Here is a 57671-nt window from a genome sequence, read left to right as displayed (position 1 = left end):
AGGATACGTTGTCACTGGATTTACGGCTAAAGCCATTGAGCAAATTATTGATACTTCCCAAGGAGAGAATAATCTTGCTCAAAATCCCCAATTTCAGGAAACAATAAAGCATCCCCAGTATGCTAAATCTTTGTTTGCCATTCATGAAAATTTGGCAACTTTTGTGCCTTTAATTAGCGAAATTGCCAAAGATCCAAGTCTGCCTTTTCCAATTTTTGGTAGTGAATCCATTAACCTTGATGAATTAAAAGAATATGGAAGTGTCAATGGGTTTTTAACAGTAGAACCAGAAGGATTACGCTTTCAAGCTACAGCCTATCGCCAAACTCCAAAATCAGAAAAAGATGAATTTCAAACTGAACAACCAGAGGCGATAGTATCAAGATTACCAGGTGCTACTTACTCTGCTGCCACTGGTCGCAATCTTAATCAGAAATGGCTACTAATAGCAAAAGCTTTAAGTACAGAACCAAAACTCAAAGAGTATCTCGACCAACTCCGTAGTTTTGTCCTGAATAATACCAAACTGGATTTAGAAAAAGACATACTCAACTGGATGGACGGTGATTATGCGTTCTTTTTGTTTCCTTCCAAGGGAGGGTTGTTAGGCTCAATTCCTAACTTGAATTTAGGGATTGGTATCGCCTTAGAAACAAATAATCGAGATGCTGCTGAAACCACTCTCAAGAAATTAGATGAACTGATCAAATCTTTTTCAAACGGAGAAGTTGTAGTTAATACTCAAGATATCCAAGGACAAACTATCACGAGTTGGGATATCAACGGAGAATCTTCTCAAAGCTTACTGGCTTATAATTGGGTAGACGAAAAAACTCTTGTGATTTCCACAGGTTTTGGTGCAATTAAAGATTTAGTACCACAGCCTTATATTCCCCTACCTACAACTTATAATTTCAAAACAGCAACTAATACTTTACCCCGACCTAACTACGGCTATTTTTATTTGAATGGTGGGTCTACTTTGTCTTGGATTTATGGATTTGCACCCAGTTTCTTTGATGATAAAAGTTTCCAACCTTGGAAATCAATTATTGGTTCAGTCTACAGTTTGAGTGCCACAAGTTCTACCACACCAGATAAAGAACAAGTTGATTTCTTAATGGTATTGGCTCCTACTAGAAGGCCAATTAATCCGGTGGGCAAAGAGTAATTATTAGGAGGTAGTAAGTAGGTCGGTGTTAAAAATTGTCGTTATGGCAAGGCAGGAGTCAGTGGTTCGGCTTCGCGGTAATCGAGCGAAGTCGAGATTACCGCGAAGCTCACCCACCTACTTACATCAACCCAACCACTCAGGATTAAGTGCGGTACTATCAAATTGACTCGTAGTTTTAAACAATTCATATTGACCTTTAGTCGCAGCTTGACGAGTTCGATTTAATAGTTCTTGAACTTGTGCTTGACTCATAGGTTCAAAGGTGCGGACAGCTTCAAAAGCTTGGTCTAGAATTTTCGTACTTTCAATGCCTGTAATCACTGTGGATGTTGGTAAATTCATCGCGTAGTGTAAGCATTCAATGGGTTTAACTGTATTACTTTTGAGAATATTTTGATCACCCATTGATTTCATTCCTAAAACACCAATGCCATCTTTGACTAGTCTGGGTAAAACTTGGCGTTCAAAACTGCGAAAATGGGCATCCATAACATTGAGTGGCATTTGTACTGTATCAAAACGAAAGTTGTTTTGAGCAGCAACATCCAGCATTCTTAGGTGAACTAAGGGGTCTTTGTGGCCAGTAAAGCCGATGTAGCGAATTTTGCCAGCTTTTTGGGCTTCTAGAACCGCCTCCATTGCACCGCCAGGAGCAAAAATCCGGTCTGGGTCTTCCATACGGATGATTTCATGATGCTGTAATAAGTCTATGCGATCGCTCTGCAATCTTTTCAAAGAATCATCAATTTGCTGGGTTGCGGCTTTTTTGGTGCGACCATCAATCTTTGTCATCAGAAATACTTTTTGCCGATAACCATCTCGGAGTGCTTTACCCATCCGAATTTCACTCCCGCCATTGTGATAGTCCCAGCTATTGTCCATAAAGTTAATACCACGATCAATAGCAGCACGAATCAGCCTGATACCTTCTTCCTCATCTTTTGGTCTACCAATATGGTGTCCACCCAAACCAATTACCGAAACTTTTTCCCCAGTCCGGCCTAACTGACGATAAATCATTTCACCTTTTTTAATTGGAGTGGATTGATTTTGGGCTAAAACTTGTTTGCCAATTCCTGCTGTCGCTGCTAGTCCGACTGTTCCTAAACCAGAAGCAGAAGCTATTTTCAGTAAATCTCGTCTACTGATTTCCATAAATCATTGAAATCAAAGTATTACATCCTCATAGCTTCGCACTGTGCAGGTTAGGGTGCATCTAACTGTTGAAAGAGAACAGTCTTGATCAAGAGGTATATTAAACCACTTACAGCGTTTTCCGGTTGAGTTCAGTATAAGTTGATAGAGGCTAGAGGCTAGATGAATGTACCTCATTGGAATGAAAAAAAGTGAATAGGGGGGTGAGGTGTAAGAGTTTTGAACATATACACCTCACACCCCTATACCCTTTCACCCTTCCCTAGTCCCTAGTCCCTAGCCCCTAGCCTCTAACCCCTCGTCTCACTTCGTCTGAAAAATATTCTGCACCATCACTTTATCTGTACTGTCGGCGGCTTTATCTAACTCTGCTATTTCACCAGCATCGAGTTGCCAACCTAATGCACCAATATTCTCCTGTGCTTGGGCGAGGGATTTTGCACCAGGGATGGGAATAGTACCTTTACAGATACACCAGTTAATGGCGACCTGTGACATAGTTTTATTGCGAGATTGGGCGATCGCTTGTAAACATGCTAACAGCGATCGCACCCCCGGTAATAACTGTCTAAATAACAACCCGCGTACACCTTTGGGAAAAGTCCCTGTCTCAGAATATTTACCTGTTAATATCCCCAAAGCCAAAGGACTGTAAGCAATTAATTTAATACCCAATTCATCGCACACATCTTTTAGTCCCAGTTGCGTCACCGGATAAGTCGATAACAAAGAATACTGCACTTGCAAGGTAGAAATCGGCACACCTCGTTCGGCAAATCTTTGCTGCACCATTTTTAAGCGTTTTGGCCCATAATTCGACAGCCCAACACCTTTAACCAAACCTTGTTCATAAAGGTCAGCCAAACCCTCTAATAAACCTTTTTCTTGCCAAGGTGCATAATTAGCAGTAGACCAGTGCATCTGTACTAAATCAACATTTCTACCTAAACGTTGGGCGGAAGACTGACAAGCTTTTATCATCGACTGGCTTGTCCATCGCCAAGGATACGCAGCCAGCTTTGTTGCAATGCAAATCTTTTCTTGGTTTAATCCTTGATACTCTTGAGAAAAACGCCCCAAGAGTAACTCACTGCGTCCATTTAATCTCCCAGTACCGTAAGAATCACCCGTGTCAAATAAAGTTACACCATTACTAACACACAAGTTAAACACAGCTTGTAGCTGCTCATCCATGTTTTCGTTGTATCCCCACAGCACTTGGTTTCCCCAAGCCCAAGTTCCGCAACCCATTTTTGACAGGGATAGTTCTCGACTGATTTGCATTTTGATTGTCAATCACGCACCATCTGTATTATCGGCATACATCGGCCTTTAATTTCATCCTGAGTGCTGAGTAGGAGTAGACAAGGTAGAAAGATTGCTTCTATGTCTCCCTTGTCCCCCTTGTCACACCTGCCCCGGTTGGTGAATCTCGACACTTCGACAAGCTCAGTGCATCGCTTCGCTCGATTACCGCGTAGCTGAACCACTGCCTCCTGCCTTCTTTCAAGCCAAGTGCATAAACACCAGTTTCAGCAACTCTGCACGGGTAAAAGGTTTAGTTAAATAACCAGAGGCTCCGACTAATTTAGCTTTGACTTTATCAACAATTCCTTTATTACCTGTGACAAAAATAATTGGAGTATGTTTAAACATAGAATTATTCCGAATTATTTTGCATAATTCATAACCATCAATTCCAGCCATATTGAGATCCAACAAAATTAAGTCTGGTTTATGACGAATAATTGACATTACAGCTTTGAGTGGATCATCAATTGTCACTACAGAAAAATTCTCACTTTCCAAAAAACGACTTATTTCTTTCAGAATTGTCGGGCTATCATCCACAGAAATGATTTTATAAGTCTTTTTGGCGTTGATGGTAGTAGTCGTTACTATTTCGGGCGGTGAGTTTATGGTATTTGGTATTGTTAATTCCTGAAGATTGTGAATTGATGGTGAGGTTGCTTGTGGCGATCGCACCACAAGGCTAAAATCTTCAACAGCCAGAGCCGTTTCTGCTTCTAGATAGCGATTACTGGGTTCTACTACTGTGTCGATGAATTGTCTGTTGAGTAATGCTGTTGTATATCGAGCAGATCCTGAAACTTCTGGCTGATGCTTAGGTAATTGATCAAATGGTGGATCTGGTTCGTGCAGAATTACCCCTCCTTGCACAATATGAGGGTATAAATGTTGAGCCAGTTGCATTTCATCTTGATTCATAATTACAGCCAGATGTCTCAGGCTAAATCCTTTCATCCAAGCTGTTAATTCTCGTGGTAGTTGCGGTAAATTCTTGCTGTGAAAATTCCTGTTAATTAACAGGTATGGACGCTGATAAGGTGAAGAGATTTGGGGTGCAAAAGATTGCCAATTTTGTAGTCTAACGTAACAAATTTCTAGAGTTTTTTCTACATCCAGACGACAAATTTTTGTCAATGTTTGGCTTGCATCACTTAAAGCATAAGTACCTGTTTTTACTAACAACAACGATTCCACCACTTCTTTAACAAGTTCTTGAATCAAAATTGTCGCTTGTGCATCATCCAGATAACCTTCGTTAATTAGCCAATGAATTGCTTGATAGTCAGCAGGCTGAGTTGATAAATCGTTGCTATCAGCAATGGCATGATTAAACACATCAACTTCAAAGTTCATGCGTAATTCTACGCGAATTTCGCTATTGAGAAAATTCAGGCGGCGGAGATGGCGCTCTAATCTATCAAAGGGTTCAACTGAGTTGGTGGCGTAGGTTATATTTCCCTGTTCTAAATAAATTAACCATGTTACTAAGTTACTAAATGCTTGTAAACAAGTAGTTTCGACACTATGAGATAGTTGTTTTAATAAACTATGAGGACGTAAAACTGTAAATGTACCAAAATTAGGCATTTTAAAAAATTGTTTTAGAAGATTATACAGAAGGTATGTAAATTTGGATTCTTATGTATGTTTTACTTTATTAGTTTTAATATGTCTTCCAGAAAATTATTTTTCTAGTAGAGAAAATAAATTGAGATTAAAAGCTATGGAAATCACAGCCTTATCTAGTCAGCTTAATGATCTGCTGAGACAAAACGACAATGCCTATAAAATACTTTTCATTAATATTTCTGAAAAGCCATAACAGAATTTAGTATTTTTACTCACTCAGGAGTCAGAACTGGCGCTGTACAAATCTTTACCCAAAACAATTCTTCTAGGAGGCTCAAGTACCAAAAGATCCGAGAAACTACCCCAGAACAATCTCAAATTCTATATTTGATTCAGAGTTTCCCAAATACACTAGATTTAAGAACAGAAAAATACATCTGTCATAAGATAGATTATTTATTTCTGAGCAAGCTTGAGGAAAATGAATGAAAAACAAAAATTTTACTAGCTCAATTCCGTATTTGGCTAAAAACCGACTTGCAGGATGACTTTAATGAGAAATTGCCAGAGTTAACAATTTGTCGCAGACAAAAAATGAATATGTTCCACACGAAATCTTTAAATTTTTATCTGGGCAAATTTTGATGTTTATTATATTCTATCGGTTGCCCTACATAAATCTTTATAGTTCTGGGATGCTCTAAACAAGAACTCTTGGTAAATTTGCGGTTGAGCAACGGTAACTTGATGAAAACTTTAATAAATGTGTAGAGAATTTAGGGAAAAGTATTTGTTTAATAGTTACATAAAGACTCGGCTGGCGATCGCCAAAAATTCACTTATTCCCTGTGAGGCTCCGGAAACTGAAATATATACTTTGAAAAAAGGAAAATAAAGCTTTGGACTATAACATAACACAAAAAGTTATGCAAGATACATTAACCCTGGATGAAGTAGTAGAATTTGCGGAAAATCCCGAACCCCGTTGTCCTTGTGTATTGTTACTAGATACATCTGGTTCCATGCAAGGCGAAGCCATAGAAGCATTAAATCAAGGCTTGCTGAGTTTAAAAGATGAATTAGTCAAAAATTCCTTAGCATCTCGTCGAGTTGAAGTAGCAATAGTAACTTTTGATAGCCAAGTAAATGTCGTCCAAGACTTTGTAACCGCTGATCAATTTAACCCGCCAATTCTCACCGCCCAAGGACTCACCAGCATGGGCGCAGGCATTCACAAAGCCTTAGATATGGTGCAAGAGCGTAAATCCCTATATCGCTCCAATGGCATTGCCTACTATCGCCCTTGGGTATTCATGATTACCGATGGTGAACCCCAGGGCGAACAAGAACATTTAGTAGCCCAAGCGGCCCAAAGAGTCCAAGGAGATGAAGCCAATAAGCGCGTAGCCTTTTTCTCTGTAGGTGTAGAAAATGCCAACATGACAACGCTCAATCAGTTAGCTGTGCGGACACCCCTGAAATTGCGCGGATTAAACTTCGTGGAAATGTTTATGTGGTTGTCAGCAAGTATGGCGGCTGTTTCCCATTCCCAAGTAGATGAACAAGTAGCATTACCTCCAATTGGCTGGGGTTCCATTTAATCGCCCTTGTGCGGTTTCATACTTACACAGCTAGCCCAGACACAGAATCTATGAACACATCAAAACAGATTTCTCATTGGCGGGTAGTCGCCGCATCTGTATGTGGTACCAGCCACATCAGAAATAAGCAGCTGTGTCAGGATGCTCACAACTGGCAGCTATTGCCAGACAATATATTAGTAGCCGCAGCAGCAGATGGCGCAGGTTCTGCCAGTCAGGGGAAAATTGGCGCAATGGTGGCGACAGAAGCAGCTGTAGAACATTTATCGCACAAAGAAGTCTCTCGCGCTGTTTTAGCTGATGATTTGGGAGTGCAATCTTTGTTGAGTGATGCCTTGCTGGCTGCTAAAAAAGCCGTAGAAGCAGAAGCCGCAGCTTGTAGTCAGCAGCCCCAAGATTTAGCAACTACCTTAATAATTACCATCGCTACACCAGAAATGGTAGCAGCCGCCCAAATCGGTGACGGGATGGCAGTCGCAAAAAATCGTCAAGGAAATTTAATTGCGCTAACCATACCCAATAACGGAGAATATATCAACGAAACGACGTTCTTGACTTCCTTAGATGCTATAGACACAGCTCAAATGAGATTATGGCGTGAAGAAATAGTCAACGTTGGTATCCTCACCGATGGACTACAAATGCTGGCTTTAAACATGGTTGTTGGCGAACCTCACAAACCCTTCTTTTTTCCTTTGTTTGACTTTATCGAAAACGCCGAGGACAAAACATTAGCGAAAGAGCAACTCGTGAGGTTTTTAGGTTCTGAGCGGATAACACAACGTACCGACGATGATTTAACACTAATTATTGCTGCCTTCAACCGCTCATAAACAAGGATTCTGCAAGTTCGGTCTTTTTATCTAACCCCCGTTAACAGTGACTTAAACATGAAGGTACTACGTTGTCTTCCCCAGCCAGAAATTATCAACCTCAGCGTTAGCTTAGGACGAGGTGGTGAAGCCTGTGTTTATGCAGTGCCATCTGATGGCGATTTAGTGGCGAAGGTTTATCACAAACCCACAGCCAATCACGCTAAAAAACTGCAAGCGATGCTGGCTAACCCACCGGAAAACCCGACAGCTAATTTGGGGCATATTTCCATTGCTTGGCCACAAGAGTTAATCAAAACAGCAGATGGGAGTAAAACTGTTATTGGTTTTATCATGCCGCGGATTCGCGGGATGCGGCCAATTATTGACTTTTACAACCCCAGAACCCGTCGCCAACACTGCCCGTTATTCAACTATCAATATTTAGTGCGAACAGCGCGGAATTTAGCGGCGGCTTTTGCAGCCCTGCACAGTAGTGGTTATTGCGTGGGTGATGTCAACGAGTCCAACATCTTAGTCAGTGATACAGCACTGGTGAGTTTGGTCGATACTGACTCTTTCCAAGTGCCAGATTTAAATCACAATCTTGTCTACCGCTGTGCAGTGGGTAAACCAGAGTTTACTCCACCAGAACTACAAAACAAAGTCTTCGCCCAACACGATCGCACAGTTGATCATGACTCATTTGGTTTGGCAGTACTGATCTTCCAATTATTAATGGAAGGTACACATCCTTTTTCCGGGATTTTTCAAGGTACTGCCGAACCGCCAGCTTACGAAGCCCGCATTGCTGCTGGACACTTCACCTACAGCCAAAACCGCCAAGTTCCTTACCTGCCAACTCCCATTGCCCCGCCTTGGGAAATGCTGCATCCAAGTTTGCAGGAATTGTTTATCCAGTGTTTTGAAACTGGCCACAACAACCCGCAGTTACGTCCCCATGCTCAAGCTTGGTTATCGGCTCTGACGGAAGCTGAAGATGCTTTAATTACCTGCACTACTAATCCTCAGCATCGCTACAGTAATCATTTGCATAGCTGTCCTTGGTGTGAGCGGACTTTGCGTTTAGGCGGACGAGATCCTTTTCCCTCACAACGGGCAATTGAAAATCGAGAACATCTCAGACCTGCCACTATCCCCACCAGACGCTACAATCAGCCTCATCGTTTACCACAGCCAGTTATGTCCTTTGCTAAGGGTAATTCCTGGCGACCGAATAATCAGCCAAATTATTTTCCTTATCAACAGCGCAAGGTATCGAAAATTTACCCGATTGTTTTAGGTTGTCTGGGTTTAGGGATGTTGGGTTATTTGGATGTGATGGTGAAATTTACCCGTCCGTTTGTGTCGCAAAATGCTTATACTCAGCAAACCTTGATGGCACATACGGCACCGAGTCGGCCGATGCTAAATTTTGCTGATTATTACAAACAAGGTCATGCTGCTTACCAAGTGCGCGACTATAAGCAAGCAGTGGAAAGTTTTACCAAAGCCATTCAAGAAGAACCAAAATACGCCAAATCTTTTATTAACCGAGGTAATGCTCGTTACAATCTTAAAGACTACGAAGGAGCATTAGCTGACTATACAAAAGCCTTGGAAATCAATCCCCAGGAAGTGAAAGCTTTGGTGAATCGTGGTAACGCTCGCTATATGCTGGCTGAGTATAGCAACGATCCAGATCGAGAATATCATTTAGCGATCGCAGATTTTAACAATGCCATCCGCCTCAACGTCAAAGAAGCCGAAGCATATATCCGTAGGGGTATTGTGCGAGCGCAAATCGCCAAGTATAGTGGTGAATCGCTCAAAGAGTTCCAGCAAGCCATAGGCGATTTTTCCGAAGCGATTAAACTCAACGCCTCCAAAGCCGAAGCTTATTTTCAGCGCGGTTCGGTATATTACCAAATGGCGCAATACAGCACCGAATACGCCCAACAATACCAAAAAGCGATCGCTGACTTTGACCAAGCATTAAAACTTAACGAAAAACTGGCAAAAGCTTATCTAAAACGCGGTATGGTGCGCTATGAAGTCGCCCAATATGGTGGTAAAGAAGCAGAAAAAAATAGCCACGCCGCCGTCGAAGACTTACAAGTGGCCGCTAAACTCGCCCTAGAACAAGAAGATACCGAAAATTATCAACAAGCACTCAGCAGTATGTGTGTGATCATTGAAAGCCAATGTAATGCTTTACTGCAAAGTTCTAGTGCTTGGGGAACTGTAGGAACAAATTAGGGTAAATTCATTGGTTATTTGTCAATAATTCTGCTTCAATATGGAACAATTAGATACCCGGCTTCTTGAAGAAGTCGGGTATCTGAATTTATGTAAACATTGACACTAATTGTTACTAGAAAATATTCTCTGCAATGCCCACAAAAGCCAGTCATATCTGAGTTAGAAAAATACAATCTAAATAATTTACGCGGTAACATTTATATTAATTTCAGTGAACAAATTTTCCGTGTAAAAACTATTCATCAACCTTTTACACATTCAAGATTTTAATTTACTTTTCCTTCATACAAGTAGCAAAAATTCTAGTTAGATTATGTACGGAGAAAAACAGAGCAAAGACAAATTCTCTCCAACCAAGTGCATCCTCTTCATCTCCAGAAACTCAGATTAAAGAATCTAGAAGTCAAAATCCAGAATCCAGAATTAATGAGTATATGAATCCTACACTCATTAAAAGCCTCTAAATCTAATATTTTGACTCCTGAATTCTAATTACATAATAATTCCCTACGAATCTCCGAGGTAATTGCATGAAAGCGGTGATTTTGGCTGGTGGACTTGGTACACGCCTCAGTGAAGAAACCAGTATCAGACCAAAGCCAATGGTGGAAATTGGTGGTAAACCAATTCTTTGGCACATCATGAAAACTTATTCAGCCCACGGCATTAATGATTTTATTATTTGTTGTGGTTACAAAGGTTACGTGATTAAAGAGTATTTTGCTAATTACTTCTTACACATGTCAGATGTAACTTTTGATATGCGTTTTAACCAAATGAATGTACATTCTGGTTATGCAGAACCTTGGCGTGTGACATTAGTCAATACTGGCGACAGTACTATGACTGGTGGACGCTTAAAACGAGTTGCTGAACATGTCGGAAATGACACTTTTTGCTTTACTTATGGTGATGGTGTAAGTGATATAAATATCACTGAGCTAATTAAATTTCATAAACAACAAAAAACATTAGCGACACTCACAGCAGTACAACCAGCCGGACGTTTTGGCGCTATTTCTTTAGAACAAGAGCAAACCAAAATTACCAGCTTCCGTGAAAAACGCGACGGTGAAGGCGCTTGGGTAAATGGTGGCTATTTTATTCTCGAACCAGATGTTATTGATTTAATTGCGGATGACAGCACCGTTTGGGAGAAAGAACCATTAGAAAAGTTAGCTGATATGGAACAGTTATCTGCTTTTAAACACAATGGTTTTTGGCAGCCAATGGATACCTTACGCGATAAAAATCATCTCGAAGAACTATGGCAGAGTGGTAAAGCTCCTTGGCAAGTATGGTAAGAAGTATGAAGTATGAAGTGTAAAGTATAAAATTTCATGCTCAAGCTTCTACTTCAGCTTTTTCACAAATGACAAATGACTAATGACAAATAATATGTACGATTTTGCGATTGTCGGCGGTGGCATAGTAGGCTTATCAACAGCGATGGCCTTGGGTAAACGTTATCCACAAGCACGCATTTTAGTATTAGAAAAAGAAAGCAACTGGGCATTTCACCAAACCGGCAATAATAGTGGGGTAATTCACTCTGGCATTTACTACAAACCAGGGAGTTTTAAAGCTAAATTTTGCCGTGATGGTAGTCGCTCGATGGTGGAATTCTGCCAAGAGCATGGAATTGACCATGAAATCTGCGGTAAAGTTATTGTTGCTACCGATGAACAAGAACTACCACGGTTAGAAAATCTCTATCAACGTGGTTTAGAAAATAATTTAAAAGTCCAAAAAATCAGTCCAGAAGAGGTTAGAGAAATTGAACCTCATGTGAGCTGTGTGGCGGGCATTCGAGTATTTTCGACTGGTATTGTTAATTACAAGCAAGTTTGTTTAAAATACGCCCAATTAATTCAAAATCAAGGTGGAGATTTACGCCTCAATACCAAAGTATTGAAAATCTCTGCGAGTGGGAAAAATCAAGTACTAGAAACCAATCAAGGCAACTTTGAAACGAAATTTATCATCAATTGTGCCGGATTGCATAGCGATCGCATTGCTAAGTTAGGTGGAGTCGAACCCAAAGCGAAAATCGTACCTTTCCGGGGCGAATATTACGAACTCACCCCAGAAAAACGGTATCTGGTAAAAACCCTAATTTACCCAGTTCCCAACCCTGATTTTCCCTTCCTAGGCGTTCACTTTACCAAAATGATTGATGGTACAGTTCATGCTGGCCCTAACGCCGTTCTCAGCCTCAAGCGCGAAGGTTACAAAAAAACCGACTTCGACTTGCGGGATTTTGCAGAAGTCATGACTTACCCCGGTTTCTGGAAGCTTGCAGCTAAACACGCTGACGAAGGTATTCAAGAAATCATTCGTTCCTTTAGCAAAGCAGCATTTGTCAGAAGTTTGCAAAAACTGATTCCCGAAGTTCAAGCCGAAGATTTAGTCCCCACCCATGCGGGAGTTCGCGCCCAAGCTTTAATGGATGACGGCAAACTAGTAGACGACTTTTTGATCATTCCTGGTCAAAATTCAATTAATGTCTGCAATGCACCTTCACCCGCAGCCACATCTTCTTTAGAAATTGGCAAAGCGATCGCTTCTCAAGTTCCTCAACAGTCCCATCTTGAAACTGTAATTGTTGCATAAGTATTGGGAGTTGGGAGTGCTGTAAATATACGACAGTCCCGAAAAATGCGTCAAAGTCCCCCTTAAAAAGGGGGATTTAGGGGGAACTCAAATGTCTTACTAGCAAATAGAGGGCTTTTAAAACATTTTCTGACTCCTGAATTTTTACCTCAAAACTTTTAAAGGAATTTCCACAAATGAAAATATTAGTAACCGGAACAGAAGGCTATCTAGGTTCTTTATTGCCTCCTCTGTTAATTGAACGTGGCCATGAAGTCATCGGTGTTGACACAGGCTTTTATAAAGTTGGTTGGCTGTACAACGGTACAGAAATTACCGCTAAAACCCTCAACAAAGATATCCGCCACATTACCCCAGAAGATTTAGAAGGTGTAGACGCGATCGTTCACATGGCGGAACTTTCCAACGACCCCACCGGACAACTAGCACCCAATATTACCTACGAAATCAATCATTTAGGTTCTGTACGCCTTGCTAATTTAGCTAAAACAATGGGTGTGCGACGCTTCGTCTATATGTCTTCGTGTAGTGTTTATGGTGTAGCTACAGAAGGCGATGTCACAGAAGAATCTCCCATCAATCCCCAAACTGCTTATGCAGAATGTAAAACCCTTGTTGAACGAGATGTTAGACCCCTGGCAGATGATGATTTTTCCCCAACATTCATGCGGAATGCCACAGCTTTTGGTGCTTCTCCTAGAATGCGGTTTGACATCGTATTAAACAACCTCGCTGGTTTAGCTTGGACAAGTAAAGAAATTAAAATGACCAGCGATGGTACACCTTGGCGGCCATTAGTCCACGCATTAGATATTTGTAAAGCCATTATCTGTGCCTTAGAAGCACCACGCGACCTTGTACATAACCAAATCTTTAACGTTGGTGATACCAGTAATAACTATCGAGTCAAAGAAATTGCCGAAATTATTGCTGATGCTTTCCCTGGTTGTAAATTAAGCTTTGGTCAAAATGGCGCAGATAACCGCAGTTATCGCGTATCCTTCGAGAAAATTAACAGCATTCTCCCTGGTTTTAAATGTGATTGGAATGCTCAATTAGGCGCACAACAACTATTTAACTTATTCAGTCAAATTGATATGACTGAAGACACCTTCTTATTTAGAGGGTTTACTCGCTTAAAACAGCTAGAGTATCTCATCCGCACCGAACAAATTGACAAAGATTTCTTCTGGACTAAAAAGTAAGTTCCAGTATTAACTATTAACCAAGTTATATCCCCGACTTCTTTGAGAAGTCGGGGATATGGAAATTCAGTCAATATTAACAATACTAAATCTCATCTTGTAATATATCTTAGCAAAAAAATGAATAAATTACTCACCATTGCTATTCCTACTTATAATCGTGCTGCACTTTTAGAGCAACAACTATCTTGGTTAGCAAAATCTCTACCAGGATTTGAATCTGAGTGTGAAATTATTATTTCTGATAATTGTTCCAAAGATAACACTCAAGAAATCATTAAAAAATGGCAACCAATCTTTAGTGAAACTACATTTAAATATTATAGAAATCAAGAGAATATAGGTTTAATGCCTAACATCGCTGCTTGTATTCAAGCTGCCAGTGGTAGATATGTTTGGACAGTTGGCGATGATGACCCGATTCAAGATAATGCTTTGACTTTTTTGTTAAAAACTATCAAGCAAAATCCTGAGACAGCACTGATTTTTTTGAATTGCTATGGCAGGGATAAGTTAACTAATGAAATCACTGTACAACGCTGGTTTAACAGTGATAGTGATGCACCAATGACTAATGGTAAAGCTGCTTTACAACGTTATCTCAAAGAAAGCTTTGGCGGTGTAATTTTTATGACTGCAACAGTTTATCAAACAGCATTAGTCAAACGCGCTCTGCAACAATGGCAATCTGCTTGTAAAAATCTGGCATCTCAGGCATATTGGACAGGCTTTTGTGCAAGTAATGGTAGCGTGATTGTCACTAAAGATAATTATTTAGAATGTACCATGCACGCGAGTTATTTAGAGCAAGACCCAAAATGGTCATTCATGATGAGATATGTTTACATTCCAGAAGTTTATGCCAAACTTTTAGAAATTGGCTATTCTAAGACATTTTGTCTGCAAATGATTTTGCAGAATATCGTTACCAAAAGCGACTGGATAATTTTCTTGGGAGCTTTTAGAAGATGGCCGGGTTTAGCCATCAACATTATTATTTCATATCTAGTTTTAGTAATTGCATCTATACGTAAGTCATTTTTACCAGCAAAAGCACTAAAAGTTAGTTAATAAACCTGAAAAATTTCTCTATTTATGAATAAATTACTCACCATTGCCATCCCTACATATAATCGGGCTGAATTACTGGATAAACAGTTATCATGGCTGACAAAAGCAATTCAAGGTTTTGAATCTGAATGTGAAATTTTAGTTTCTGATAACTGTTCTACAGATCATACTCAGGCTGTGATTCAGAAATGGCAAGCAAAACTGAGTAATATCACATTTAGGTCAAATAGAAATCCTGAAAACTTAGGCGTAATGCGGAATATCATGTATTGCCTAAGTTCAGCAACAACCAAGTATGTTTGGACAATTGGAGATGATGATCCAATCCAAGATAGAGCTATTCCTTATGTGATTGAGAAGCTCAAACAACATGAAGATTTAGGATTATTATTTCTCAATTTTTCGGGAAGAAATAAAATTAATAATGAACCAGTTCATCCCCCCACAATTGTAGGAAATCGCTGGTTTGATGCTGATTCAGAAGATGGTCGCGGAGATAGTAAAGCGATATTTGAACATTGCTTTGCTAAAAGCGTAGGCGCAGTTATTTTTCTCACCGCTAGTATTTACCGCGCTGATTTTGTAAAACGTGCCTTACAAATTTGGCCGGATGCTGCAAGTAATTGGATTTCTTTAGCCTATTTGGCTGGCTATTGTGCTGCACACGGCAAGATAATTGTCACGAAAGAGACTTATTTAGAATGTATTGTGGGTGTGAGTTATTGGCAAAAAGAGCCAAAATCAGCCCTATTAATGCAATACAAACATATTCCCGAAGTCATTTTGAAACTAGAGGAATGTGGCTATTCTAAGCAATTTTGCAGACGGATGCTATTACAAAATGGCAAAGAAGTTAATTTAAAAGTTTTCTTGGGTGCTTTAAGAAGATGGCCTGTATCTGCCATTAAAGTAGCAGTTCCGTTTGTTGCTTTAGTGAGTCTTTCGATGTTGGATGTAATGGCGTTGAAAGAATTGAAACTTGCCGAAACTAACGAACCAACTCCTCAAGAATTGCGAACAACCAATAACAGGCGATCGCAACTTAAATCTATTATCAAAACAAAATAATCTACCTATGCTAAATATACTTCAAGACAAGATAGAAGCAATAAACTCAGAGTTAGCTTATAGAATCAAACTCTGGCAGTATACGCCGAATTTACCAACCCTAGAACCAAGCGATCGCTTAATAGTTGATACCCTCAAGCGCGAAGGTATTTACATTACCACACTTGCTGAATTAGGATTAGCCACCACACCACAATTACTTGAGGCTGCTAATAGCTTACTACCAAATATTGGTACTGCCAACTATGCCGCTTCTGCTCAAAATCCTCCAGAAATTTACACAGTTACCCATTTACCCAACTTTCATAACTGGGGAAAGGAAACAAAGCTGTTAAATATTCTGGAAAATTACATTGGTCTTCCTGTTGCCTATCATGGTGTACAAGTACGTAAAGACTTTGTAAATACTAGTCAATTCAGCACCATGCTATGGCACAGAGATTCAGAAGATCGCCGGATTATTAAAATCATCATTTACTTAAATGATGTAGAAGAAGAAAACGGCCCTTTTGAATATGTACCAGCATCATTTACTTCTATCTCTAATCTTAATTTCTATCGCCTGTATACCAAAATCTACAATACAGGCATTGATGATGCAACCTTAGACAAAATTGTGCCTAAATCAGCTTGGAAGTCATGTCCAGGGAAAGCAGGTACCGTCATTATTGTTGATACCCAGCGACTTCTACATCATGGCACTGTACGCACTCAAGAGCGTTCCACACTATTTTTTGTCTACACTGCTAACCCACCGAAAAGACCTGGGCTTTGTACTCAATACTGGGATGATACTTATCCTAAACCAGAAGTACTCCAGAAAATCTAAGGATTCAGAATACGGAATTTAGGAGTCAGATTTGAATCAAGTTTGATAACCAACACATAGAAAATAACAAAATTTCTATCTAGCAGAATTATGAATTTTTAATAATTCTGAATCTTGTATTCTGACTCCTGAATTCTGGCTTCTCAAGCTAATTAACGTAATCACAGTAAATTAATGAGGTATTTGTGCCATGCTGAATACAATAAAAGGCAAAATGGCAACACTCAACTCAGAGTTAGCTTATAGAATGAGAATCTGGCAGCATACAGCCAAACTGCCAGCACTAGAATCAGGCGATCGCTTGATTGTGAACACACTCAAACGAGAAGGTGCTTATGTAACCACACTTGCCGATTTAGGCTTACCATCCACTCAAGAAATGCTACAGGCTGCTAATCATCAATTAAGCAGAATGGCAGATATCAATAACTCCCATCAAAATGAGAGATTACCACAAATTTATACAGTTACAGATTTACCAGAATTTTATAAATGGGGAAGTAATAACAGACTATTAAAGATAATTGAAAATTATTTAGGTTTACCCGTTGCTTTTCACGGTGTACATTTACGCAAAGACTTTCCGAATGAACACCAATTCGGCACATTATTATGGCATAAAGATTCCGAAGACCGCAAAATGGTTAAGGTAATTATTTATCTCCATGATGTTGAGAAAAAGCACGGGCCGTTTGAGTATATTCCTTTATCATTAACATCATATCCGCAATTAAATTCCTATCGAATTGACCGCCAGTTGCGTCAGTCTGGTTACTTAGGAATTAACGATGAACAAGTAGAAAAAATTATTCCCCAATCAGCTTGGAAATCTTGCACAGGGAAAGCCGGCACAGTACTCATTGCAGATCCCAGAACTGCTTTACATCACGGTACTATCCGCACCGAAGCAAGGTCAGCACTATTTTTTGTTTATACAACTAACCCACCCAAACGACCAGAACTTTGCACTCAATATTGGGATGACACTTTTCCCAAGCCAGAAATGCTGCAAGAAATTGCTTAGTGGTAAATAGTATTACTTTAGTCTCCTTGCTTTAATCCCATAGATATATCTATGGGATTACTCAGTACTCAGCACTACTGAAAATGTTCGACATCATAAGCCTATGCTAAAAGCACTTAAATATAAAATATTTTCCCTATTCTCTGATTTGGTTTTTAACCTCAAACGTTGGCGACATACTAAAAATTTACCAGCATTAGAATCACGCGATCGCAAAATTGTCGAGACTCTCAAACGAGATGGTGTTTATGCGACAACTTTGGCAGATTTAGGTTTAGATTTTAGTGCTGAACTACTCCAAGCTGCTAATTATCAATTGTCTCGGATACGAAATCCCAACAATGAAAATTTAGCCGAAAAATGGCCGCACATTACCACAGTGACGGCTTTACCAGAATTTTCTCAATGGGCAAAGCAAAAAAGATTGCTAAATATCATTGAAAATTATATTGGCGTACCTATCACTTTTCATGGTGTACATTTACGCCAAGATTTTCCTAGTGATCATCAATTCGGCACTTTATTATGGCATAGTGATGCTGAAGACCGCCGCTTGATTAAAATCTTTGTTTGCTTGCATGATGTAGAAGAAAAAACCGGGCCTTTTCAATACATTCCCCGTTCTTTAACACCTTTATTTAGTCTGAAATCTTGGTGGCTTTATTACCAGCTTTTAAAGTCAAGCTATATGGGTATTGATGATGAAATTGTCAAAAAAGTCATACCTCAATCAGCTTGGAAATCTTGTCCAGGGCCAGCAGGTACAGTCATTTTTGTAGATACCAAAAATACTTTACATCATGGCACTGTACGCAGCGAAACACGCTCAACACTGTTCTTTTGCTACACAGCTAACCCTCCCGAAAGACCAGACCTGTGTACACAATTTTGGGATGATACTCATCCCAGCGCAGAAGTGACTGTATCTGAAGTTGAAAAAACTCTGGTTTAACAAAGTCATAACTTAGAATTCAGGAGCCAGAATTTCAAATTAATTTAGGATAATTGATACTTAAATTTATGAATTTTTCCTGATTTTTTAAGTACTCTGAGTACAGATTTATAGCTACTAATTTCCGAAAAAACAAACATTAATTATTGAGGTAGTTCATGATTTTTACAGCTACAAGTCTGCAAGATGCTTACATTATTGACTTAGAAGAAAGAAATGATCATCGTGGTTTTTTTGCTAGATATTTTTGCGCTCAAGAATTTGAAGCCCACGGCTTAAAACCAATGGTTTCTCAATGTAATTTATCTTATAACTATAAAAAAGGCACTCTACGGGGAATGCACTATCAACTCCACCCCGCAGCCGAAACCAAATTAGTGCGCTGTACTAAAGGGGCAATTTACGACGTAATTATTGATATGCGTCCTAATTCACCAACATTTCTACAGCACATTGGTGTGGAATTAACCGCCGAAAATCGTCGGGCTTTATATGTTCCTGAAATGTTTGCTCACGGTTATCAAGCATTGACAGATGATGCAGAAGTTATCTATCAAGTTGGTGAGTTTTATACACCAGGATATGAGAGAGGCTTGCGCTATAATGACCCATTTTTCAACATTGAATGGCCTGTAGAAGTTACAGAAATTTCTGAGAAAGATTTGACTTGGCCATTGTTGAGTATGATGCGTGTCGGAGAAGCTGAAGCTGTTTCGGCAAGTGTATAAGTAACCAAAAATAATTTAGCGATATTCAAAGAGGAATTTCATGATTATTATTGATAATGCTTTAAAAGCTCGTGCTGCTGCTGGTAATCCCATCAAAGTGGGAATGATTGGCGCTGGCTTTATGGGGCGAGGAATTGCTAATCAAATTATTAATTCAGTTCCCGGAATGGAGTTAGTTGCTATCTTCAACCGGAGTATTGATGGAGCTAAAAGAGCTTATACAGAAGCTGGTATTGCAGATGTGCAAGTGGTGAACACTGTCAGCGATTTAGAAGATGCGATCGCCACTGGCAAATATGCAATCACCGACGATGCTAAAATCATCTGTCAAGCCGAAAGCATTGAAGCAATTATTGAAGTGACTGGCGCAGTCGAATTTGGCGCTCATATCGTCATGGAAGCGATCGCCCATCGCAAGCATGTCATTATGATGAATGCTGAACTCGATGGTACTGTCGGCCCCATCCTGAAAGTTTACGCCGACAAAGCAGGCGTTATCCTCAGTGCTTGCGATGGCGACCAACCAGGGGTAGAAATGAATCTGTACCGCTTTGTGCAGAGCATTGGTTTGACACCATTACTGTGCGGTAACATCAAAGGCTTGCAAGACCCCTATCGCAACCCCACCACCCAAGAAGGCTTTGCTAAACGTTGGGGACAAAAAGCCCACATGGTAACAAGCTTTGCTGATGGTAGCAAAATTTCCTTTGAGCAGGCGATCGTTGCTAATGCAACCGGGATGCAAGTCGCCAAACGAGGAATGCTGGGCTATGACTTCACAGGTCATGTTGATGAAATGACTAATATGTACGACATTGACCAACTCAAAGAATTAGGCGGTATCGTTGATTATGTAGTTGGTGCTAAACCCGGCCCCGGTGTATTTGTTTTCGCTACCCACGACGACCCCAAACAACGCCACTACCTCAACCTCTACAAATTAGGTGAAGGGCCTCTCTATAGCTTCTATACTCCTTATCACCTCTGTCATTTTGAAGTTCCCTTATCAGTGGCTCGTGCTGTCTTATTCAACGATGCAGTCATGGCTCCAATTAATAAACCAATGGTAGATGTAGTCACAACCGCCAAAATCGATTTGAAAGCTGGCGAAACTCTCGATGGCATTGGTTACTATATGACCTACGGTCAATGTGAAAATTCACCCGTTGTTCAAGCACAAAAACTCCTACCAATGGGTCTAGCTGAAGGCTGTCGCTTAAAACGAGATATTCCCCGCGATCAAGTGCTGACCTATGATGATGTAGAGCTACCTGAAGGTAGACTTTGTGACCAATTACGCGCAGAACAAAATGCTTATTTTGCTTCTGAAAAAGTTCTCGTAGCTGTTGGGTAATCCCATTTTGGATTTTGGATTGTAGAAGTGAGTAGAGACGTTGTATACAACGTCTCTACAATAAATCTATTTCTCAGAGGATGTTTGACAAGTGGTTGGTTGTAATTATTCGCACTTTTAGATCCCCCCTAACCCCCCTTAAAAAGGGGGGAAATAAATCAAAGTCCCCCTTAAAAAGGGGGATTTAGGGGGATCTAAAATGTTTTGTTACCAATAAGAGTACTTTTAAAAAACCCTCTCACAATCATTATTCAATGTGGTGTAAGATTTGGCTTTATCTAATTCTGACTCCTGAGTTTTGACATTCAATTTAATCATTCGTGAACAACCAGATCCCCGACTTCTTAAAGAAGTCGGGGATCTGAGTCTAGCAATTTTTAAAATGATATTTTTATTCTATATCCAAAGAAATATTTTTACTGAATCATGATTTTTGATCAGAAGTAAATATTATAAATAATTTAAACAACTAACAAAGACAGATAAATATTGCTAAAAAGTATTCTATTAAACCAACCAATTAGTTATGAAATCTTATAGTGCTAAACACTAAACTTTTAGCAGTATTGACTAAAATAATTGTCTCGTCGAATTTGGTAGCAGGTTGAATAAAATTTATGAAAATTGCTCTTGTCCATGATTATTTAACGCAACGTGGAGGGGCAGAGCGCGTATTTGAATTATTATGTAGGCGCTACCCCACAGCCGATGTTTTTACTTCTTTGTATGACCCACAAAAAACCATTGATTTAGGTGAGCGGATAGTCAATACAACTTTTTTACAAAAAATTCCGGGTGCAGCTAAATATTTTAGAATGATGGCACCATTTTACTTTCCTGCTTTTCGGGCTTTAGATTTGCAAGACTACGATTTAATTATTAGCAGTAGCACCAGTTTTGCTAAAGCTGTACGCAAAAGACCGGATGCTCATCATGTTTGTTTTTGTCATAATGTCACCCGTTTTTTGTGGGATACAGAAACATATTTGCGCGAGTATGGAGATTATCGATATTTTGCGCCATTAATTGAAAGAATTTTCCAATTGATGCGGCAAGTAGACCTGAAATATGCCCAGGAACCTGACTTATATATTGCTAATTCCAGCGTTGTGGCCAAAAGAATTCAACAGATTTATGGTAAACCCGCAATTGTAGTTAACTATCCAATTGATACCAGTAAGTTTGTTTATTCTGATACCAAAGAAGATTATTATTTAGCATCTGCACGGATGATCAGTTATAAGCGGCTAGATATAATCGTCGAAGCTTTTAATTGGTTGGGGTGGCGATTATTAATCTCAGGTGACGGCCCAGAACAAGCACGCCTCAAAGCCAAGGCATTAAATAATATCGAATTTTTAGGTCATGTTAGCGATCGCCAACGTAAAGATTTGTTTGCAAAAGCTAAATCAGTGATTGTTGCTGCTTTAGAAGATTATGGATTAGTTCCTGTAGAAGCTAATGCTAGTGGTACACCAGTAATTGCTTATGGCGCTGGTGGGGTTTTAGATACCCAAATTCACGGCGAAACTGGAGTCTTTTTTAAACGACAATCACCAGACTCTCTACAAGCTGCATTACTAGAGTCCGGACGCATCACTTGGAATTATGAAAATATTCGTAATCATGCAGTGAACAATTTCTCAGAACCAGTATTTTTTAGGAAGGTTGAGCAACTTATTGATCAAACTTGTATAACTCATTAATTATTCATCTGGCTTGTTAGTTGTTCGTGTAGCGTCTCGCAGAGAAGGATAATAAAAGTGGTTCAAACTAGTCTTAATCCCAGTGTAAATACAATTACTGATACAGAGCCGGGTTATGGACAAATATTAGCAGTTTTTATTCGCAGGTTTCCTTGGTTTGTCGCAGTATTTGTGGCTTCAATTGCGATGGCAGCAATTATTACTGCTAAGACTAAACCTACTTACAAAAGCTCAATGCAACTGTTAGTAGAACCTAACTATCAAGGTAAACGAGAAGCAGGTGGAGTCGAAAATCAGTTTACTGAATCAAATGTAGAAATAGATACAGGCACTCAGCTAAATCTCATGCAGAGTTCAGGGCTAATTCAAAAGGCAGTGGATAAACTGCGTAAAGAATACCCAGACATCACTGTAGGTGATATTAAAGGTGCTTTAGCTTTAAACCAACTCAAAACCAAAGAAGATAATATCGCCACCAAAATTTTCCAAGTAGACTACACCGACAGAGACCCCATCAAAACTCAAAAGGTTTTGACTGCTGTTCGGGAAGTTTATGTGGAATACAACAAACAACAACAAGATTCTCGGCTGCAAAAAGGTCTACAAGTTATTCGAGAACAGTTGAGTAAGGCTAGTGAAGAAGTCAATGCAGCTGAGTCTAACCTCCAAAGATTCCGTCGTAACCAGAATTTAATCGACCCGGTAGCTCAAGCCAAAGCTTTGGAAGATGCACTGAATAATGTTGAGCAAGAACGTCGTACAACTCGCGCTCAATATCAAGAGGCTATAGCACGACAGAAATCTTTAGAAGAACAATTGAACCGTTCTCCCCAAAATGCCCTCGTTGCTTCCCGGTTGAGCCAATCTACACGTTACCAAGGCTTACTCAACGAAATTCAAAGAACAGAATTAGCTTTAGCTCAAGAACGTTTACGCTTTACAGATGAAACTCCCAATGTGCAGAAGCTACAAGAGCAATTAAGTAGCCAAAAAGCATTATTAGAACAAGAAGTAGGCAGAACTCTAGGCGGAAGATCATCTGGTGTAGTTGGTTCTAGAGACTCGTTGTTAGAACAAGGACAGTTTGGCCAAATTGATTTGAGCTTGGCAAGTGAATTAGTAGAAACTCAGACAACAATAGTTGCATTGAGCGCCCGTGACCAAACTTTGGCACAAAAAGAAACTCAATTACGTTTTGAAATCAAACGCTTCCCACCTTTGTTGGCTTATTACAATCGCATCCAACCACAGTTGCAATTTAGCCGCGAAAGATTTGAGCAGTTGTTAAGAGCAGAACAACAATTGCGCCAAGAATTAGCCAAAGGTGGATTTAATTGGGAAGTTGTGGAAGAACCCCATGTTGGTGTGCAGTTAGGCCCCAACTTGCAACAAAACGTCTTGTTAGGTGCTGTGGTGGGGTTAATGTTGGGCGGAATTGCAGCTTTCTTACGCGAGGCTTCTGATGATGCGGTACACACAACGGCTGAGTTAGAAAAGCAAGTTGCTTTACCTTTGTTGGGAACAACGCCAAAATTACCACCCGCCAAAGCCAGAGATTCAATTATCAAGTTACCCTTTGGGAAGCCAGAAACTCCTGCACCTTGGACAATTCAGGTGTTACAGTCGCCTCCACGTTGGGAATCTCTGGACTTAATTTACAAAAACATTGAACTGCTCAATACTGTATCTAGTTTGAAGTCTTTGATGATTACTTCGGCTTTACCTGATGAAGCTAAATCTGGTATGGCTTTGGGTTTGGCGATGAGTGCGGCTCGCTTACACAAACGAGTGCTATTGATTGATGCGAACTTACGCAATCCCAGTCTGCACGAACAGCTAAATCTGCCTAACGAGCAAGGACTTTCGACTTTACTGGGTAGCGAGATTACTTTACCGAATCAGATTGGCATTCAATCTTTAGGTTCAGCTTATATTGATATTTTGACGGCTGGGCCGAAACCGACTGATCCCGCCCATTTGTTGAGTTCTCCGCGAATGATGCAATTGATGAGAACCTTTGAAGAGAATTATGATTTGGTGCTGATAGATGCGCCGCCTGTATTGGGTTTGGTAGATGCAATGTTAACAGCATCGTCCTGTCGGAGTGTGGTGTTAGTGGCTAGTATGGGTGTGGTGACTCGTAACCAACTTGCTCAAGCTACCGGAATGTTGAGCAAGTTAAATCTAATTGGAGTTGTCGCTAATGGCGTTTCTAGCTCAGATAGCAGTTTTGTCCAGTATCCCAAGGAATACCGTTTGGCTTTGAAACAAGCGGTAGAAAAATAGTACAACTTGGAAGTTTATAGATATGTGCGATCGCTCTTTTGGTGGATGCGATCGCACATATTTTTTTATCTTTATTAAAAAATGTCTTGATTTATCATTTTTGTTGTCAAAATCAAATCCTATTTACTTAGTTAAAAATCAGTATATTTATCTCAACTTTACAATTATGATGATTAAGTCTCTTGATTTTAAAGACTAAATAAAGAATCGACTTCCGTATATAGTCAATTCTACAGACTCTTATATCCTAGAGATTAAAGCCCCTTCCCAGCAGCTAAAAGACAACAGTGGACTAGTTTTTCTCAACTTAGACAATCAACAAAAAAGGTAGACAAAACTCAACACAGTTCTCACCCATAACGTCAAGAAATATTGGATGATTTATCTCTACATCTATCCAATATTTCTTGTACTCAAAAATACCAATTTTACCTGCAAGCTTTCCCTAAATATTGATTGTGATATCAGTCCTGTTTGATATGTGAACAACAGAGACAAGAAGACAGGTTAGACAAGGGAGAGAGAAGTTTATAAATCATTTAGGATTGCTATATCTACCTAATTATTCCTTCAGAAGTCAAAATCCACTATTCAGGATATTCATCAGCATCAACAACAAGTTTGCTCCCATCAAATTTAGCCATCATACTGAATTACTTCTAAATTTTGACTCCTGGATACTGAATTTTTACTCATCAGTCATCTACTAATTTTTAGAGCAAGACAAGATTCAGATCAAAGTCTTTGGCATGAATCGCCTTCAAGATCAGCAACTTACTATCTTACTAATCCAAAGACACATGACTAGCTCATTAGTTCGTACTCCACAGACTGTTTATAGTGTAACTCCACAACCTGCAACCGAAGCTACCCCATACTGCACACTACAATGGCGGCGGGGTCAATTGTTAGTGAAATCTCCCGGTAAATTCCAACAGCCATATTTACCAGCTTTAGAAAACCAGCAATTATTAATTGATTGCTTAAAACATTCCCCTGTGAATTTGGTGAGCGTAGACCCTCAAATTGGTGAGACTTGGATAAAGTTTTGGGCGAATGCTTGTAAAGAAGCTCATAAGCCAATGTTTCTTTACGGATCTTCAGAAAATTTACTGTTTAAACAAAATAGTAAACCTTGGGGATGGTTCCTGCGACTCATTGATTGGATAGCAGCTTTATTTCTGCTGCTATTACTAAGTCCAGCCATGTTGGGATTAGTAATATTGTTGCAAATTACCTCACCTGACTCTCTATTTTCTACCGAGTGGTATGTAGGAGAACGGGGTAGACTTTTCCAAGCTATTAAGTTTTCCACTACAGGCAAACTTAACCTTACACCCTTAATGCGTTGGATGCGTAAATCTGGTCTGGAAAACTTACCACAGTTATTCAATGTACTGCGGGGTGATATGGGTTTTATTGGGTCTCGTTATTGGAATTTAGCAACAGCAATAAGATTCAGTTCAGAAGCACAAATTTCCCTAAATCAATTACCTGTGATGACAAAATCTTGGTCAGTGTAGGCAGGGTAAAACTTAATAATTAATAATTCATAATTACTAATTATTAATTGCTGTCTTCTCTATCTAGCTAAAAACCTGTACAAACAGTGCGGTAATTGATAACATCACTTGCCGCACTTAGCCTAGAGCTAAATATCATAGAGCATCTGTAGCAACCTTTAGGAATTAGAAAATATTTATTCGCAAACTCATGCTTGTTAAACTAACCAAACAATTAAATGATTTATTTAAAGCTACTACATTTTGGCAAAAAAACTATTTAATATTGCGAGAATTTAAACATTTCCGCAAAGTTGCTATATTTGCTTTAGTATTTTCTTTTTTAGCAGCAACATTTGAAGGTTTTAGTATTGGTTTTTTGCTATCATTCTTGCAAAATTTAACTGAACCCAATGCAAAGCCAATACAAACTGGTGTCGAGTGGTTTGATATTTGGATTTTAGCTGCCAATAGTTCAGCAATTAATCGTTTATATCGCATATCTTTGCTAATTTTACTCAGCACTTGGTTAAGAGCAGGTTTTAATTATTTAGCGCAAGTCTATACAGAAAGTACTCAGTTATATTTAGCCGATCGCCTGCGAAAGCAGATTTTTGAACAGTTACAAAGTTTGCCATTGAGTTACTTTGCCACAACACGCTCTGGGGAACTGATTAATACAATTACTACAGAAATTGAACGCATCAAGCAGTGGTTTAGTGGTACGGCATTTTTAATGACGAGAACTATCACTGCTACTGTCTACTTTATCTCGATGTTTTTGTTATCTTGGCAGTTATCTATTGCATCGTTTTTGCTATTTACATTGGCTGGTGTCGGGTTATCAACTCTCAATTCTCGTGCGAGGGAAAGTAGTTTTAGTACTTCTATTGCTAACGGTCATTTTACTTCCACAGCTATAGAATTTATTAACGGGATTCGCACAGTTCAGGCATTTGGGACGCAGAATTTTGAACGTCAGCGTTTTTATCAGGCTAGTGATAATGTACTCAAGAGTTCCAAAAAAGTTATCTTAATTTGGGCGATGGTGAGACCATTAGCCGAAAGTATTGCGAGTACAATTCTCATTGGGATGATTATTTTTGCTTTTACCGTATTTGTGGTCAACGGCACACTACAAGTTGCATCTTTATTAACATTTTTCTTTGTGTTGTTTCGAGTAGTGCCGATTGTACAAGATATTAATGGTACGAGAGCGCATCTGAGTACATTAGCAGGTGCAGCCGACAATATTAAAGATTTGGTGAGGACTGATGATAAAACCTATTTACAGAATGGCAAAATTCAATTTACTGGGTTAAAACATTCTATTGATGTTGTGTCTGTAGATTTTGGTTATGATCCCAATCATTTAGTACTCAATAATGTCACACTCAGTATTGAAAAAGGCAAAACCACAGCCTTAGTAGGAGCCACTGGCGCAGGTAAAAGTACATTAATTGATTTAATTCCCAGATTTTATGACCCCACAGAAGGTCATGTGATGATTGATGGAGTTGATATCCAAAAATTTGATATCAATTCATTGCGCCAGAAAATCGCCGTCGTTAGTCAAGATACATTCATTTTTAATACTTCTGTTTGGCAAAATATTGCTTATGGGACAACAGGAGCCACAGCCGCAGATATTCGAGAAGCTGCACGGTTAGCCAACGCTCTGGAATTTGTTGAAGAAATGCCAGAAGGCTTTGACACCAAATTAGGAGATAGAGGCGTAAGATTATCTGGTGGACAACGCCAACGAATAGCGATCGCACGAGCTTTGTTACGTGACCCAGAAATTTTGATATTAGATGAAGCTACTAGCGCCCTCGATTCTGTGACCGAACGCTTGATTCAAGAATCATTAGAAAAGCTATCTGTAGGTCGGACAGTAATTGCGATCGCTCATCGTCTTTCTACTATCGCCAACGCCGATAAAGTCGTTGTTTTAGAACAAGGACGTATCGTTGAACAAGGCAAATATCAAGAACTCTTAGAGCTAAAAGGTAAGCTTTGGGAATATCACAAAACTCAATACGAAATGGGACAAGCAGGATAACAAAGTGTGAAGTATGAAGTAGGAAATTTCATACTTCACAATAATTAATCTGATTTTTTCACAAGAAATCTTATCTGCGTGTATCTGCGGTTAATTATTCTTTATATATTTATGAGGTAAATTCAATGGTAAATATAGGCTACCATACCGCTAGAATCCAAGGTCAAATCACTAGTAATATATATCGTAAACTAGTTGAGAAAATTAGCTTTTTACCTATTAAGCAATCTCGCAGGATTCATCTCAACGTTTATGCTTTTTCTTGTGAGCGAGATTTACCTGTACAAGTAGCGAGTATTCGTTCATTTATTCGTTATGTAGGCATTCCTGATAAATTTATTGTTATTTCTGATGGTAGTTACACAGTTCACTCCCGCAAGATATTAAGCCAAATCAATAGTTGTGTAGAAGTCATTGATTGGAAAGACTTGGCTAATCAAAGTATCCCTAAATATATCTTTGATTATGCCCTCAATCATCCACACCGACCAACAATGGCAATGTGGCGGAGACTGGCTGTATTTATGTCGCTGTCTATTGACAAACCAACTATTTTTACAGATGCCGATATTTTATTCTTTCCTGGTGCGACAGATTTAATCAATTTATGCGAAAGCGAAGATAAATCTGCTTGGTATTTACCAGATTGTAAGCCTTCTTTAGATGAAAGGATTTTATTAGATGAAACTGATAAACTAAATCCAGTTAATGCAGGTTTTTTTATTCTTAAACACCAACTAGATTGGCTCAAACCACTAGAGCGAGTAGAAAAGTTTATCGATTCACCTATTTTTTATACAGACCAAACTATAGTACATTTAGCTATGCACAATGCTAATGCTAAAGCACTAGCTGAAGATAAATATATTATCAAAGTTGACGACCAATTTATTTATACTGACCGTTACGCGGCTAAACATATTGCTTTGAGACATTACGTTAATGATGTCAGACACAAATTTTGGTTGAATGTCGGTCTGTAAAATGAGCAAAAATGTAACCAATACAGAGATGATTTACCACTGCACTAACACTAATATTAATGGAGGGGGAGGCATTGAAACTTATGTGGCTTCTTTAGCACTTTCACAAATTTCAGAATCTTGCGATATCTCTAAACAAGAAACTGTACATCAACGTGTTCTCAAGTCGATTAAAACAGAGAATCAAAAGCGATTTAAATTATTGCACCTTCACGACCCAGAATTTTTAGCGGATTTACGCGAAGAATGTCCGGCAATTTTTACCTTGCACAATCATTGTAGTTACTGTCCGAGTGGGACAAAGTATTTAGCAGACCGAGGCAAAATTTGCGATCGCGTCATCAATCCTCTTGGTTGTGCTTGGGGTCATGTAGTTGATGGCTGTGGTAGTCGGCGACCACACAAAATTTTGGGTAACTGGTGGAATGCTTACAATCCCTTAAATAACCTGAAAAAATTAAAAATCCCTGTAATAGCTAATAGTGAATATGTCCGTCAGCAAATCATTAATGCTGGAATATCACCAGAACGTGTGATCACCCTACGCTGTGGTGTGCAGTTACCCAAATTTGAGACAGAACCTCTAAGTCGGACAATTTATCAAAATCAGCGCATTTTGTTTGTTGGTCGGATAGTTCCCGATAAAGGTTTAGAGTGGCTACTCAAAGCCTTAACCAAAACTGAAAAACATATCCATTTAGATATTGCTGGTGATGGTTGGGATAAGGCAAATATGGAAAAATTAGCCGCCGATTTGGGATTAAGCGATCGCATTACTTGGCATGGTTGGTGTAATTCTGAACAATTAGAAACTTTATATCAACAATCGTTAGCTGTGATTTTTCCCAGTCTTTGGCCGGAACCTGCGGGTTTAGTTACCTTAGAAGCTTATGCGCGTTATCGTCCTGTAATTGCGAGTGCTGTTGGGGGAATTCCTGAACATATAAAAGATGGCAAAACTGGGGTTTTAGTTTCGCCTAACAATATTGCACAATTAGCGGCAGCAATTAATGAATTGGCAACAAATTATGCCAAAGCAAGAACAATGGGTGAAAAAGGCCAAGCTTGGTATCAAGAAGAATTTACAATTGATGTTCATGTTCAGCATTTGGCTGAAATTTATACCAAAACTATTGCTGAATTTCATACAAGAAATAACTAGTTAAACTTATGTCAATTCAAGAACCATTAGTTAGTGTGGTTATCCCTACTTATAATCGCCCAGAGTATTTAAAACAGGCGATCGCTAGTGCTGTTAACCAGACATTTAATAATATTGAAATTATTGTTTGTGACAACTGTAGTGATGTTAGTCCTCAACCAATAGTTGAAGCTTTTCAAGATGAAAGAATTCGGTTTTGCCGTAATTCACAAAACATCGGTATGGTTGCCAATATTATCAACGGCTTTGTCATCGCCAAAGGTAAATATGTTGCTAGTTTGCATGATGATGATATGTGGGAACCAGACTTTTTAGCCAAGCTTGTTCCTCCTCTGGAAGCTAATTCTGATTTGGCTGTCGCTTTCTGTGATCATTACGTTATGAAAGCTGATGGAATAATAGATGATCAACTGACCCAAAAGTGTTCCAAGACATGGAAAAGGGCTGATCTAAAAGCCGGAATTCATCAGCCTTTTTATAAAATTGCTATAGAAAATATGTCTGTAGGTACTGCTAACGCTGCTGTTATTCGTAAAGATGTTGTAGATTGGACAGCGTTTCCCCTAGAGGTGGGTGGCTTTTACGATTTGTATATCAATTATCTCTGTTCTCGCTCTGGTTTAGGCGCTTACTATACTCCAGAAAAACTAACTCGCTACCGCGAACATGAGTTAACAGATACATTAACAGATAATCCACAAATTAATATCCGTAAAGCTAAAAATCACATATTCTGTTATGAACAGTTTATTCAAGATGCCAGATTAAAAGAATTATTTCCCCATTTTCAGCAGAGATTAATCGAAGCTAATCAATATTTGGGTATGAGTTTATTAAAAGCTGGACAACCAGAATTAGCACGCCCTCATTTTTGGTATGTCTTGCAAAAGAAAAAGCTGAGTGTGAGAGCGATCGCCGCATTATTATTCAGTTTTATCCAAAGTTTATTTAGCAATAAATTTATCGGTGTGAAGGGATATGTTACAACAGAACGCAAAGCAACCTCTGGTTAGTGTTGTTATCCCAACTTACAATCGACCAGAATATTTGAAGCAGGCGATCGCCAGTGCAGTTAATCAAACTTATCAGAATCTGGAAATCATTGTTTCTGATAATTGTAGTCACGAAAGCCCCCAAGCAATTATCGAATCTTTTGGTGATTCACGGATTAGATTTTGGCGACATCCTGAAAATGTCGGGATGTTGTCTAATCAAATGAATGCTTTTAAAATGGCACAAGGTAAATATCTTGCCAGTCTCCATGATGATGATATGTGGCACGAAGATTTTTTAGCCAAACTTGTGCCAAAATTGGAAGCTAATTCTAATTTGATTTTGGCTTTTTCTGACCAATATATTATTGATGGTGATGGTAACATTAATCATCTTGGGACAGAAGCAAATACACAGGGTTTTAAACGAGATATTTTAGCTCCCGGTATTCATCAATCTTTCACTAACATTGGTTTAATTGATAAAAGTATCGCTACTGCTGCCTCTTGTTTAATTCGCAATCATATCATTGATTGGGATAGCATTCCCCAAGAAGCCGGCGGTATGTGGGATTTATATTTAACTTATCTCTGTTGCATTTCTGGCTATGATGCTTACTATTATCCCGAAAGATTAACTTATTATCGCGCCCACGAATTAACAGACACAATGTTAAGTGGTAGTAAAAATGCTAACGCCAAAATTCGCAAAGCCCAAAGCGAAATTTTTTGCTACAAAACATTCATGGAAGATAGCCGACTGCAAGAATTTCATGAGTATTTTCAAGCTAAATGGTTAGAAGCACATACCACTTTAGGTATTGGTTTACTGCGGAATCACCAAACAAAAGCAGCCCGTCCTTACTTATTCCAAGCATTTAAAAGACAAAAATTGAACATTAGAACTTTAGCAGCACTAATACTCAGTTTTACTCCGCAACCATTAGCTAATCAATTGCTGGGAGTATAAAAATCAATGAAACTTTGCATTGTTACCCACAAAGTCAAAAAAGGTGATGGTCAAGGAAGAGTCAACTATGAAGTTGCCCAAGAAGCTATTGCCCGTGGTCATCAATTAACATTATTAGCCAGCGAAGTTGCACCAGAAATTGAGCAGAACAGTAAAGTTAACTGGATTAAAATTTCGGTTGATAATTATCCCAGTGAGTTTATTCGTAATTTTATATTTTCATATAAAAGCGCGGCATGGTTACAAAAAAATCGTTCACAAATCGATTTATTAAAAATCAATGGCGCAATTACAAATATTACAGCTGATGTGAATGCTGTACATTTTGTTCATAGTTCTTGGTTGCGATCGCCTGTGCATATTTCTCGCATTCGCCGCGATGCTTACGGTTTTTATCAATGGCTGTACACCGCCTTAAATGCCCGTTGGGAAAAACAAGCTTTTCAACGGGCTAAAGTTGTGGTTGCCGTCTCCGAGAAAGTTGCCCAAGAGTTAATTAAGATTGGCGTACCACGCGATCGCATCCGAGTCATCGTCAACGGTGTCGATTTGCAAGAGTTTACCCCCGGTGTCGTCTCTCGCCAAAAATTAAACTTACCAGAGAATGTAAATTTAGGATTATTTGCCGGAGACATCCGTACACCACGGAAGAATTTAGATAGCGTCTTACAGGCCTTAGTGAAAGTACCTGATTTACACCTAGCCGTAGTCGGGAGTACTGATGGTAGTCCCTTTCCGCAGTTAGCCGCCGATTTAGGCATTAGCGAACGGGTACATTTTCTCGGTTATCGCCGTGATATTGCCGAAATCATGCGGGCAGTAGATTTATTTGTGTTCCCCTCCCGTTATGAAGCTTGCACCTTGGTCTTGTTAGAAGCCCTCGCCTCTGGGTTGCCTGTAATTACCGCTACAGCTACCGGTGGGGCAGAGTTAGTCACACCTGAATGTGGAATTGTTTTACCAGATTCAGATGATGTTGAGGCCTTAGCTGCTGCCTTGTCATCTTTAGTCAGCGATCGCACCTTGATGCAACAAATGGGTCAAGCCGCCCGCGCCGTCGCCCAACAATACAGTTGGTCAACAATGGCCCAAACCTATATGGATCTATTTGAGGAGTTACAACAGCATGAAGAACACAGTTCTCATCCCGACCTATCGCCGTCCTCTGGATCTATCTCGTTGCCTTTCGGCACTGCAAGCGCAAACTAAACCAGTTGATCAAGTCATCGTCGTTGTGCGGGATACAGATACCCAAACGTGGCAATTTCTCCAAGCCTTTCCCACTGATCATTTACCTTTACAAATCGTCACCGTCGCCATTCCCGGAGTAGTTGCCGCCCTCAACGCTGGACTTGCAGCCGTTGAGGGAGATGTTTTATCTATTACTGATGATGACGCTGCACCTCATCCTGATTGGTTAGAGAAAATTAACGCCCACTTGCTCGCAGATGCCAAAATAGGCGGTGTTGGTGGGCGTGATTGGATACATTACGGTGACAAAATTGAGGATGAATCTCGCGCTGTGGTGGGTGAATTGCAGTGGTTTGGGCGTGTAATTGGCAACCATCATCTCGGAGTCGGCGCAGCTCGTCCAGTCGATGTTCTCAAAGGTGTGAACATGAGTTTTCGCACCCAAGCGATCGCCAACTTACGTTTTGACGAAAGAATGCGAGGTTCAGGCGCACAGGTACACTTTGAAATGGCATTCACCCTCGCCTTAAAACGTGCGGATTGGCAGATGATTTATGATCCACAAGTTGCAGTAGACCACTATCCCGCCCAGCGATTTGACGAAGACCAACGCAATAACTTTAATGCGATCGCCCAAATAAACTTAGTTCATAACGAAACCCTAGTTTTACTCGAACATTTATCACCCCTACGCCGCCTCATCTTCTTGCTGTGGGCAATTTTAGTTGGCACAAGAGACTGTTTTGGCTGTCTTCAATGGCTAAGATTCTTCCCCAGCCAAGGCCGACTCGCTACCCGCAAACTTTTAGCCTCCTGGCGCGGTCGCTGGCAAGGATGGCAGACATGGCAGGTAACAGGTGACAGGTTAGAGGTGACAGGCTTCCGCCGTGAGCGTCAGCCGAACGGTTACAGGGGTGCAGGGGGAGTCCAAGAACTAATGACTATTGACCCTTTGGGTTCACCAGTTGCTTCAAGTCGGGGAACCCGCCCAACGCACTGGCTCACCAATGACAAATGACAAATGAAGAATTGGTATGATTTCTCAACCATTACTTTTTAATAGCTTTTTAGAAACACCATTTTCACCCCGACAGCGATCGCTACAAGGTTGGAGTGCTATTCTCGGCTTTATCTTGCTGAGTGTCACTTGCTACTTTGCTGGGGCGGCTGGTAGTTTACGCCTGATTTATCCAGTCACAGCCTTAATCGTAGCGATATTTTTATATTTACGACATCCGATTTTATACATCGGTTTTACTTGGTGGATGTGGTTTCTCACACCGTTAGTTGCCCGTTTAATCGACTATCGAGTTGGTTGGGATCCGACTCGCCAGATTCTGATTGCACCATATTTAGTTGTATTTGTCACAATCGCCACCTTCTTAAGACACTTTCCCAAAGCCTCTCGTCAGGGAGGTTTACCGTTTATTTTGGCTTTTATCGGCGTATTTTATAGTTTTCTCGTAGGTTTAATTTATAACGCTCCAGTTCCCGTGGCTCGCGGCTTATTAGACTGGCTGAGTCCCATTATTTTTGCTTTTCATTTATTCATGAACTGGCGAGACTATCCCACTTACCGCCAGAATTTACAACGAACATTTCTGTTTTGCGTCTTACTCACTGGTGCTTACGGGATCTATCAATTTGTCGTTGCCCCGGAATGGGATAGATACTGGCTAATTCAGTCGAAATTATTTACCAGTTCTGGCAACCCTGTACCCTTTGGAATGCGTGTTTGGAGTACATTGCACTCGGTCGGGCCGTTTGGTGCAGTGATGCAGACGGGATTATTGTTATTATTTACTGCTTCTGGGCCGTTAATTTTTCCCGCTTCGGCTGTTGGCTACTTGTCGTTTTTACTAGCCCAAGCCCGGACTAACTGGGGAGGTTGGTTACTTGGCGTAATTTTGATTATGGGTTCAGTCAAAGCCAAAATCCAAATGCGTTTAATTGCGATCGTGGTTGTGATGGCATTGTGTGTAATTCCCCTCACAACCATTGAACCAATTTCTGACGTAGTATCAGCGCGGTTAGAAAGTTTTTCTAATCTCGAAAAAGATACTAGTTTTAGGGATAGATCCGGCAGTTACGATCGCAACCTTGGCATTGCCCTTTCTAATATTCTGGGTAATGGTTTAGGCAATATTTGGAAAGTCAATGAAAAAACCGGACAAATCGAGGTATTTGTCATTGATAGCGGTATTCTCGATATGTTTTTCACCCTCGGCTGGTTTGGAGCCGTGTTTTATTTAGGTGGATTAATTCTGATTCTTTTTAGCGTCATCCAGTATAGCGAAGCGCGGTTTGATAGCTTCGTCAGTGCCGCCCGTGCCATTGGGATTAGTTCTTGCGCTCAATTAGTCATCGGGAGTGGAATGTTAAGCGTCTCCGGGATGATTTTGTGGGGATTTTTAGCAATGGCAATGTCTGCACACAAATACTATCAGCATGAAAAAATTACCAAAAATCGGGTGTAGGGGTTCGAGGGTGTAAGGGAAAAAATTAATCACCTACACCCCTACACCCTAAATCAAGGTTTTTGGGGCAGAACGTAAAAAACCTACACCTGTCAGCACCCCTACACCCTTAATCCCTCACACCCTTATTAAAAATATGAAAGCTATAGTTATCATGCCCCTAGCCGAACAAAGAGGCGGCGGTGAAATGATGTTTTTAGACTTGATGCAGCAAGGACGTAATGCTGGTGTTGAGTGGATAGCCATTTTTCTAGAATCAGGCCCAATGGTGGAACAAGTCAGAAAGTTGGGCATTGATACACGAGTTCTAGAAAGTGGCAGGTTGCGACAAGTCCATAAGTTAATCTCTACAGTTTTGCGAATAGCTGCGATCGCTCGGCGCGAACATGCAGATATAATCGTCAATTGGATGTGGATTACCCATTTTTATGGCGGTATGGCAGCGATGCTGGCAGGTTTACCATCTGTTTGGTATCAACTGGAAGTACCCCATGACAAGTTTTGGTTAGTCCGCCTCGCCACAGCATTACCAGCCCGTGCTGTTATCACCCTCTCCCAAGATGGCAAGCAAGCCCAAGCCGAAATTTGGCCCCATCGTCCCACACCGCTGGTTTATCCTGGTGTCGCCTTAGATAGATTTGAACCTGCTGCTTTACCTTCACCCCAAACAGCACGGCAAAAACTCGGCTTACCATCACACGGGCCATTAATTGGCATTGTGGGCAGACTGCAACGCTGGAAAGGAATGCACGTCCTTGTTCAAGCAATGCCGAAAGTGTTAGAGAAGTATCCTGATGCTCATTGTGTGGTAGTTGGTGGTAAGCATGATTTAGAGGCAGACTACGAAGAATTTCTTAAATCAGAAATAACAAATTTAGGGTTGCAAGAAAAAGTAATTATGGCTGGACTCCAGCGCAATATTCCCGAATGGGTACAAGCGATGGATGTTTTTGTTCATGCTTCTGATAAAGAACCATTTGGCATTGTGATTATTGAAGCGATGGCATTGGGTAAACCTGTAATTGCGGGTAATGCTGGCGGCCCTACTGAAATTATCACCGACGGGATGAATGGCTTATTAACACCTTACGGTGATTCTGAGGCATTGGCGATCGCAATTCTGCGTTATTTAGACGAACAAGACTTTGCCCAAAATGTCGCTGTCGCTGCCCGTCAACGCGCCCTCGATTTCTCCACCCAGAACTACGCGCAAAACTTTATCAATACTCTGCGTTCTCTGATACCGAGTGTTTCATAAATATGATTCACCCACAGAGATTGTCTGTGAAGACTGGGTGTAAGGGTGAAGGGGTTTGGGGTGTAGCGTTTTAGATACATACACCCTCATACCTTTGTAAATATAGCTAAATATCGACATATTCAGATCCCCGACTTCTTAAAGAAGTCGGGGATCTTTTATTTCACGCATAATTTTAAGAATACAAACCTTCAGCTTGACAATATATTTTTGCTGGCGCTTGCTCAAAATATTTAAATAACGCCGGACATAACCAACCTTCCAGACTTTTTTCCCGCCACAAATACCAATTACCGTTATACTCCTCACGTAACCAAGTTAATTCGGCTTGATAACCAGGGAAAGGACTAGCAGAAAACAACAGTTTAAACCCTTCATCCACATTAGCTATACCCTGAACCAGAATATCAATCATTTCAGGTACACCACTCACAAACGGTTCTTGCACCAAACCCAGACGCTCATCATCAAATACCCATGTTTGATTATGTCTGTATGGAAAAATCACCATCATTGAGTTAGTCATGAGCAATTATCGGTGAGAATAATATAACTTGAGAAAATTGTATTGCATCAGGAGGTTTGCAGGGTGAAGCAGGCAAGCATGGGGCAAACTCATTTACAATTCAGGAAATTCTCAGCCAACAAGCTTATTCTGTACTGTAATTGGGAGTAAATACTTTTAGCATGTGCCGTTTACTTGCCTATCTTGGTTCGCCTGTATCTTTGGAGCATCTTCTGTATAAACCAGAACATTCTTTGATTGTCCAAAGTTACCAACCCCGCGAAATGACTTCTGGGGTAGTAAATGCAGATGGTTTTGGTATGGGTTGGTATCATAGTTACAAAGATACTGCTCCCTACATCTACAAAAATACATTGCCGATTTGGAATGATATTAACTTACCCCATCTCAGCCGTTACGTAGAATCAAGTTGCGTATTAGGTTATGTCCGCAGTGCCACAATCGGACAAGCTTTAGATTTTGCCAATTGTCAGCCATTTAATCATGAAAATTGGCTATTTCTGCATAACGGATTCATTGAAAATTTTCGGCAAACATTACACCGCAGAATCCGTAGCACTTTAACACCAGAATTTTACGACAAAATTTATGGGAGTACAGATTCCGAACATTTATTTGCGTTGTTACTTTCTCAGCATCAAATTAACAAACATCGTCCGCCAGAATATGCCTTACGCACTACTTTGTTAGCGATCGCTGAATTAGCAAAACGTCATCAAATCAAAGTTTTAGCCAACATCGTTTTAAGTGATGGCAAACGTTTGATAGCTTCGCGTTTTGCTGTGGGTGCAGCCAATCCGTCTTTGTATTGGATACGAGATGATCTGAATTTTCCGAACTCAGTCATTATTGCTTCGGAACCTTTATTTCCTGGTAATTGGAATCCTTGCCCAGAGAATAGCATCATCAGTGTGGGAGAAGACTGTGATATCAAAATTGAGCAAATCTACTAGCACCAAAGAATTTATTTATTATGCTTTGAATGATTGTCGGAGAAAAACTTTAAAGCTGTTGGATGAGCTAGACGAAATTACATTTTGCAATCAGTATCATCCTGATTTTAGTCCTGTTGGTTGGCACTTGGGACATATTGCTTACACCGAGTCTTTATGGTTGCTAGAACATAGTGCGGGTTTAAGGTGTTTATTTCCGCAATACCGTAAGTTGTTTGCAGCAGATGGTTTACCCAAGTCAGAACGCATCAAATTACCAAACCTAGCCGAAATCCGTTATTACTTGCAGACAGTCCGCGAGAAAGTGCTGGAATATCTGGAAGTAGTTGATATTGAACCCCAAGAACGTCTGTGGCGATTTTTAATTCAGCACGAAAGTCAACACTGTGAAATTCTTAGCTATGTGTTGGAACTGTCAAAAAGAGGAAAGGGTGTAGGGGTGCATACTTCGACTTCGCTCAGTAACCCTACTTCGACTTCGCTCAGTAACCCTACTTCGACTTCGCTCAGTAACCCTACTTCGACTTCGCTCAGTAACCCTACTTCGACTTCGCTCAGTAACCCTACTTCGACTTCGCTCAGTAACCCTACTTCGACTTCGCTCAGTAACCCTACTTCGACTTCGCTCAGTAACCCTACTTCGACTTCGCTCAGTAACCCTACTTCGACTTCGCTCAGTAACCAAGGGGGCGAAGGTGTAGGGGTGCAAGGGAAGAACATCACACTCAGCACTCAGCACTCAGCACTCAGCGAGAAGTTGCGTGCGGGGGTTTCCCCCGTTGAGCAAACTTCGGTGACTCAACACTCAGCACTCAGCACTCAAATGGTGATGATTCCGGCTGGGGAATTTGAGATGGGAAATAATTCTCTGGATGCGTTGGATAATGAAAGTCTCTGCCATCGAGTATACCTGGATACTTATTGGATTGATCCTTATCCAGTAACTTGTGGTCAGTATCGGGAATTTATGGCGGCGGGAGGCTATGAAAATTCTGCGTGGTGGTCAGATGCTGGGTGGCAATGGCTACAAACAGAACAGGAAAAACAACCACTTTATTGGCAGAGCGATCGCAGTTATGATGATCATCCAGTCTGCGGTGTCAGTTGGTATGAAGCTGAAGCATATTCGCGGTTTGTTGGCAAGCGTTTACCCACAGAAGCCGAATGGGAAAAAGCTGCTAGTTGGGATGCTCAAGCTCAACGTCGGCGCACCTATCCTTGGGGTGAAGAAATGCCCTCACAAAAATATTGTAATTGCGATCGCCTCATTGGTCAGACAACCCCAGTAAATCATTACCCTGAAGGCCAAAGTTCCTACGGCTTATTAGATACCCTCGGCAATGTTTGGGAATGGACAGCTTCTTGGTTTACGCCATATCAAGGTTTTCAAAGTTACCCTTATGTAGGTTACTCGCAAGTTTATTTTGATTACCAACACCGTGTACTAAAAGGCGGTAGTTGGGCAACTCGTCCCTGGGTAGCACGTTGTAGTTTTCGGAACTGGTACTATCCCCATATACGCCAAGTTTTTAGTGGTTTTCGCTGTGCTACAAGTGTTAATTAACGAAAATTTATGGCTTTTTTAGTGGTAGATACGCAAATTTAGTGTTAAACCTTGATTGATCTAGCTTAAGCGTGAGGTAATCAGCTATGGCTGTGTGTTTCACTAGCTAGAGACAATCTCAGGTTGCCTAGCAATCTACTACTGCAACTCTACGGAGGTTAAATGACAATATCTCAAGCTGTCAACAGCAAGGTTCCTTCTCTCAACAACCTAGAAGAACGTTTGCAAATACAGCGTTTGATAGAAGCCACAAAAGTAGTTACATCAACAGCAGGAAGTGATGTAGTCAAGGGATTAACACATAACCCCAAATATTTACCCCCATACTACTTGTATGATGACCGAGGCTCTGACTTATTTGAACAAATCTGTGACTTGCCGGAATATTACGTAACTCGCACAGAAACAGCAATTTTACAACAGTATGCAGATGAAATTGCTCAAATCACAGGTGCTTGCGAATTAGTAGAACTGGGTAGTGGGAGTTCAACCAAAACCCGAATTTTGCTGGATGCTTATCAAAAGTTAGGGTATCTTCAGTGCTATTTGCCAATAGATGTGAGTGCGGGAATGTTGGAAAATAGCGCGAGAAAGTTACTCCAAGAATATCCCTCACTGCAAGTTTATGCACTGGCGGGAACTTATGAAATGGCTTTAGCACAACTCCCAGCAAAACATTCACCAAGTAGGATGATTGGTTTTATTGGTAGTTCTTTGGGAAATATGACTACCCAAGAGTGTGATACTTTCTTTTCGCAAATTACCAATGCGCTGCAAGTAGGTGAATATTTCCTACTGGGAGTCGATTTACAAAAACCAAAAGAAATTTTAGAACCAGCTTATAACGATCGCCAAGGTGTAACAGCAGCATTTAACATCAATATGCTGGAGCATTTAAATCGCAGATTTGAAGGCAATTTTGATACAACACAATTTGAACATTGGGCATTTTATAATGAAACCGCACATCAAATTGAAATGCACTTGCGGAGTATGCGATCGCAAACTGTGCAATTAAAATCTCTCAACCTCACTGTTAATTTTGCCCCAGGCGAAACCATCCTGACGGAAATCTCGCGCAAATTTAACCTGAACACTATTAAACAACAACTCCAAAGCCGTGGTTTAGTTCCAATTCAAACATGGACTGATGCAAATCAATGGTTTGGTTTGTTGTTATGTCAGTTTCAATCTAATTGAAGAAGAAGTTAGAAGTCAGAATCCAGGAGTCAGAATCAAATAAGTAGCTGTCTAGCCTGGAAACACATCTAAATATGGCAGTCGCAGGGTAAGGTAGGATATTTCAAAAGCACAAATGGCAGGCAGCGTAATAATAATATATTTACCTCCTGCCTCCTAACTCCTGCCTTCTTTTATAAAACACCTTTAGAACTAGGAATTGTCCCAGCGCGACGGGGATCAAATTCCGTAGCCATTCGCATAGCTCTAGCAAAAGCCTTAAATGTTGCTTCAATAATGTGATGGGAATTAATACCATCTAATTGACGAATGTGTAATGTCATTTGGCTATGATTTACCAAGGCGACAAAAAATTCTCGCACTAGCTGAGTATCATAAGTGCCAAGTCTTTGAGTAGGAATTTCCAAACCATAACTGAGATGCGGTCTTCCCGAAAAATCTAACGCCACCTGAATCAAAGCTTCATCTAATGGTGCTAAAAAATTACCAAAGCGAACTATTCCTTTTCTATCACCTAATGCTTGATGCAAAGCTTGACCTAAAGTAATACCGACATCTTCATTAGTGTGATGATCATCAATTTCCCAGTCTCCTTTGGCTTGGACATCTAAATCAATCAAGCCGTGAGAGGAAATTTGATGCAACATGTGGTCTAAAAATGGAATACCAGTCGCCGCATGACATTTTCCTGTCCCATCTAAATTGACAGTTACTTGCACATTAGTTTCACCAGTCACACGGTGAACCGAAGCAATACGCGCCGTGGTTAGGTTAACTTGGTGCAGAACTGAGTCTTTGTGAGCAGTATCGCTGATTTGCATAGTTAATTAGGGTGTAATAAGTTAAAAGTAAAAAAGCAAAAGTAAAAAATAATTCTTTTACCCTTCGGGTTCACCACTTGCTACTCTGCGAGAAGCCGCGCAAAGCGCGTCTACAAGCCGGGAAACCCGTCCAACGCAGTGGTTCACCTTTTTACTTTTAACTTTTGACTTGAGTAATAGTATTACATTCCCATAATTTCATATCCTGCATCCACGTACAGCACTTGCCCGGTAATACCACTGGCTAAGTCACTGCACAAAAAAGCCGCAGTATTACCAACTTCTTGTTGAGTGACTGTGCGTCGTAAAGGTGCTACCTCTTCTACATGGTGAATCATATCTAAAATTCCCCCAACAGCCGAAGAAGCCAAAGTCCGAATTGGCCCAGCCGAAATAGCATTAACCCGAATGTTCTGCGGGCCGAGTTCTGCTGCGAGATAACGCACACTTGCTTCTAAACCTGCTTTGGCAACTCCCATCACGTTGTAATTCGGCACAGCTCGCACGCCACCCAAATATGTCAAGGTAACGATGCTACCGCCTTCAGTCATTAACGGTTTCGCTGCACCACTTAACTGTACTAGGGAATAAGTACTAATTTCTAAAGCTGTATTGAAACCAGAACGGGAGGTTTGGCTAAAGCCTCCAGTCAAATCATCTTTATTCGCAAAAGCCAAACAGTGGATGAGGATATCTAATTTACCCCACTTTTCTTGCACTGCTTCAAAGGTAGAGTGAATCTGTTCGTCGTTTTGAACATTACAGGGAACAAATAAGCTGGGATTTAGAGGTTCTACCAATTCCGCAACCTTTTTCTCCATCTTGCCACGTTCATCGGGGAGGTAAGTAATACCTAAGTTCGCCCCAGCTGCGTGCAGTTGTTGAGCGATACCCCAAGCGATGGAGCGATTATTGGCAATACCTGTAACGAGGGCGTTTTTTCCAGTCAGATTCAGCATAGAAATTATTAACAGGATCAATCATGATAAAAGATGTCTGAGCAGTATCAAAGATTTTTTACCCCCTAATCACAGTGCAGTATTAACTTGGCAACGCAATGGCTGTTTTTGACTGCTGTGTAGCTATATAGCTTTCCTGTAAAACAGGAAAATCTAGCTTGGAGTCTAAATTTCTTAGGGGAATTGAGGATACTTCAACTGCTGAGTGTATCACCTGGGACTTTTCAGACATCCTCTTAGGAGGATACTAGAAACTGAGGCCTGTTTTTCTTGCCTGACCACAGGATTTATCAAAATCATGTTTCACAAGCAAGAATCAAGGCACTAGAAGCCTGAATTGCAAATTAAATTCTGTGAGACTACTGGATGAATAAACAAACAACGCACCAAATTAAGTGGTGGGTGTTTTTCCTCATTGACTAATTCTGCCTTGTGAATTCTGCTGTTTTAATTCTTCTTTAATTCAATTGGTGTGTTTGCTCCATAAAAATTGTCTGCTATTCCTGAAGATATTCTCAAGATATAATGAATTTTTTTGCAAAAAACCTGATGAATAGGAGTTTGTAAGTACTTATAACAACTACTAGCTAAAAAGGTGAAAAATTATGTATCATTATGAACAAATAGGTCTGAAGTTGGGCTTTTGAGTATAGGAAAGTACAGAAAGGTTGACGGTGATTTATTGATTTTTCAGGTGTATTCTTAGGTAATCAGTTTATTTGTTTTTCCGGCATTGGGTAGGGGAAGGGAGATGATCGTGACACAAGATAAAGCCCTAGCAAATGTTTTTCGTCAGATGGCAACTGGGGCGTTTCCGCCAGTGGTGGAAACGTTTGAACGAAACAAAACGATCTTTTTTCCGGGCGATCCTGCTGAACGAGTTTATTTTCTTCTTAAGGGTGCTGTAAAACTTTCCAGGGTATACGAAGCAGGAGAAGAAATAACGGTAGCACTGTTACGGGAAAATAGTGTTTTTGGTGTTTTGTCTTTGCTGACTGGAAATAAGTCAGATCGGTTTTACCATGCTGTTGCATTTACACCTGTAGAATTGCTATCAGCACCAATCGAACAAGTAGAGCAAGCACTTAAGGAAAATCCAGAATTGTCTATGTTAATGCTGCGGGGTCTATCTTCGCGGATTTTACAGACAGAGATGATGATTGAAACTCTGGCTCACCGAGATATGGGTTCTAGATTGGTGAGTTTTTTATTAATTCTTTGTCGTGATTTTGGTGTTCCTTGTGCAGATGGAATCACAATTGATCTGAAGCTATCTCATCAAGCGATCGCAGAGGCAATTGGTTCGACTCGCGTCACAGTTACTAGGTTACTTGGTGATTTACGCGAAAAGAAAATGATTTCTATTCATAAAAAGAAGATTACTGTGCATAAACCTGTTAGCTTAAGTAGACAGTTCACTTAAATGCAGAACTCAGGAGTCGGAATCAAAACGTAATTCATTCTGAATTTGGGCTTTCTGACTCCGGCATTGTTTGTTTTTCAAAACAATTGGAGGTTGTGGAGTTGGCAAGTTTGGTGTTTTTGCAGATAATACCCATAGCTGGAGGCAAGTCATAAATTGATGAATCTTCGCTATTGCCAATTTCCTACCCTCCACAGACAATGGTCGAAAGTAGTAGGCTGTATCTGGAACCATTTCGGTAGCTGAAGATGACCACCGGGTACATCCTCATTGCAGCAATTTTAATTTTGGGAGGCGTAATAGCCACTGTGGGCGATCGCATTGGCACACGGGTTGGCAAAGCTCGCCTCTCACTCTTTAAGCTTCGTCCCAAAAATACGGCGGTGGTGGTGACGATTTTTACTGGTGGCTTGATTTCTGCATCAACTTTGGGAATTTTGTTTGCTGCTGATGAGGGTTTGCGTAAGGGAGTCTTTGAATTAGAAGATATTCAAAAAGACTTGCGAAACAAGCGGGAACAACTCAAAACCGCAGAAGCCCAAAAAAGTCAAGTCGAAACAGAATTAAGTCAAGCCAGAAAAGAACAAACCCAAGCGCAACAAGACTTACAAAGAATTAATAAATCTTTGCAAGCGGCCAATGCAAAACAACGGGAAACCCAAGCAAAACTTAACCAAACCCTAAGCCGCCAAGCAAAGATCCAAGGGCAATTACAAAGCACTCAAGGGCGGTTAAATCAAGTTGCAACTCAATATCAGCAAGCGCGGTCAGAATTAGAAAACGTTTATAACCAAAGAAAAGCCTTACAAGTAGCGGTAGGACAATTAAAGGCAGAACAACAAAGATTGTACGCAGAGGCGAAAAAGGCGATTGATGAAGCGAAAACAGCCATTTCTAAACGAGATCAGGAACTCGCCAATCGTCAAGAAATTATTGAACAGCGCGATCGCAAAATCGCCCAATTAGATAAACTCATTCAAAATCGTAATTTAGAAATTACTGCCAGAGAGCAGGTAATTGCCACCAGAGAATCTCGCCTCAAAGAATTAGAAAGACAACAGGATTATTTAGAACAGGAAGTAGCCAGACTCGAAAAATACTATCAGTCTTATCAAGACTTGCGTTTAGGCAAGTTGGCGTTAGTGCGTGGTCAAATTTTGGCTGGTGCGGTAATTCAAGTCAGTCAAGCCTCGGCGGCGCGTCAGGCTGTGTTGCAAGTGTTGGGTGATGCGAACCAAAATGCCATATTTCAGTTAACTGAGCCTGGAGCATCACCAGAAAATACCCAAATATTGCGCGTCACTCCCGAACGAGTTGAGCAGTTGATTAGACAAATCAGCGATGGTAGGGAATATGTCGTGCGAATTTTCTCCGCAGGTAATTACGTCAGGGGCGAAAAACAGATAGAATTTTTTGCAGATGCCGCACGCAATATCTTAGTCTTTACGGGAGGAGAGGTTTTGGCAAGCACCAGTGCTGATCCCAAAACCATGACATCTTATCAGTTACGGCAAAGATTAGATTTGCTGATTTCTGCTTCCCAATTTCGTGCCAGAAATGCCGGCATTGTAGAAGGTGTGCAAGTAGATGGCACATTTTTGCGCTTTATTAACCAGCTAAGACAATACGATCAGCCTTTAGATATTAAAGCGATCGCCGCCGAAGATACATACACAGCCGGGCCTCTGCGCGTGAAATTATTAGCTGTCCAAAACGGTAAAGTGATTTTTAGTACCTAAGATTTTTGTCAGAAATTACAAGTCAGAATGAAAATAGTTCAGTTAAGGTTAAAAATTAAAGCTGATTGAATATGAATTTAAATGAATTCTCACCCAATCAACCAGTGATTCTTGGCTTTGACCCTGGTAAAGATAAGTGTGGTTTAGCTGTGATGGGATTAGACAGACAGCTGCATTATCATCAAGTGGTACCTGCATCAGCAGCGATCGCTAGTATAGAAACACTCAGACAAAAATATCCTGTTTCTTTACTTGTCATGGGTAATCAAACCACAGCCAAGCAGTGGAAACAAAAATTACAACAAGAATTATTACAAACGTTAAATATCATGTTAGTAGATGAGCGATATTCTACTTTAGAAGCACGCGATCGCTATTGGCAGATGTATCCACCCCAAGGACTAACAAAACTGCTGCCAAAAGGAATGCGCCAACCACCAAGACCAATAGATGACATTGTGGCTATCTTACTAATTGAAAGATATTTAAATCGTCTGACAGAATCAACTGTTAATAGGCAATAGTGAATCTCTCCCTTGTCCCTGGTTGCTTTACAACTCGGCTCGGATAGTAAAAGCATAATCTCCTCCTGGTTCTAGCTGATAATCTTGTTTTTCTAAAAAGCGACCAAGAGGTTCTTTAATTAAAGCGCGACCTTGAGAGGGTTTCACCGACAGTTCTCCACGGCGGAAATGCCATTGGAAATGCCATTCAAAATCTCCGGCGCTGACTTCGCCCTCAAGAAACCCATGTTGCCAGGATTGGCGTGTTATTTTAACATGGGCAGTAGTTTCTGGCAACCGTTTTGCACTCACAATGCTTTAGATAAAATGTGGGATAAAAGCAAACAACGCAGTCTATTTCTTTTATTTACCAAACTTCGCCGCGATCGACAAACTAGCAAAAGATAGCTTTATAGTAGAAGGCAGGAGGCAGAAGGCAGAAGGCAGGAGTAAAAGTCTTACTATTCCTCGCATTTAAGCTTTCAAATTGTCCTAACATATCTGACTACCGCCATAACACTTTTTTGAATAGCTAAATGGCTGGAACCTTCAAAGTCATACTGGCAGATATGGGCAAAAAACGAAGATTTATCTAAGAAAGCAATTAATAATGAGTGTTTATTTGGTTGTTAGTTGCTGAAAATAGTAGCAGCAGACGACTGAAGTCGCGGCTATAAGAACAAAGTCTGCCTACGCAGGCTTTTATACTAAATAAAGTAACAAATGCACAGAAATTTTACACAGTTGTACATACATTGTGTCTGGGGAACTTGGGATAGATTACCTTTGGTAACACCGGATATTCAAGAGATTATTTATTCAGCGATCGCCAAGCAATGTTCCGAGTTAGGATGCAAAGTAATTGCTATTGGTGGCATAGTTGATCATGTTCATTTACTCGCTGGCTATCCACCCAACTTGACAATATCGGATTTGGTGCAAAAAACTAAAGGCAGTTCATCCCACTTAATTACTCATGAAATTAAGCCCCAGGAATTTTTCAAATGGCAAGGTGGCTATGGGGCATTTACAGTTAGTCACCATCATCTTGAGCAAATAGCTAATTATATTCAAAACCAAGCCACACACCATCAACAAAAATCTTTAATTGCCCACTGGGAAATATTGTAATTGTAATTGTTTCTAGCCTGCGAAGGCAGGCTTCGTTCTGATAGCCGCGACTTCAGTCGTCCAGCTTATGGTTAATTAATATTTTAAAAAAGCTACGGCGATGCCTACAACAAAGGCATCGCGGATTTTAGATAATCTCTAAAATCCCAAATCGATTTATCGATTTACTGCCGCAGCTTCCCTTGCCGCAGCTGCTTGGTCTGGATGAATACCCAAACGTGTGAGATTAATTCGTCCTTTGCCGTCAATCTCACGCACTTTGACAATCACTTCATCACCAACTGCAACTTCATCTTCGACTTTGCCGACGCGGTAATCAGCCAGTTGAGAAATGTGGATCATTCCTTCCTTACCGGGTAAGAACTCCACGAAAGCACCAATTGGGATAATGCGAGTTACACGTCCTACGTAGACATCTCCTTCATGCAGCTTGCGGGTCATCCCTTGGATGATGTTCCGCGCTTTCTTGGCTTTGCTTTCATCAACGGCAGAGATAGTCACTGTACCATCATCTTCAATGTCAATTTTGGCACCAGTTTCTTCAGTAATGCCTTTAATTGTCTTACCACCAGGGCCAATGACTAAACCAATCATGTCTGGGTCAATCTTGATAGTCAGCAGACGTGGTGCGTAGGGTGATGTTTCGATGCGTGGTTGGTCGATGGTTTGCAGCATTTTATCTAAAATGTGCAACCGCGCTTCTTTGGCTTGGTGAATGGCTTGGGCAATAGTTTCCAAAGGCAGACCAGAGATTTTCATATCCATTTGTAAGGCTGTAATCCCGGTATCTGTTCCAGCAACTTTGAAGTCCATATCACCTAAAAAGTCTTCAATGCCCTGAATATCAGTCAAAACGCGGACTTCATCACCTTCTTTAATCAGACCCATTGCTGCACCGCTAACGGGTTTGATAATTGGTACACCGGCATCCATTAGGGCGAGGGTAGAACCACAAACCGAACCCATTGAGGTGGAACCGTTGGAAGAAAGTACTTCGGAAACAACCCGAATTACATAAGGAAATTGTTCTTTGGGTGGCAGAACTGGTAAAATTGCGCGTTCTGCTAAAGCACCGTGACCAATTTCTCTTCTACCAGGGGCGCGTAAGGGTTTGGTTTCGCCGACAGAGAAGGGCGGAAAGTTGTAATGGTGGAGGTAACGTTTAGATTGGTCGGTTTGCAAATCGTCGTTGAGGTTTTGAGCATCTCCGGGAGTACCAAGGGTACAGTTGGATAATACCTGAGTCAGTCCGCGATTAAATAAACCGCTACCGTGGACTCGTTTTGGTAAGACACTAACTTGACAAGAAACCGGACGGACTTCATCGAGTTTGCGACCATCAACGCGCACGTTGTCTTCAACGATTTGACGGCGCATGAAATATTTGGTGATTTCTTTAAAAGTCTTACCCACTGCTTTGGGGTCAGCAGTAGCCGCAACGCGAACGGGATCTTCTTCTGATAATTCAGCGATCGCAGTTTGGATGTTATCTTTAACTGCATCTAACGCAGTATCACGCTCAGTTTTAGTAAATTCAAATTGAGACAGAATTTTCTTAATCTCGTCGTTGGCGCGATCGCGGATATAATTTTCCAGGGTCTGGTCTACCTCTGGTGGTGCTTGCTGAATAATTTGCAAACCCAAATCAGCAATGATATCTTGCTGGGCTTTAATTAAATCGCGTACTGCTTCATAACCAAAATCAATTGCTTCGATAATATCTCGCTCTGGCAACTGATTGGCTCCTGCCTCAATCATGATTACGCCTTCTGGCGAACCAGCTACGATCAAGTCCAGGTCTCCGGCTTCAATTTCTGCATAAGTAGGATTGATAATAAAATCATCTCCTACTAAACCTACCCGTACGGCTGCCATTGGCCCGTTAAAGGGAATTTGGGCAATTAAGGTCGCTATGGAAGCACCAGTAACTGCTAAAACATCAGGTGGCACTAACTCATCCATTGATAATGTTAAAGCCACAATTTGCAGGTCATCCCGCAACCATGAAGGGAACAAAGGACGCAGAGGACGGTCTATGAGACGGCTGGTGAGAATTGCTTTTTCCGGTGGACGACCTTCCCGACGCATAATCCCGCCAGGAATTCTACCTGCTGCATAAAGTCTTTCTTCGTAGTCTACGGTAAGGGGCAGAAAATCAATGCCTTCTCTGGCTTCTGATCGCGTAGCTGTTACCAAAACAGCTGTATCCCCTGATTCTATCAAAACTGACCCACCAGCTTGGGGCGCTAGTAGGCCTAACTTCAGTCGAATATCCCGTCCATCAAAGGATATTGACTTTTCAACTTCTGCCATTCAGTTTTTTTTCCTTCTATGCACGCTATTCTCTCTCTGTGGCAATCCTAACATTTATGCACTCTGGCTGGCTTCTGTTACATACAAAGATAAACAAGTGATTCGCTGCCAAATGTATTACATATTTGCCTATCAAGGGGCAGTAAATTCGACGGCTTGACTATCTTTGAGGATTGCCACAGGTAGAATATGCCTAATCATACTCAAAAGTCTGAGAAATTGCATGTATGGCCATCTCTTTCATTGATCAAATACTGGTGGATGTCAGGTATACAAAGTAGATTTTTTTACAAGTCTGCAACGGAATGCGATATTTCTTAAATCATAATTAAATTAGCTAAAAACAATCTCGCCCCAGTATGTAGCCCTGGTTGTACAATAGTACCAACGTTGCAAACATGGCGGCACTAGCCTCAACGAAATAAATATTAATTCAAATTATTCATCAATAGTAATTTGACTTTGAGCAGATATTTAAATTGCTATTTTTTCTAAACTAAGCAATAATTTGGTAACTTAGAATGTCAATCAATTTGGTAAAATCTAGCCAAATAAATTTGCTGATTTTATATAATCAAAATAACAATAATATATAAAAATTTTAAATTTTCAATAATTTAGTCCGGAAATAATTCGAGTAATTCAAGATGGCGATTTTACACGGTAGTTGGGTACGCAAAAATCAAAATAGCTGTTTATTTATCTGGGGAGAAACTTGGCGATCGCCGCAAGTAAATTGGGATATAGATAAATCTTTAGAAATTCCATTACATCCATTAGCAATGACAGCAGTGGAGTTGAGTGAGTGGTTAGCAGGGCGGAATCTGAGAATTGCCAGCACTCAGCAACAGCCAGCACTAACTTCAGGAGGGCGATCGCGCAAAACTCCAAAACCGCCAGAAATCAGCTTACCAACCTGTTCACAAATTATCGCTTTACCAACTCAAATTGCCGAAAACAGCGAAGATCAAACCTTCAACTTATTACCTCTACATTCTGCCAGCCAAGATTTAAATTCCGACGCTGCAACGTATCTACAACCTTGGTATGTTGCAGGTTTTTGCCTGAATACCAGCGAAGCAATTCAATTTCTCCAATCCCTTCCTCTCAACATTACTAATGGTGAAGATGCTTTTTTAGCTGGAGATTTAAGATTTTGGTCACAGGTAGCCCGTTGGAGTTTAGATTTAATTTCCCGTTCTAAATTTTTACCTAATATTCAACACCAAGCAGACGGTATTACAGCTGCTAACTGGCAAGTGCTGTTAGACAGTGCTGTAGATGGAACTCGCTTAGAAAAGTTTGCCGCGAAAATGCCCTTGGGTTGTCGGACTTATCAGGAATTGGGTAGTGGGGATATATGTGTAAACTTACCCGAACCTGCACAAGCATTAATTTTAGATTTTCTCAACAGCATCATAGATGTGCAAGTGCGTCAAATGCTGGGTAATCAACCCATCATCGAAACCAGAGTGATGGCGGCTTTACCATCAGCAATTCGCCAGTGGTTACAAGCTTTAACTGGTTCATCTAGTACCGTGGTTGCAGATGCAATTGGTGTAGAACGCTTAGAAGCGGCGCTGAAAGCTTGGACTTTGCCGTTACAACATCAACTTACAGGAAAGCCCTTATTTCGCACTTGTTTTCAACTATCTTCCCCGGATGTGGGCGAAACAGAATGGAAACTGGCGTACTTTCTCCAGGCGGCGGATGATCCAGAATTTGTAGTTGATGCAGCAACAATTTGGCAAAATCCCGTTGAAGAATTAATTTATCAAAACCGCACCATTGAAAAACCCCAAGAAACTTTTTTGCGTGGTTTGGGTTTAGCTTCTAGATTATATGGAGCGATCGCACCCAGCCTAGAAACAGAATATCCCCAATCTTGCCAAATAAACCCCATCCAAGCTTATGAATTTATCAAATCTGTGGCTTGGAGATTAGAAGATAGCGGTTTAGGTGTCATTCTGCCCCCCAGTTTGACAAACCGCGAAGGCTGGGCGAACCGTTTAGGGTTGAAGATTACCGCCGAAACGCCCAAAAAGCAAAAAGAACGCTTGGGTTTACAAAGTTTGTTGAATTTTCAATGGCAATTAGCGATCGGGGGACAGACAATTTCTAAAGCAGAGTTTGACAGACTGGTAGCTTTAAATAGTCCGTTGGTAGAAATTAACGGCGAGTGGGTGGAATTACGTCCCCAAGATATTAAAACAGCCCAGACATTTTTTGCTTCCCGTAAAGAACAAATGGCACTTTCTTTAGAAGATGCCTTGCGCCTAAGTACAGGGGATACCCAGGTGATTGAAAAATTACCAGTTGTTAGCTTTGAAGCATCTGGGGCGTTACAAGAATTAATTGGGGCGTTGACAAATAATCAGGAAATTACACCTTTACCCACACCCGCCAGTTTCCACGGAAAATTACGTCCCTATCAAGAACGAGGTGCGGCTTGGCTGGCTTTTTTGGAACGTTGGGGTTTAGGCGCGTGTCTCGCCGACGATATGGGACTAGGAAAATGCGTAGCGCCTGATACCTTAGTCAATGTCAATGGAATGTTACAGACAGCAGAAGCTATTTGGACAAATTATGCTGGCGTAGCAATATTTGATGGTGAAGGATTGTGGGCGGAACCCACTCAAGAGTTACTAGTTAATTCCCTCGATGAAGCAACTGGCAAAATTGTCCAAGCACCAATTCAGCGAATATATCGCCAACAAGTGTGCGAGAAATTAAGAAAAATCACCCTGCAAGACGGCAGTAGTATTACTATTACCCATCGCCATAAATTACTGACAAATCACGGTTGGACAAATAATTTACAGGCGGGTGATTATGTTTGTGTACCTGGCAAGATGCTGTGGCATGGCGAACCACAAGACCATGATTTAGTCAAGTTTTTGGCTTGGCAAATTGCCGAAGGACATGAACTAGCTGATATTGGAACAGTCAGCATTACTCAAAAAGACATAAACTTATTAGAAGACTTACGCCAAACATTTCAGAGGATAGGCGATCGCTACAATCTCAAAATCAACCATCCTAGTATTTGTACATTTCCCAGTAAAGTTCCTTGTCTGCGAATTAATAGCCAAGCTTACCGACGCTTTCTCAAAAGTCAAGGTTACGTTTGGGGTAAACTTTCCGCAGCTAAATCGATTCCCTCATTCATTATGCAGGCTGACATAGAGAGTGTGCGGTTATTTTTACGCCACTATTTTGATGCTGAGTCCTCTGTAGTTTCTAGTATGCGGAGTATTGAGATTTCCACAGCATCAAGTATATTAATTCAGCAACTTTCTGTACTGCTGCGTCGCTTTGGTATTTGGTTAAGAATTTCCTCAAAACAAAAATGTGCCACCAATGGTAAGCGAATTTTGCGTACTTATTATATTGGTGTCATTGGTGGCAATTCAGCCCGAAGATTCTTGCAAGAAATTGGGTTTAACTACACTCAAAAGCAGCAAAAGTTAAAAGAAATTTGTCAGCGAGTAAATAACACCAATATCGAGGGTGTTCCGGCTGCTGATGTTGTCGCCCAAACAGTTGCCACAACAGGCATACCTCTGCGACACTTAGGAATGCACAATACAGTCTATATTAATGGTTCACAACAATTTTCTAGAGAAAGTTTACAGAAAGTTGTCGGCTGTATGAACCAAATCATTACAGGAGAAACTCAACAGCAATATCAGCAATTAAAACCTTCTAAATGGACAGCTAAAACATTAGCAGCTTATAGCAAATTAGATGTAGAAAAATTCAATTCTACCAAACAGCATCTCCAAACATTAATTGACAAAGAAGTATTTTATTGCCAAATTAGCAACATCGAAGATGTAGATTATCAAGGCTGGGTTTACGACTTTGAAGTAAGTAAATATCACAATTTTGTGGCGAATAATATTATTTGTCACAATACTATTCAATTTATCGCCTTTCTTTTACATCTCAAAGAAGAGGATGTACTAGAAAAACCCATATTATTAGTTTGTCCCACTTCTGTGTTAGGTAACTGGGAACGGGAAGTGAGAAAATTTGCCCCCAGCTTGAAAGTAATGCAGTATCACGGTGACAAACGCCCTAAAGGTAAGGCATTTGTTGAAGCCGTCAATAAACATAATTTAATTATTACTAGCTATTCTCTAATTCACAGAGATGTGAAATTATTGCAGACTGTTGCTTGGCAGATAGTTGTCTTAGATGAAGCGCAGAATGTGAAAAATCCTGATGCTAAACAGTCCCAGGCAATTAGACAAATAGAGGCAACATTTCGCATCGCCCTAACAGGTACACCAGTAGAAAACCGACTGCAAGAATTATGGTCGATTTTAGATTTTCTCAACCCTGGTTATTTGGGTAATAAACAATTCTTTCAACGGCGGTTTGCGATGCCGATTGAAAAGTATGGTGATTCGGCTTCTTTAACTCAATTGCGTTCACTAGTTCAACCTTTTATTTTAAGAAGGTTGAAAACAGACAAAGAAATTATTCAAGACTTGCCAGATAAGCAAGAAATGACAGTGTTTTGTGGTTTAACTACAGAACAAGCCGCACTCTATCAACAAGCAGTCGATACATCCTTAGTAGAAATAGAATCTGCCGAAGGATTGCAACGCAGAGGGATGATTTTAGCATTACTAACTAAACTCAAACAAATTTGTAATCACCCATCCCAATATTTAAAAGAAACAACATTAGAACAACATAATTCGGGTAAATTGCAACGTCTAGAAGAAATGTTAGATGTGGCGATTTCAGAGGGAGATAGGGCGTTAATTTTCACTCAATTTGCAGAATGGGGTAAGTTACTCAAACCTTATTTAGAACAGCAATTAGGTAGAGAAGTTTTCTTCTTATATGGCAGTAGTAGTAAAAAACAACGCGAGGAAATGGTAGACCGTTTCCAACATGACCCACAAGGGCCACCAATTATGATTCTTTCTTTAAAAGCGGGTGGTGTAGGCTTGAATTTAACCCGCGCCAATCATGTATTTCACTTTGATAGATGGTGGAACCCAGCCATTGAAAATCAAGCCACAGACCGAGTATTTCGCATTGGTCAGACAAGAAATGTGCAAGTACATAAATTTGTCTGTATTGGCACTTTAGAAGAAAAAATTCACGACATGATTGAAAGCAAAAAACAATTAGCCGAACAAGTCGTGAGTGCTGGGGAAGAATGGTTAACTGAATTAGATACAGACCAACTACGAAATTTACTCATCCTTGACCGTAGTGCTTTGATTGATGAAGATGCGGAATAGGGAAATGGGCGGTTAGAAACCGCGTCTACACAAACAAAACCCACCTGCGTGGGTTTCAAAACTTTGGTTTTCTCTTAGTCCGCGTAGGCGGACTTCGCCTGTGTAGCCACGAATTCCATTCGTCGGGGCTAGGTGCAAGATGTGTGGATCGCTACATTCCGCTTCGCTCTATTCGCAATGACAAGTATTTAGCCGGACATGATATTACGCAACACCGATAATGTCATTGCGCCGAATCTACATCTACTGATTTAACAAACTCTTCAATTCCGCATCAGTAAAGGGATTTTGACCAGCTTTTAACTCTTTCACCCAGCGTTGGCGTTGGGCTTTGTCATCTTTACTATCAGTTTTGGCGATGAAGGCTTCAAAGTCGGCTATTGCGCCTGGGGTATCGCCTGTTAACGCCCTGGCTAAACCGCGACTATCACGAATCTCGCCATCATCCGGTGCAAGGGTAACGGCTTTTTGACAGGCGAATAATACTAGCTTGGCTTGTTTGCGTAGACTACCATCCCAACAAAGTGTATTCCAAGCACTGGCAGAGATTTCGATTTTAGGGTCTAATTTTTGGGCATCGGTGTAAGCTGTGACGGCTTCTGAGACTTTGCCATCCCTGACAAGCCGTTGACCTTCTGCCAGCTTGCTTTGTGCAGCCAACTCTGTGGCTTTGGCTTGGGGGTCAAAGTTTAATTGCTTGTCCCATTGTTTTGCTTTGCGGAATTTGGCAACGGCAGCGTTAACATCATCATTTTTGGCTAATTTTTCGCCTTGGGCAACTAACACAGTAGCTGCTGACATTAACCGAGATGGGGTTTGGCATTCTTTGACTTCTTCTAATGTTTCGGGATGGGCAATGAGGTAGTTATTGAGTGAGGAGCAACCACTGTTTAATAAGTTATCAAGATTTAAATCCCAAAGTTTGATGGTCTTGTCATCACTGCCAGAAGCCAGGGTTTGGCCGTTGGGGCTGAAGTTGACGCTCCAGACCGAACTGCTATGACCACTCAGGGTTTTCAGGAATTTACCTGTGCTGATATCCCAAAGTTTGATGGTGTTATCAAGACTGCCAGAAGCCAGGGTTTTGCTGACAGGGCTGAAGCTGACGCTAATGACCTCACTGCTATGACCGCTCAGAATTTTCAGGAATTTACCTGTGCTGACATCCCAAAGTTTGATGGTGTTGTCAGCACTGCCAGAAGCCAGGGTTTGTCCGTCGGAGCTGAAACTGACACTCCTGACCGTACTGCTATGACCGCTCAGGGTTTTCAGGAGCTTACCTGTACTGACATCCCAAAGTTTGATGGTCTTGTCTTCACTGCCAGAAGCCAGGGTTTGTCCGTCGGGGCTGAAACTGACACTCCTGACCGTACTGCTATGACCGCTCTTTGCGTAGCGTTCCGAAGGAAGGGTTTTCAGGAATTTACCTGTGCTGACATCCCAAAGTTTGATGGTCTTGTCACCACTGCCAGAAGCCAGAGTTTGTCCGTCAGGGCTGAAACTGACGCTATAGACCCAATTGCTATGACCGCTCAGAGTGTTCAGAGGTTTGCCTGTGCTGACATCCCAAAGTTTGATGGTCTTGTCATCACTGCCAGAAGCCAGGCTTTGTCCGTCGGGGCTGAAACTGACGCTCCTGACCGAATCGTTATGACCGCTCAGAGTTTTCAGGAATTTACCTGTACTGACATCCCAAAGTTTGATGGTCTTGTCTTCACTGCCCGAAGCCAGGCTTTGTCCGTCAGGGCTGAAACTGACACTATTGACATAACTGCTATGACCGCTCAGGGTTTTCAGGAATTTACCTGTGCTGACATCCCAAAGTTTGATCTAGGAGTTACGCATTGACAAATTAGACAAACAATGTAGGAAGGAAAATCAGGAATAAACAGGCGATGGCTGCGCCAACGTCTTCTCTGCGAGACGCTACGCGAACGACGAACACTAATCACTCTGGG

General features: G+C 40.8%; 43 protein-coding genes and 1 pseudogene (1 of these 44 running past the window's edge). 34 read left to right on the top strand and 10 right to left on the bottom strand.

Annotation, left to right across the window (positions count from 1 at the left end; translation table 11 throughout):
- On the top strand, positions 1 to 1171 hold the 3' portion of the coding sequence (locus H6G75_RS19455; RefSeq protein ID WP_190981648.1) for a DUF3352 domain-containing protein. 806 nt of this gene lie to the left of the window's left edge; the window shows 1171 of its 1977 coding nt (coding positions 807–1977); the start codon falls outside the window, past its left edge; its stop codon occupies positions 1169 to 1171.
- Between the two features lie 126 nt (positions 1172 to 1297).
- Here H6G75_RS19455 and H6G75_RS19450 read toward each other — a convergent pair whose 3' ends face one another.
- The 3 genes from H6G75_RS19450 to H6G75_RS19440 all read right to left on the bottom strand — a co-directional run bounded on the left by H6G75_RS19450 (position 1298) and on the right by H6G75_RS19440 (position 5227).
- Complete coding sequence (locus H6G75_RS19450) at positions 1298 to 2329, bottom strand: aldo/keto reductase (protein WP_190981647.1); 1032 nt, start codon at positions 2327 to 2329, stop codon at positions 1298 to 1300.
- Positions 2330 to 2632: 303 nt separating this feature from the next.
- Entirely contained in the window at positions 2633 to 3613 is a 981-nt protein-coding gene (locus H6G75_RS19445; protein WP_190981646.1) for an aldo/keto reductase, read from the bottom strand.
- 222 nt (positions 3614 to 3835) lie between these two features.
- The gene (locus H6G75_RS19440; RefSeq protein ID WP_190981645.1) at positions 3836 to 5227 is read right to left on the bottom strand and encodes a response regulator; all 1392 of its coding nucleotides are present in this window, start codon (positions 5225 to 5227) and stop codon (positions 3836 to 3838) included.
- Between the two features lie 908 nt (positions 5228 to 6135).
- On the opposite strand from H6G75_RS19440, the gene H6G75_RS19435 reads away from it, so the two are divergent.
- The 25 genes from H6G75_RS19435 to H6G75_RS19315 all read left to right on the top strand — a co-directional run bounded on the left by H6G75_RS19435 (position 6136) and on the right by H6G75_RS19315 (position 37317).
- Complete coding sequence (locus tag H6G75_RS19435; protein ID WP_190981644.1) at positions 6136 to 6810, top strand: VWA domain-containing protein; 675 nt, start codon at positions 6136 to 6138, stop codon at positions 6808 to 6810.
- Between the two features lie 50 nt (positions 6811 to 6860).
- Positions 6861 to 7643 carry a PP2C family serine/threonine-protein phosphatase gene (locus H6G75_RS19430; RefSeq protein ID WP_190981643.1) on the top strand — a complete coding sequence of 261 codons (783 nt, stop codon included), beginning with the start codon at positions 6861 to 6863 and terminating at the stop codon, positions 7641 to 7643.
- 57 nt (positions 7644 to 7700) lie between these two features.
- Positions 7701 to 9881 carry a tetratricopeptide repeat protein gene (locus H6G75_RS19425; RefSeq protein WP_190981642.1) on the top strand — a complete coding sequence of 727 codons (2181 nt, stop codon included), beginning with the start codon at positions 7701 to 7703 and terminating at the stop codon, positions 9879 to 9881.
- A gap of 533 nt (positions 9882 to 10414) precedes the next feature.
- Positions 10415 to 11188 carry a glucose-1-phosphate cytidylyltransferase gene (rfbF, locus tag H6G75_RS19420; protein WP_062287188.1) on the top strand — a complete coding sequence of 258 codons (774 nt, stop codon included), beginning with the start codon at positions 10415 to 10417 and terminating at the stop codon, positions 11186 to 11188.
- Between the two features lie 94 nt (positions 11189 to 11282).
- Positions 11283 to 12497, top strand: a complete 1215-nt coding sequence (gene lhgO, locus H6G75_RS19415; RefSeq protein WP_190981674.1) for an L-2-hydroxyglutarate oxidase — start codon at positions 11283 to 11285, stop codon at positions 12495 to 12497.
- A gap of 176 nt (positions 12498 to 12673) precedes the next feature.
- Complete coding sequence (locus H6G75_RS19410) at positions 12674 to 13702, top strand: SDR family oxidoreductase (RefSeq protein WP_190981641.1); 1029 nt, start codon at positions 12674 to 12676, stop codon at positions 13700 to 13702.
- A gap of 120 nt (positions 13703 to 13822) precedes the next feature.
- A complete protein-coding gene (locus H6G75_RS19405) occupies positions 13823 to 14773 on the top strand; it encodes a glycosyltransferase family 2 protein (RefSeq protein ID WP_190981640.1) in 951 nt (316 codons plus the stop codon).
- Positions 14774 to 14797: 24 nt separating this feature from the next.
- Positions 14798 to 15841, top strand: coding sequence for a glycosyltransferase family 2 protein (locus tag H6G75_RS19400; protein WP_190981639.1), 1044 nt, complete (start codon positions 14798 to 14800; stop codon positions 15839 to 15841).
- A 7-nt stretch (positions 15842 to 15848) separates the two neighbouring features.
- Positions 15849 to 16670, top strand: a complete 822-nt coding sequence (locus H6G75_RS19395) for a phytanoyl-CoA dioxygenase family protein (protein ID WP_190981638.1) — start codon at positions 15849 to 15851, stop codon at positions 16668 to 16670.
- 190 nt (positions 16671 to 16860) lie between these two features.
- Complete coding sequence (locus H6G75_RS19390; RefSeq protein ID WP_190981637.1) at positions 16861 to 17694, top strand: phytanoyl-CoA dioxygenase family protein; 834 nt, start codon at positions 16861 to 16863, stop codon at positions 17692 to 17694.
- Between the two features lie 103 nt (positions 17695 to 17797).
- Positions 17798 to 18646, top strand: a complete 849-nt coding sequence (locus H6G75_RS19385) for a phytanoyl-CoA dioxygenase (RefSeq protein ID WP_190981636.1) — start codon at positions 17798 to 17800, stop codon at positions 18644 to 18646.
- A gap of 158 nt (positions 18647 to 18804) precedes the next feature.
- On the top strand, positions 18805 to 19374 hold the full coding sequence (gene rfbC, locus H6G75_RS19380) for a dTDP-4-dehydrorhamnose 3,5-epimerase (protein ID WP_190981635.1): 570 nt from the start codon (positions 18805 to 18807) through the stop codon (positions 19372 to 19374).
- Positions 19375 to 19414: 40 nt separating this feature from the next.
- Positions 19415 to 20728: an NAD(P)H-dependent oxidoreductase gene (locus H6G75_RS19375; protein ID WP_190981634.1), complete on the top strand. Its 1314-nt coding sequence runs from the start codon at positions 19415 to 19417 to the stop codon at positions 20726 to 20728.
- A gap of 617 nt (positions 20729 to 21345) precedes the next feature.
- A complete protein-coding gene (locus tag H6G75_RS19370; protein WP_190981633.1) occupies positions 21346 to 22434 on the top strand; it encodes a glycosyltransferase in 1089 nt (362 codons plus the stop codon).
- Between the two features lie 57 nt (positions 22435 to 22491).
- Positions 22492 to 24720, top strand: a complete 2229-nt coding sequence (locus H6G75_RS19365; RefSeq protein WP_190981632.1) for a polysaccharide biosynthesis tyrosine autokinase — start codon at positions 22492 to 22494, stop codon at positions 24718 to 24720.
- 800 nt (positions 24721 to 25520) lie between these two features.
- The gene (gene hepC / locus H6G75_RS19360; protein WP_190981631.1) at positions 25521 to 26243 is read left to right on the top strand and encodes a heterocyst development glycosyltransferase HepC; all 723 of its coding nucleotides are present in this window, start codon (positions 25521 to 25523) and stop codon (positions 26241 to 26243) included.
- A gap of 190 nt (positions 26244 to 26433) precedes the next feature.
- The gene (gene hepA, locus H6G75_RS19355; protein ID WP_190981630.1) at positions 26434 to 28284 is read left to right on the top strand and encodes a heterocyst formation ABC transporter subunit HepA; all 1851 of its coding nucleotides are present in this window, start codon (positions 26434 to 26436) and stop codon (positions 28282 to 28284) included.
- A gap of 125 nt (positions 28285 to 28409) precedes the next feature.
- Positions 28410 to 29267 carry a hypothetical protein gene (locus H6G75_RS19350; protein ID WP_190981629.1) on the top strand — a complete coding sequence of 286 codons (858 nt, stop codon included), beginning with the start codon at positions 28410 to 28412 and terminating at the stop codon, positions 29265 to 29267.
- A 1-nt stretch (position 29268) separates the two neighbouring features.
- On the top strand, positions 29269 to 30429 hold the full coding sequence (locus H6G75_RS19345; protein WP_190981628.1) for a glycosyltransferase family 4 protein: 1161 nt from the start codon (positions 29269 to 29271) through the stop codon (positions 30427 to 30429).
- Positions 30430 to 30437: 8 nt separating this feature from the next.
- On the top strand, positions 30438 to 31442 hold the full coding sequence (locus tag H6G75_RS19340; RefSeq protein ID WP_190981627.1) for a glycosyltransferase family 2 protein: 1005 nt from the start codon (positions 30438 to 30440) through the stop codon (positions 31440 to 31442).
- The gene (locus H6G75_RS19335; protein ID WP_190981626.1) at positions 31408 to 32391 is read left to right on the top strand and encodes a glycosyltransferase family 2 protein; all 984 of its coding nucleotides are present in this window, start codon (positions 31408 to 31410) and stop codon (positions 32389 to 32391) included. Before H6G75_RS19340 ends, H6G75_RS19335 begins: the two co-directional genes overlap by 35 nt.
- A 6-nt stretch (positions 32392 to 32397) precedes the next feature.
- Positions 32398 to 33600: a glycosyltransferase family 4 protein gene (locus tag H6G75_RS19330; RefSeq protein WP_190981625.1), complete on the top strand. Its 1203-nt coding sequence runs from the start codon at positions 32398 to 32400 to the stop codon at positions 33598 to 33600.
- On the top strand, positions 33518 to 34600 hold the full coding sequence (locus H6G75_RS19325) for a glycosyltransferase family 2 protein (RefSeq protein ID WP_242051571.1): 1083 nt from the start codon (positions 33518 to 33520) through the stop codon (positions 34598 to 34600). The genes H6G75_RS19330 and H6G75_RS19325 overlap by 83 nt, the downstream gene beginning before the upstream one ends.
- Positions 34601 to 34616: 16 nt before the next feature.
- Positions 34617 to 36059 carry an O-antigen ligase domain-containing protein gene (locus H6G75_RS19320; RefSeq protein ID WP_190981624.1) on the top strand — a complete coding sequence of 481 codons (1443 nt, stop codon included), beginning with the start codon at positions 34617 to 34619 and terminating at the stop codon, positions 36057 to 36059.
- A gap of 136 nt (positions 36060 to 36195) precedes the next feature.
- Positions 36196 to 37317: a glycosyltransferase family 4 protein gene (locus H6G75_RS19315; RefSeq protein ID WP_190981623.1), complete on the top strand. Its 1122-nt coding sequence runs from the start codon at positions 36196 to 36198 to the stop codon at positions 37315 to 37317.
- Between the two features lie 175 nt (positions 37318 to 37492).
- On the opposite strand, the gene H6G75_RS19310 is transcribed toward H6G75_RS19315, so the two are convergent.
- Positions 37493 to 37843, bottom strand: coding sequence for a DUF6717 family protein (locus H6G75_RS19310; protein WP_190981622.1), 351 nt, complete (start codon positions 37841 to 37843; stop codon positions 37493 to 37495).
- Positions 37844 to 38004: 161 nt separating this feature from the next.
- On the opposite strand from H6G75_RS19310, the gene egtC reads away from it, so the two are divergent.
- The 3 genes from egtC (at position 38005) to egtD (ending at position 41560) form a co-directional block, all read left to right on the top strand.
- A complete protein-coding gene (egtC, locus tag H6G75_RS19305) occupies positions 38005 to 38796 on the top strand; it encodes an ergothioneine biosynthesis protein EgtC (RefSeq protein ID WP_190981621.1) in 792 nt (263 codons plus the stop codon).
- A complete protein-coding gene (locus H6G75_RS33035) occupies positions 38768 to 40360 on the top strand; it encodes an SUMF1/EgtB/PvdO family nonheme iron enzyme (protein ID WP_313934871.1) in 1593 nt (530 codons plus the stop codon). The genes egtC and H6G75_RS33035 overlap by 29 nt, the downstream gene beginning before the upstream one ends.
- A 162-nt stretch (positions 40361 to 40522) precedes the next feature.
- Entirely contained in the window at positions 40523 to 41560 is a 1038-nt protein-coding gene (egtD, locus tag H6G75_RS19285) for an L-histidine N(alpha)-methyltransferase (protein ID WP_190981620.1), read from the top strand.
- 173 nt (positions 41561 to 41733) lie between these two features.
- Here the strand turns inward: egtD and hisB are convergent, their stop codons facing one another.
- Positions 41734 to 42381: an imidazoleglycerol-phosphate dehydratase HisB gene (hisB, locus tag H6G75_RS19280; protein ID WP_190981619.1), complete on the bottom strand. Its 648-nt coding sequence runs from the start codon at positions 42379 to 42381 to the stop codon at positions 41734 to 41736.
- Between the two features lie 182 nt (positions 42382 to 42563).
- Positions 42564 to 43340: an enoyl-ACP reductase FabI gene (gene fabI / locus H6G75_RS19275; RefSeq protein ID WP_190981618.1), complete on the bottom strand. Its 777-nt coding sequence runs from the start codon at positions 43338 to 43340 to the stop codon at positions 42564 to 42566.
- Positions 43341 to 44091: 751 nt separating this feature from the next.
- Between fabI and ntcA the strand changes: the two genes are divergently transcribed.
- The 3 genes from ntcA to H6G75_RS19260 all read left to right on the top strand — a co-directional run bounded on the left by ntcA (position 44092) and on the right by H6G75_RS19260 (position 47026).
- Positions 44092 to 44763 carry a global nitrogen regulator NtcA gene (gene ntcA, locus H6G75_RS19270; RefSeq protein WP_015113299.1) on the top strand — a complete coding sequence of 224 codons (672 nt, stop codon included), beginning with the start codon at positions 44092 to 44094 and terminating at the stop codon, positions 44761 to 44763.
- Positions 44764 to 45011: 248 nt separating this feature from the next.
- Positions 45012 to 46502, top strand: a complete 1491-nt coding sequence (locus H6G75_RS19265) for a DUF3084 domain-containing protein (RefSeq protein ID WP_190981617.1) — start codon at positions 45012 to 45014, stop codon at positions 46500 to 46502.
- A gap of 71 nt (positions 46503 to 46573) precedes the next feature.
- A complete protein-coding gene (locus H6G75_RS19260) occupies positions 46574 to 47026 on the top strand; it encodes a pre-16S rRNA-processing nuclease YqgF (RefSeq protein WP_190981616.1) in 453 nt (150 codons plus the stop codon).
- Positions 47027 to 47053: 27 nt separating this feature from the next.
- Here H6G75_RS19260 and H6G75_RS19255 read toward each other — a convergent pair whose 3' ends face one another.
- The gene (locus H6G75_RS19255) at positions 47054 to 47317 is read right to left on the bottom strand and encodes a DUF3146 family protein (protein WP_190592243.1); all 264 of its coding nucleotides are present in this window, start codon (positions 47315 to 47317) and stop codon (positions 47054 to 47056) included.
- A 411-nt stretch (positions 47318 to 47728) separates the two neighbouring features.
- On the opposite strand from H6G75_RS19255, the gene tnpA reads away from it, so the two are divergent.
- Positions 47729 to 48136 carry an IS200/IS605 family transposase gene (gene tnpA, locus H6G75_RS19250; protein ID WP_190981615.1) on the top strand — a complete coding sequence of 136 codons (408 nt, stop codon included), beginning with the start codon at positions 47729 to 47731 and terminating at the stop codon, positions 48134 to 48136.
- Positions 48137 to 48292: 156 nt separating this feature from the next.
- Here tnpA and H6G75_RS19245 read toward each other — a convergent pair whose 3' ends face one another.
- Positions 48293 to 50449, bottom strand: coding sequence for a polyribonucleotide nucleotidyltransferase (locus H6G75_RS19245; RefSeq protein WP_190981614.1), 2157 nt, complete (start codon positions 50447 to 50449; stop codon positions 48293 to 48295).
- Positions 50450 to 51096: 647 nt separating this feature from the next.
- On the opposite strand from H6G75_RS19245, the gene H6G75_RS19240 reads away from it, so the two are divergent.
- Positions 51097 to 55713, top strand: coding sequence for an SNF2-related protein (locus H6G75_RS19240; RefSeq protein ID WP_190981613.1), 4617 nt, complete (start codon positions 51097 to 51099; stop codon positions 55711 to 55713).
- Positions 55714 to 55956: 243 nt separating this feature from the next.
- Here H6G75_RS19240 and H6G75_RS33790 read toward each other — a convergent pair whose 3' ends face one another.
- Positions 55957 to 56514 carry a tetratricopeptide repeat protein gene (locus tag H6G75_RS33790; protein WP_313934870.1) on the bottom strand — a complete coding sequence of 186 codons (558 nt, stop codon included), beginning with the start codon at positions 56512 to 56514 and terminating at the stop codon, positions 55957 to 55959.
- A gap of 165 nt (positions 56515 to 56679) precedes the next feature.
- Positions 56680 to 57501: pseudogene (locus H6G75_RS33785) on the bottom strand (WD40 repeat domain-containing protein); the annotation flags it as partial.
- Positions 57502 to 57671 lie beyond the last annotated feature (170 nt).

This window comes from Nostoc sp. FACHB-280 (genome assembly GCF_014697615.1).
Taxonomy (GTDB): Bacteria; Cyanobacteriota; Cyanobacteriia; order Cyanobacteriales; family Nostocaceae; genus Nostoc_B.
The sequence above is the reverse complement of the archived record's forward strand: the minus strand, read 5'-3'. Positions and strand labels throughout refer to the sequence as shown.

Coding starts and splice junctions, on each gene's coding strand:
- H6G75_RS19450 (WP_190981647.1), bottom strand. CDS start 2,329: ATGGAAATCAGTAGACGAGATTTACTGAAAATAGCTTCTGCTTCTGGT.
- H6G75_RS19445 (WP_190981646.1), bottom strand. CDS start 3,613: ATGCAAATCAGTCGAGAACTATCCCTGTCAAAAATGGGTTGCGGAACT.
- H6G75_RS19440 (WP_190981645.1), bottom strand. CDS start 5,227: ATGCCTAATTTTGGTACATTTACAGTTTTACGTCCTCATAGTTTATTA.
- H6G75_RS19435 (WP_190981644.1), top strand. CDS start 6,136: ATGCAAGATACATTAACCCTGGATGAAGTAGTAGAATTTGCGGAAAAT.
- H6G75_RS19430 (WP_190981643.1), top strand. CDS start 6,861: ATGAACACATCAAAACAGATTTCTCATTGGCGGGTAGTCGCCGCATCT.
- H6G75_RS19425 (WP_190981642.1), top strand. CDS start 7,701: ATGAAGGTACTACGTTGTCTTCCCCAGCCAGAAATTATCAACCTCAGC.
- rfbF (WP_062287188.1), top strand. CDS start 10,415: ATGAAAGCGGTGATTTTGGCTGGTGGACTTGGTACACGCCTCAGTGAA.
- lhgO (WP_190981674.1), top strand. CDS start 11,283: ATGTACGATTTTGCGATTGTCGGCGGTGGCATAGTAGGCTTATCAACA.
- H6G75_RS19410 (WP_190981641.1), top strand. CDS start 12,674: ATGAAAATATTAGTAACCGGAACAGAAGGCTATCTAGGTTCTTTATTG.
- H6G75_RS19405 (WP_190981640.1), top strand. CDS start 13,823: ATGAATAAATTACTCACCATTGCTATTCCTACTTATAATCGTGCTGCA.
- H6G75_RS19400 (WP_190981639.1), top strand. CDS start 14,798: ATGAATAAATTACTCACCATTGCCATCCCTACATATAATCGGGCTGAA.
- H6G75_RS19395 (WP_190981638.1), top strand. CDS start 15,849: ATGCTAAATATACTTCAAGACAAGATAGAAGCAATAAACTCAGAGTTA.
- H6G75_RS19390 (WP_190981637.1), top strand. CDS start 16,861: ATGCTGAATACAATAAAAGGCAAAATGGCAACACTCAACTCAGAGTTA.
- H6G75_RS19385 (WP_190981636.1), top strand. CDS start 17,798: ATGCTAAAAGCACTTAAATATAAAATATTTTCCCTATTCTCTGATTTG.
- rfbC (WP_190981635.1), top strand. CDS start 18,805: ATGATTTTTACAGCTACAAGTCTGCAAGATGCTTACATTATTGACTTA.
- H6G75_RS19375 (WP_190981634.1), top strand. CDS start 19,415: ATGATTATTATTGATAATGCTTTAAAAGCTCGTGCTGCTGCTGGTAAT.
- H6G75_RS19370 (WP_190981633.1), top strand. CDS start 21,346: ATGAAAATTGCTCTTGTCCATGATTATTTAACGCAACGTGGAGGGGCA.
- hepC (WP_190981631.1), top strand. CDS start 25,521: ATGACTAGCTCATTAGTTCGTACTCCACAGACTGTTTATAGTGTAACT.
- hepA (WP_190981630.1), top strand. CDS start 26,434: ATGCTTGTTAAACTAACCAAACAATTAAATGATTTATTTAAAGCTACT.
- H6G75_RS19350 (WP_190981629.1), top strand. CDS start 28,410: ATGGTAAATATAGGCTACCATACCGCTAGAATCCAAGGTCAAATCACT.
- H6G75_RS19345 (WP_190981628.1), top strand. CDS start 29,269: ATGAGCAAAAATGTAACCAATACAGAGATGATTTACCACTGCACTAAC.
- H6G75_RS19340 (WP_190981627.1), top strand. CDS start 30,438: ATGTCAATTCAAGAACCATTAGTTAGTGTGGTTATCCCTACTTATAAT.
- H6G75_RS19335 (WP_190981626.1), top strand. CDS start 31,408: ATGTTACAACAGAACGCAAAGCAACCTCTGGTTAGTGTTGTTATCCCA.
- H6G75_RS19330 (WP_190981625.1), top strand. CDS start 32,398: ATGAAACTTTGCATTGTTACCCACAAAGTCAAAAAAGGTGATGGTCAA.
- H6G75_RS19325 (WP_242051571.1), top strand. CDS start 33,518: ATGAAGAACACAGTTCTCATCCCGACCTATCGCCGTCCTCTGGATCTA.
- H6G75_RS19320 (WP_190981624.1), top strand. CDS start 34,617: ATGATTTCTCAACCATTACTTTTTAATAGCTTTTTAGAAACACCATTT.
- H6G75_RS19315 (WP_190981623.1), top strand. CDS start 36,196: ATGAAAGCTATAGTTATCATGCCCCTAGCCGAACAAAGAGGCGGCGGT.
- H6G75_RS19310 (WP_190981622.1), bottom strand. CDS start 37,843: ATGACTAACTCAATGATGGTGATTTTTCCATACAGACATAATCAAACA.
- egtC (WP_190981621.1), top strand. CDS start 38,005: ATGTGCCGTTTACTTGCCTATCTTGGTTCGCCTGTATCTTTGGAGCAT.
- egtD (WP_190981620.1), top strand. CDS start 40,523: ATGACAATATCTCAAGCTGTCAACAGCAAGGTTCCTTCTCTCAACAAC.
- hisB (WP_190981619.1), bottom strand. CDS start 42,381: ATGCAAATCAGCGATACTGCTCACAAAGACTCAGTTCTGCACCAAGTT.
- fabI (WP_190981618.1), bottom strand. CDS start 43,340: ATGCTGAATCTGACTGGAAAAAACGCCCTCGTTACAGGTATTGCCAAT.
- ntcA (WP_015113299.1), top strand. CDS start 44,092: ATGATCGTGACACAAGATAAAGCCCTAGCAAATGTTTTTCGTCAGATG.
- H6G75_RS19265 (WP_190981617.1), top strand. CDS start 45,012: ATGACCACCGGGTACATCCTCATTGCAGCAATTTTAATTTTGGGAGGC.
- H6G75_RS19260 (WP_190981616.1), top strand. CDS start 46,574: ATGAATTTAAATGAATTCTCACCCAATCAACCAGTGATTCTTGGCTTT.
- tnpA (WP_190981615.1), top strand. CDS start 47,729: ATGCACAGAAATTTTACACAGTTGTACATACATTGTGTCTGGGGAACT.
- H6G75_RS19245 (WP_190981614.1), bottom strand. CDS start 50,449: ATGGCAGAAGTTGAAAAGTCAATATCCTTTGATGGACGGGATATTCGA.
- H6G75_RS19240 (WP_190981613.1), top strand. CDS start 51,097: ATGGCGATTTTACACGGTAGTTGGGTACGCAAAAATCAAAATAGCTGT.
- H6G75_RS33790 (WP_313934870.1), bottom strand. CDS start 56,514: ATGTCAGCAGCTACTGTGTTAGTTGCCCAAGGCGAAAAATTAGCCAAA.